The sequence below is a fragment of the Chryseobacterium shigense genome, assembly GCF_014207845.1.
GTDB classification, from domain to species: Bacteria; Bacteroidota; Bacteroidia; order Flavobacteriales; family Weeksellaceae; genus Chryseobacterium; species Chryseobacterium shigense_A.
The window spans coordinates 173,014-230,684 of the sequence record NZ_JACHLC010000002.1; the positions used below are offsets into that span (position 1 = coordinate 173,014).

The 57,671-nt window shown below is 38.0% G+C and carries 48 protein-coding genes and 1 tRNA gene (1 of these 49 running past the window's edge); 19 read left to right on the forward strand and 30 right to left on the reverse strand.

All coding sequences use genetic code 11. The features are described 5' to 3' along the window. The 5 genes from HNP36_RS10635 to prfA form a co-directional block, all read right to left on the reverse strand. Positions 1-2,549, reverse strand: partial view of a reprolysin-like metallopeptidase gene (locus HNP36_RS10635; protein WP_184162833.1) — the 5' portion only. It extends 409 nt beyond the left edge of the window; only the first 2,549 of its 2,958 coding nucleotides appear in the window; it begins with the start codon at positions 2,547-2,549; its stop codon lies off the left edge, out of view. Between the two features lie 214 nt (positions 2,550-2,763). After that, the gene (locus tag HNP36_RS10640; RefSeq protein WP_184162836.1) at positions 2,764-5,766 is read right to left on the reverse strand and encodes a reprolysin-like metallopeptidase; all 3,003 of its coding nucleotides are present in this window, start codon (positions 5,764-5,766) and stop codon (positions 2,764-2,766) included. Positions 5,767-6,110: 344 nt separating this feature from the next. Next, complete coding sequence (locus tag HNP36_RS10645; RefSeq protein WP_228456342.1) at positions 6,111-8,147, reverse strand: prolyl oligopeptidase family serine peptidase; 2,037 nt, start codon at positions 8,145-8,147, stop codon at positions 6,111-6,113. Between the two features lie 164 nt (positions 8,148-8,311). Next, positions 8,312-8,986: a hypothetical protein gene (locus HNP36_RS10650; protein WP_184162842.1), complete on the reverse strand. Its 675-nt coding sequence runs from the start codon at positions 8,984-8,986 to the stop codon at positions 8,312-8,314. 92 nt (positions 8,987-9,078) lie between these two features. Then, positions 9,079-10,164: a peptide chain release factor 1 gene (prfA, locus tag HNP36_RS10655; RefSeq protein ID WP_184162845.1), complete on the reverse strand. Its 1,086-nt coding sequence runs from the start codon at positions 10,162-10,164 to the stop codon at positions 9,079-9,081. 445 nt (positions 10,165-10,609) lie between these two features. On the opposite strand from prfA, the gene HNP36_RS10660 reads away from it, so the two are divergent. The 6 genes from HNP36_RS10660 to HNP36_RS10685 all read left to right on the forward strand — a co-directional run bounded on the left by HNP36_RS10660 (position 10,610) and on the right by HNP36_RS10685 (position 15,237). Beyond that, complete coding sequence (locus HNP36_RS10660; protein WP_184162848.1) at positions 10,610-11,359, forward strand: hypothetical protein; 750 nt, start codon at positions 10,610-10,612, stop codon at positions 11,357-11,359. Positions 11,360-11,371: 12 nt separating this feature from the next. Next, on the forward strand, positions 11,372-12,151 hold the full coding sequence (locus HNP36_RS10665) for a hypothetical protein (protein ID WP_184162851.1): 780 nt from the start codon (positions 11,372-11,374) through the stop codon (positions 12,149-12,151). Between the two features lie 112 nt (positions 12,152-12,263). Next, positions 12,264-12,974, forward strand: coding sequence for a hypothetical protein (locus HNP36_RS10670; RefSeq protein ID WP_184162854.1), 711 nt, complete (start codon positions 12,264-12,266; stop codon positions 12,972-12,974). Positions 12,975-13,000: 26 nt separating this feature from the next. Further along, positions 13,001-13,180 carry a hypothetical protein gene (locus HNP36_RS10675; protein WP_184162857.1) on the forward strand — a complete coding sequence of 60 codons (180 nt, stop codon included), beginning with the start codon at positions 13,001-13,003 and terminating at the stop codon, positions 13,178-13,180. 72 nt (positions 13,181-13,252) lie between these two features. Continuing rightward, on the forward strand, positions 13,253-14,065 hold the full coding sequence (locus HNP36_RS10680; protein WP_184162860.1) for a hypothetical protein: 813 nt from the start codon (positions 13,253-13,255) through the stop codon (positions 14,063-14,065). Between the two features lie 2 nt (positions 14,066-14,067). Continuing rightward, the gene (locus tag HNP36_RS10685; RefSeq protein WP_184162863.1) at positions 14,068-15,237 is read left to right on the forward strand and encodes a hypothetical protein; all 1,170 of its coding nucleotides are present in this window, start codon (positions 14,068-14,070) and stop codon (positions 15,235-15,237) included. Between the two features lie 36 nt (positions 15,238-15,273). Here the strand turns inward: HNP36_RS10685 and HNP36_RS10690 are convergent, their stop codons facing one another. After that, positions 15,274-18,108, reverse strand: coding sequence for an alpha-amylase family glycosyl hydrolase (locus HNP36_RS10690; RefSeq protein WP_184162866.1), 2,835 nt, complete (start codon positions 18,106-18,108; stop codon positions 15,274-15,276). Positions 18,109-18,327: 219 nt separating this feature from the next. Next, the gene (locus tag HNP36_RS10695; protein ID WP_184162869.1) at positions 18,328-20,406 is read right to left on the reverse strand and encodes a T9SS type A sorting domain-containing protein; all 2,079 of its coding nucleotides are present in this window, start codon (positions 20,404-20,406) and stop codon (positions 18,328-18,330) included. Between the two features lie 150 nt (positions 20,407-20,556). On the opposite strand from HNP36_RS10695, the gene HNP36_RS10700 reads away from it, so the two are divergent. After that, positions 20,557-21,426, forward strand: coding sequence for a helix-turn-helix domain-containing protein (locus HNP36_RS10700; RefSeq protein ID WP_184162872.1), 870 nt, complete (start codon positions 20,557-20,559; stop codon positions 21,424-21,426). Between the two features lie 98 nt (positions 21,427-21,524). Here the strand turns inward: HNP36_RS10700 and HNP36_RS10705 are convergent, their stop codons facing one another. Further along, positions 21,525-21,809, reverse strand: coding sequence for a hypothetical protein (locus HNP36_RS10705; protein WP_184162875.1), 285 nt, complete (start codon positions 21,807-21,809; stop codon positions 21,525-21,527). 93 nt (positions 21,810-21,902) lie between these two features. After that, entirely contained in the window at positions 21,903-23,510 is a 1,608-nt protein-coding gene (locus HNP36_RS10710; protein ID WP_184162878.1) for a fumarate hydratase, read from the reverse strand. Positions 23,511-23,647: 137 nt separating this feature from the next. Here HNP36_RS10710 and fumC point away from each other — a divergent pair, with 137 nt between their 5' ends. Continuing rightward, complete coding sequence (fumC, locus tag HNP36_RS10715; protein ID WP_184162882.1) at positions 23,648-25,042, forward strand: class II fumarate hydratase; 1,395 nt, start codon at positions 23,648-23,650, stop codon at positions 25,040-25,042. 87 nt (positions 25,043-25,129) lie between these two features. Here the strand turns inward: fumC and HNP36_RS10720 are convergent, their stop codons facing one another. The 5 genes from HNP36_RS10720 to HNP36_RS10740 form a co-directional block, all read right to left on the reverse strand. Then, positions 25,130-26,065, reverse strand: coding sequence for a Dyp-type peroxidase (locus HNP36_RS10720; RefSeq protein WP_184162885.1), 936 nt, complete (start codon positions 26,063-26,065; stop codon positions 25,130-25,132). A gap of 16 nt (positions 26,066-26,081) precedes the next feature. Beyond that, entirely contained in the window at positions 26,082-26,801 is a 720-nt protein-coding gene (locus tag HNP36_RS10725) for an ABC transporter ATP-binding protein (protein WP_184162888.1), read from the reverse strand. Positions 26,802-26,804: 3 nt separating this feature from the next. Next, complete coding sequence (locus tag HNP36_RS10730) at positions 26,805-28,271, reverse strand: DUF5687 family protein (protein ID WP_184162891.1); 1,467 nt, start codon at positions 28,269-28,271, stop codon at positions 26,805-26,807. Between the two features lie 49 nt (positions 28,272-28,320). Next, positions 28,321-29,970, reverse strand: coding sequence for a DNA repair protein RecN (locus tag HNP36_RS10735; RefSeq protein WP_184162894.1), 1,650 nt, complete (start codon positions 29,968-29,970; stop codon positions 28,321-28,323). Positions 29,971-30,048: 78 nt separating this feature from the next. Then, positions 30,049-30,951 carry a DUF4835 family protein gene (locus HNP36_RS10740; protein ID WP_184162897.1) on the reverse strand — a complete coding sequence of 301 codons (903 nt, stop codon included), beginning with the start codon at positions 30,949-30,951 and terminating at the stop codon, positions 30,049-30,051. Between the two features lie 179 nt (positions 30,952-31,130). Between HNP36_RS10740 and HNP36_RS10745 the strand changes: the two genes are divergently transcribed. Then, a complete protein-coding gene (locus HNP36_RS10745; RefSeq protein WP_228456344.1) occupies positions 31,131-32,576 on the forward strand; it encodes a serine hydrolase in 1,446 nt (481 codons plus the stop codon). An 81-nt stretch (positions 32,577-32,657) separates the two neighbouring features. Here HNP36_RS10745 and coaBC read toward each other — a convergent pair whose 3' ends face one another. The 4 genes from coaBC to HNP36_RS10765 form a co-directional block, all read right to left on the reverse strand. Further along, positions 32,658-33,863 carry a bifunctional phosphopantothenoylcysteine decarboxylase/phosphopantothenate--cysteine ligase CoaBC gene (gene coaBC / locus HNP36_RS10750; RefSeq protein WP_184162903.1) on the reverse strand — a complete coding sequence of 402 codons (1,206 nt, stop codon included), beginning with the start codon at positions 33,861-33,863 and terminating at the stop codon, positions 32,658-32,660. 121 nt (positions 33,864-33,984) lie between these two features. Beyond that, a complete protein-coding gene (locus HNP36_RS10755) occupies positions 33,985-34,308 on the reverse strand; it encodes a DNA-directed RNA polymerase subunit omega (protein WP_048505372.1) in 324 nt (107 codons plus the stop codon). 40 nt (positions 34,309-34,348) lie between these two features. After that, entirely contained in the window at positions 34,349-35,344 is a 996-nt protein-coding gene (locus HNP36_RS10760; protein ID WP_184162906.1) for an outer membrane protein assembly factor BamD, read from the reverse strand. Positions 35,345-35,447: 103 nt separating this feature from the next. Continuing rightward, a complete protein-coding gene (locus HNP36_RS10765; RefSeq protein WP_184162909.1) occupies positions 35,448-36,077 on the reverse strand; it encodes a TetR/AcrR family transcriptional regulator in 630 nt (209 codons plus the stop codon). Positions 36,078-36,175: 98 nt separating this feature from the next. On the opposite strand from HNP36_RS10765, the gene HNP36_RS10770 reads away from it, so the two are divergent. The 4 genes from HNP36_RS10770 to HNP36_RS10785 all read left to right on the forward strand — a co-directional run bounded on the left by HNP36_RS10770 (position 36,176) and on the right by HNP36_RS10785 (position 38,751). Continuing rightward, the gene (locus HNP36_RS10770) at positions 36,176-36,802 is read left to right on the forward strand and encodes a TatD family hydrolase (RefSeq protein ID WP_184162912.1); all 627 of its coding nucleotides are present in this window, start codon (positions 36,176-36,178) and stop codon (positions 36,800-36,802) included. Beyond that, on the forward strand, positions 36,795-37,520 hold the full coding sequence (locus HNP36_RS10775) for a ThiF family adenylyltransferase (RefSeq protein WP_184162915.1): 726 nt from the start codon (positions 36,795-36,797) through the stop codon (positions 37,518-37,520). The genes HNP36_RS10770 and HNP36_RS10775 overlap by 8 nt, the downstream gene beginning before the upstream one ends. Further along, the gene (rnpA, locus tag HNP36_RS10780; RefSeq protein ID WP_184162918.1) at positions 37,520-37,894 is read left to right on the forward strand and encodes a ribonuclease P protein component; all 375 of its coding nucleotides are present in this window, start codon (positions 37,520-37,522) and stop codon (positions 37,892-37,894) included. Before HNP36_RS10775 ends, rnpA begins: the two co-directional genes overlap by 1 nt. Positions 37,895-38,142: 248 nt before the next feature. Next, entirely contained in the window at positions 38,143-38,751 is a 609-nt protein-coding gene (locus HNP36_RS10785; protein ID WP_184162921.1) for a DUF4126 domain-containing protein, read from the forward strand. A 90-nt stretch (positions 38,752-38,841) separates the two neighbouring features. Here HNP36_RS10785 and HNP36_RS10790 read toward each other — a convergent pair whose 3' ends face one another. From HNP36_RS10790 to HNP36_RS10840, 11 genes are all read right to left on the reverse strand, one after another. Then, entirely contained in the window at positions 38,842-40,893 is a 2,052-nt protein-coding gene (locus tag HNP36_RS10790) for a hypothetical protein (RefSeq protein WP_184162924.1), read from the reverse strand. 1 nt (position 40,894) lies between these two features. Then, complete coding sequence (gene lptE / locus HNP36_RS10795) at positions 40,895-41,416, reverse strand: LPS assembly lipoprotein LptE (protein WP_184162926.1); 522 nt, start codon at positions 41,414-41,416, stop codon at positions 40,895-40,897. Positions 41,417-41,455: 39 nt separating this feature from the next. Beyond that, a complete protein-coding gene (locus HNP36_RS10800; protein ID WP_184162929.1) occupies positions 41,456-42,742 on the reverse strand; it encodes a sigma-54 interaction domain-containing protein in 1,287 nt (428 codons plus the stop codon). Between the two features lie 30 nt (positions 42,743-42,772). Continuing rightward, positions 42,773-43,570: a tetratricopeptide repeat protein gene (locus HNP36_RS10805; RefSeq protein ID WP_184162932.1), complete on the reverse strand. Its 798-nt coding sequence runs from the start codon at positions 43,568-43,570 to the stop codon at positions 42,773-42,775. Further along, on the reverse strand, positions 43,542-43,985 hold the full coding sequence (locus tag HNP36_RS10810) for a hypothetical protein (RefSeq protein ID WP_184162935.1): 444 nt from the start codon (positions 43,983-43,985) through the stop codon (positions 43,542-43,544). The genes HNP36_RS10805 and HNP36_RS10810 overlap by 29 nt, the downstream gene beginning before the upstream one ends. 79 nt (positions 43,986-44,064) lie before the next feature. Next, on the reverse strand, positions 44,065-45,501 hold the full coding sequence (miaB, locus tag HNP36_RS10815) for a tRNA (N6-isopentenyl adenosine(37)-C2)-methylthiotransferase MiaB (protein WP_184165169.1): 1,437 nt from the start codon (positions 45,499-45,501) through the stop codon (positions 44,065-44,067). Positions 45,502-45,660: 159 nt separating this feature from the next. Further along, positions 45,661-46,425: a hypothetical protein gene (locus HNP36_RS10820; protein ID WP_184162938.1), complete on the reverse strand. Its 765-nt coding sequence runs from the start codon at positions 46,423-46,425 to the stop codon at positions 45,661-45,663. Between the two features lie 147 nt (positions 46,426-46,572). Then, on the reverse strand, positions 46,573-47,070 hold the full coding sequence (locus HNP36_RS10825; RefSeq protein WP_228456346.1) for an energy transducer TonB: 498 nt from the start codon (positions 47,068-47,070) through the stop codon (positions 46,573-46,575). A gap of 240 nt (positions 47,071-47,310) precedes the next feature. Beyond that, entirely contained in the window at positions 47,311-48,510 is a 1,200-nt protein-coding gene (gene lysA / locus HNP36_RS10830; protein WP_184162941.1) for a diaminopimelate decarboxylase, read from the reverse strand. Positions 48,511-48,770: 260 nt separating this feature from the next. Continuing rightward, positions 48,771-49,994 (reverse strand): PolC-type DNA polymerase III, encoded by a 1,224-nt coding sequence (locus HNP36_RS10835; RefSeq protein ID WP_184162944.1) that lies wholly within the window; start codon positions 49,992-49,994, stop codon positions 48,771-48,773. 494 nt (positions 49,995-50,488) lie between these two features. Continuing rightward, positions 50,489-52,015 carry a helicase HerA-like domain-containing protein gene (locus HNP36_RS10840; protein ID WP_184162947.1) on the reverse strand — a complete coding sequence of 509 codons (1,527 nt, stop codon included), beginning with the start codon at positions 52,013-52,015 and terminating at the stop codon, positions 50,489-50,491. A 377-nt stretch (positions 52,016-52,392) separates the two neighbouring features. Here HNP36_RS10840 and HNP36_RS10845 point away from each other — a divergent pair, with 377 nt between their 5' ends. The 3 genes from HNP36_RS10845 to HNP36_RS10855 are packed head-to-tail and all read left to right on the forward strand — an operon-like array spanning position 52,393 to position 54,540. Next, complete coding sequence (locus HNP36_RS10845) at positions 52,393-53,802, forward strand: MBL fold metallo-hydrolase (RefSeq protein WP_184162952.1); 1,410 nt, start codon at positions 52,393-52,395, stop codon at positions 53,800-53,802. After that, positions 53,803-54,180 (forward strand): rhodanese-like domain-containing protein, encoded by a 378-nt coding sequence (locus HNP36_RS10850; RefSeq protein WP_184162955.1) that lies wholly within the window; start codon positions 53,803-53,805, stop codon positions 54,178-54,180. A 60-nt stretch (positions 54,181-54,240) separates the two neighbouring features. Then, on the forward strand, positions 54,241-54,540 hold the full coding sequence (locus tag HNP36_RS10855; protein ID WP_184162958.1) for a thioredoxin family protein: 300 nt from the start codon (positions 54,241-54,243) through the stop codon (positions 54,538-54,540). Positions 54,541-54,609: 69 nt separating this feature from the next. Here HNP36_RS10855 and HNP36_RS10860 read toward each other — a convergent pair whose 3' ends face one another. Then, on the reverse strand, positions 54,610-55,362 hold the full coding sequence (locus tag HNP36_RS10860; RefSeq protein WP_184162960.1) for a nitrilase-related carbon-nitrogen hydrolase: 753 nt from the start codon (positions 55,360-55,362) through the stop codon (positions 54,610-54,612). Positions 55,363-55,466: 104 nt separating this feature from the next. Between HNP36_RS10860 and HNP36_RS10865 the strand changes: the two genes are divergently transcribed. The 3 genes from HNP36_RS10865 (at position 55,467) to HNP36_RS10875 (ending at position 57,650) form a co-directional block, all read left to right on the forward strand. Next, positions 55,467-55,907, forward strand: coding sequence for a DUF6646 family protein (locus HNP36_RS10865; protein ID WP_184162963.1), 441 nt, complete (start codon positions 55,467-55,469; stop codon positions 55,905-55,907). Between the two features lie 104 nt (positions 55,908-56,011). After that, entirely contained in the window at positions 56,012-57,493 is a 1,482-nt protein-coding gene (gene rseP, locus HNP36_RS10870) for an RIP metalloprotease RseP (RefSeq protein WP_184162966.1), read from the forward strand. An 80-nt stretch (positions 57,494-57,573) separates the two neighbouring features. Then, positions 57,574-57,650: transfer RNA gene (locus HNP36_RS10875), tRNA-Asn, on the forward strand. Positions 57,651-57,671 lie beyond the last annotated feature (21 nt).

Consider the following 57,671-nt stretch of genomic DNA (forward strand, 5'->3'; position numbering starts at 1 on the left):
GTTTCGGTTCTTGTTCCGGCTACTGAATTGGAGGTCATTACTTTTTCAGAGGCTTCAAAAACGCCGTTTCTATTGTAATCGATCCAGGCATTTACAGTAAACGCATACTGAGCATAGCTGGAAGAACTTCCTGCCAGTACGGAAATTGTATACTGAGATCCTTTTGTAAGATTTACAACCTGTGCTGAATTTTCACTTACATCTTTGTAAGATCTGAAAGTTCCGTCTGTATAGTTAACATTGGAAAGCTGAATACGTGCAATGGTTCCGAGCTGGTTAATTCCCGTAGTCAATAAACAGTAATCTATTCCTGTTTTTAACCCTTTTGTCTTGAAAGCATAATTTGTTGAGAAAGCTCCCGGCACACTGTTTACTACAGCTGCTACCTGTACTTCAAAGTTCGTTTCATCTTCTAAACCTGTAAGAACTACAGAGTTTACCGTACTTGTTGTATTGGACCAGTTTGTAGTTCCTGTTTTTCTGTAATTTACAGAATATGTAGCTGCTCCCGGTACGCTGTTCCACGATACTCTTGCTGTTGTTTTGAAGATTTCGCTATCGATTGCGGAAACTCCTGTCGGTGCAGCTGAAGTTGACGTTGGCGCTGCCCCTACGGTTACTGCCGGAGATACAGCATAGAATACATTACCCAGTGCTGATATTCTTAATTTAACAGCTCCTGTTAAACTTGCAGGCATCTGACCAGTGTAAGTTCCACTGTTTGGTACCGAAGCGGCTAAGTCTGTCCAAGTTATTCCGTTATCAGCAGTATAATCTATTTTTACATTAGCTACGTTATAAGGCGCGGCTGTTGTGTTGGCTACATCCCACTGAATGGTGTTTGATGCATTGTTATATAAAACTGAAGCGGCTGTAAGGCCATTAAATTTAAATGGTCCGTCATTTCCTACCGTTACTGTAGTTTCCAGAGAAGAAACCATTGGTCTTACTGGGTTTGCATCTCTTAAGGTTACAGCATACTTTAAAGTTCTGGGAATGTAGCTTACTGTTTCCCAATTTGTTTTATCGGTAAGCTTCCCGTCCATTACTGCAGCAAAGCTTGGAAAATATCTTCTTCCACCTACTGTTCCGAAATATGATCTCGCTATGCTTCCTTCTGTATTATATCCCCAACCGCTGTCTCCTGAAATAGTATTGTTAGCTCCAACGCTGTCATACTGTTCCCATGTATAGGTAAATGGGTCTCCCTGTGCATCTGTTGCAGATGCGTCCAGATAATATGCTGTTCCTTTCGGAATATTTACTGCTGTAAGAGGAGAAATCGCGGGTGCTGTATTGGTGGTAATGTCTGTGGATGTTCCGCATACTGTTTTACCATCCAGACTGGTTAATATCTGATTGATTGAGGAATAATGGAAGTAAGCATCAGAGTTCATCTGTACGTTATCTCCTGTAATTCCTGCATATGCCATAATGGTAGTTCCACCTCCCGGTTCAATATTTACTCCTGAATTTTCAGATGAATGGGAGAATGTATGGTTTCCGCCAAGCTGGTGTCCCATTTCGTGGGCTACATAATCAATATCAAACAGATCACCTACAGGGTTTGTATTCTGGGTAAATGCAGATCCTTTTGCCAGGTTGGTAGAACTGGTAGGGTCTTTACATGTAGATCCGATAGAACCGGCATTACCGTTTCCTCCTGCCGCATTAAATACGTGCCCCATATCGTAATTGGCATTACCAACCACGGAGGTCAGGGTCTGCTGCAGATTAAGATTCAGGTTTGTTGTATAAGGATCTGATGTAGGATCTGTGTATATGATTGCCGGAATATCCTGAATAATTGTTTTAATCCCGAATTCCTTTTCAAATACCCCGTTTACACGGGTCATGGTAGCGTTCATCTGAATTACCGTATTGGTGATTCCTCCTGAAGGATCGAATTTTTTGGTATATTCTCCCGTAGTGGAAAGAGCCAACCTGTAAGTTCTGTACTTGGTAATAGATGGTCTGTTAGTGATCCCTACGTTTGAAAGGTTATTTCTACCATGAAGCTCCAGAGATTTGATGTCTTTGGTGTTTTTTTCTTCTGTGGTACATTCAAATCCGTTATCGCTTGCTGTTCTTTTGGTTTTATAGAAAACTCCATAAGTCTGCTTATCTGTAGTGATAGGCTCTATAAACTGAAATACTCCGTTTTTGATAATCATAGACTGTATTTCAGTAGGTGCAGTACTGAATCTTACATATTTGGAAGGGTCATCAACCCCCACACCTACATATGATCCTAACTGGTATCTGTCTGCCATTGATTTTTCAACAACAGGATCACTGTATACTGCAAATTTCTCAATTTTCCCTTCTGCTGTAGGAAGAGAAACAATTACAGGTTTTGCATCTTTACCTGTTTCCACAGCATCTTTTAGAATGTTTCTAAGTGATGCCAGATCTACTCTGTAAGAGTATCGAACTTCAACTTCTTTTCTGATCTGAGAAGTTTTCTGGGATGCAGGCTCCCACCTCTGTGCATTAACTGAAGCCAGACCGGCAGCCAGAGCACAAACTAGTAAAATTTTCTTTTTCATAATTTACACTGATTCCATAAAAATATTAAGCATATCTACAAAAATAAAAATTTAAACCTAAATATTATCATTAAAAAAGTTTATTTTATAATAAAACATCAAAATTAACATATCCCCGCTATCAATTTTTGGGCATTATCTTTAAATCCTGGAAAAAGACAACAAAAAAGACCGGGCAGTCTACCCGGTCTTAATTATTATATGTACTGTCTACTTATTTTTTGATAAGTTTATGATTGTATGTGTTTTTATCATCTTTAATTGTGATAATATACATTCCTTTGGCTAAACTTTCCACGTTAATGATCTGACCATTAAGATCACCTCCCTGAACCAGTCTTCCGTCTGCACTATAGATTTTGTAGTCTGCTTTTCCTTTAAGGTTTCTAACGCCTACAAAAGTATCAGCAGGATTCGGATAGATTTCAACTTCAGATTTAACATCTTTAGTTTCGTCTACTGCAAGTGCAGATCCGAAAATTCTTACTGAGAAATCCATTACACTTCCTGCCCCGCTTGGTAAATTACCCGCAGCATTTCCACAAGCATTGTTTAATGCAGCAGAATAGTTAGATGCAACTCTCATTCCTACGACTCTGTTTCCAACGGCAGCAGTAGCAGGAACAGTGAAGTTACCTGTAGTATTTCCTACACCATTTGCAGCCGGAGATATACCAGCACTTGTATATACTTTTTCACTTGTTTCATACACCCCGTTTCTGTTGTAATCGATCCACACGTTATAGGTCATAGGAACGGATTGATTGTAAAGACCGAAAATAGTTATCGGATAAGAGTTTCCTCTGATAAGGTTGATTATTTTTGCAGGATCTTCACTTAAATCTTTATATGATCTAACGGTAGCATCAATATGGTTAACGTTGGAAAGCTGTACCCTTGCCACGTTACCTACGGAATTATATCCTGTATTCAGGATACAGTAATTTACTCCTGTTGCCAATGGTTTTGTTTTGAAAACATAGGTTGAGGATAAAGCTCCAGGCACACTGTTTACTACAGCCGCCACCTGTACTTCATAACCCCTTTCGTCTTCAAGACCGCTTATTAATAATGAGTTGGTAGTACTCGTTGCGTTAGTCCACGCTGAAGTACCTGTCAATCTGTAATTTACGGAATAAGAAGCAGCTCCCGGCACGCTATTCCAAGATATGATTGCTGAGTTCTTAAGAACATCTGCTGCGGTAGTAGACACTCCAGTAGGTGCTGCGGTAGTGGAAGTAGGTGCTGTTCCGATAGTCAGGGCAGGAGATACTGCATAGAATATATTGTTTATAGCAGATACTCTTAATTTTACAGTCCCTGTTAAGCTTGACGGCATTTGGGCTGTATAAGTTCCACTGTTTGGTGTAGAAGCTACCAAAGTAGTCCAGGTTGTACCATTGTCAGCTGTATAGTCTATTTTTACATTGGCTACATTATAAGGAGCGGCAGTTGTATTAGCCACAGCCCACTTAATCGTATTTGATGCATTGTTATACAAAGTTGTGGCAGCCGTAAGACCATTGAACTTAAATGGTCCGTCATTTCCTACCGTTACTGTAGTTTCTAAAGATGAAAGCATTGGTCTCTGTGCATTTTCATCTCTTACAGTTACGGCATAGTGAAGTACTCTTGGGATATAAGAAACTGATTCCCATGTTGCTTTATTGGTTAATTTCCCATCCATTACCAAAGGTAAGCTTGGGAAATATCTTCTTCCGCTTGCTGTTCCGAAGAAAGATCTTGCTACAGATCCCTGAGGGTTATATCCCCAGCCACTGTCGCCGGAAATAGTAGCATCCTCGTCTACACTGTCATACTGCTCCCATGTATATTTAACAGGATCTGTATCTGTTGCTGTAGCATCTAAATAATATGCTGTTCCTTTAGGAATGCTGTATGCCGTAAGCGGAGAAATAACAGGTGCTGTGTTTGTTGTAATATTCTGAGAAACACCACAGTCTGGCAAAGAATCAAGGTTGTCAAGAATCTGCCCGACAGAAGCATAATGGAAATATGCATCTGAACTCATCTGAACGTTATCATAAGTAATCCCTGCATATCCCATAATGGTAGTACCTCCTCCAGGTTCCACGTTTACTCCGGAACCTTCCGTTTTATTTGAGAATGTATGGTTTCCTCCTAACTGATGCCCCAATTCGTGAGCTACATAATCGATATCAAATGAATCTCCTGAAGGAACTCCATTGGCAGGAGAGGTAAATCCTGAACCTTTGTAAGCTACCGGTGAACCCTGATCCAATGTCATATCATCACTACAGATACATCCGATACACCCGGCGTTACCACCTCCTCCATCAGCACCAAAGAGGTGACCAATATCGAAATTAACCTCCCCAACGTTATTATGAAGTACATTCATCAGCTCTCCATTCCATGCTCCGTCATCCACACCTACATCTGAATCTGAATAAGGATCGGTAGCAGCATTAGTATAAATAACATTCTGATAATCCTGAACAAGAAGTTTAATACCAAAGTCTTTTTCGAATACTCCGTTTACTCTGGTCATGGTATTGTTGATCTGTACAATAGCGCCCGGCACACCTCCAAAATAGGTAGTATATTCACCTGTAGTAGACATTACCAGCCTGTAAGTTCTATACCTTGTACTTGCGGGTCTGTTTGTAATTCCTACATTAGAAAGCTTTTTTTTTCCGTTCTCTCTTAGGATCTGAATGTCTTTAATGTTTTTTTCATTCGTTCCACATTCGAATCCCTGCTCGCTGTTTGTTCTTTTTGTTTTATAAAATACTCCGTAAGTCTGCTTATCTGTAGTAATCGGCTCAATGAACTGGAATACTCCGTCTTTGATGATCATAGACTGCATTTCTGTAGGAGATGTACTGAATCTTACATATTTGGAAGGATCATCAACCCCTACACCTACGTATGATCCTAACTGGTATCTGTCTGCCATAGACTTTTCCATCACCGGATTACTGTATACTGCAAACTTTTCAATTTTTCCTTCTACTGTAGGAAGAGAAACAATAACAGGTTTCGCGTCTTTACCTGTCTCTACGGCATCTTTTAGAATGTTTCTAAGTGATGCCAGATCTACTCTGTAAGAGTATTTAACATCAACTTCTTTTCTGATCTGGGATGTTTTCTGCGATGCAGCTTCCCATCTCTGAGCATTAAAACCGGCAACACCAGCTGCTAATGCACAAACGAGTAAAATTCTTTTTTTCATAATAATCTATAAGAATAGAATTAATAAATTTTAAATATCCATAGCAAAAATAGCAATTTAACGCATAACACCATTAAAAAAAATAAGCTATTTAAATAAAACAAGCCATTTCTATTATTTATTGCCATTAATAAGCAATTTATTTATTTCAATATCATATAAAAAAAATAATATAATATTCACACGTTTATTCACCATTTGATGCAGCTAATCTTTTTGGTTTCAGTTCTGCTTTTTTTCAGTTCTTGAGAATATCAACAGGCAAAAAATAAGATCAGAAAGTAAACATATATAACAGTTTCGGCCGCCCTGCGGGCGGCCGAAACTGTTATATTCAGACTCTACTATTTAGATATTCCCATTTCATATAAAGCGAAGGAAATAAGGTCTGCATTTTCACTGATTACCTGTTCAGTTGACCTTCCGGCTCCGTGGCCTGCATTTTTCTCAATTCTCAATAAAACCGGGTTTTTACAGCTTTGCTTTTCCTGAAGTTCTGCACCGAACTTAAAAGAATGTGCAGGGACCACCCTGTCATCATGATCACTTGTAATAATCATTGTGGAGGGGTAACATGTTCCTTTTTTCACATTATGTACGGGGGAGTAAGATTTAAGATATTCGAACATTTCTTTATTGTCTTCTGCTGTTCCGTAATCATACGACCAACCTGCACCTGCTGTAAATTTATTATATCTCAGCATATCCAGAACTCCTACACCAGGGAAGGCTACCTTTGCAAGATCAGGACGCATAGTCATGGTTGCACCTACAAGCAATCCGCCATTCGATCTTCCAGATAATGCCATATATTCTTTTGAAGTATAGCCTTTGCTCTGCAGATATTCTCCTGCAGCAATAAAGTCTTCGAAAACGTTTTTCTTTTGCATTTTTGTTCCTGCATCGTGCCATTTTTTACCATATTCACCACCGCCGCGGATATTTGGCACTGCATAAATTCCTCCGTTTTCCATCCAAATTGCATTAACTACGGAGAATGAAGGCTGAAGACTGATGTTGAACCCACCATAAGAATACAGGATTGTGGGGTTTTTGCCATCCAGTTTTGTTCCTTTTTTATAATTAATCATCATTGGAACCTTTGTACCATCTTTTGAGGTGTAAAATACCTGTTCAGAAATATAATCGTCCGGATTAAATTTCACTTTCGGCTTCTGATAAACTTCCGATTTTCCTGAATCTGCATTGAATTTATAAGTGGTCCCCGGTGTAATATAGTTGCTGAAAGAGTAATAAAGCTCTTTTTCTTCTTCTTTACCTCCAAAACCGCCTACATTCCCTTTTCCCGGAAGGGCAATTTCCCGGATAAGTTTTCCTGTTTTATCAAACTGCTTTACCTTGTCGATGGCATCAACCATGTAGGTTGCAAAGAAATATCCGCCTCCGGTAGATATTCCCAGAACATTTTCTGTCTGCGGGATCACATCTTTCCAGGTTTCCGGTGAAGGATTGGCAATGCTGGTTTTTACAAGACGCATGTTAGGAGCATCTTTATCGGTAAAGATAAAAAGATCATCACCGTGAGTATCTACAATACTAACATTGATATCAAATCCTTTATTAATTTGTACAAAATCACCTCCTTTTTTCAAATCTTTAATGTACAATTCATTTCCATTGGTTGCATTGGCAGCAGAAATGATCAGATATCTCTGGTCTTCCGAAACCCCTGCTCCAAGATATCTTCTGGGTGTTTTATCACCTCCGAAAATCAATTTATCTTCAGACTGTTTTGTTCCTAATTTATGGAAATATACTTTATGCTTATCGGTCATTCCGGAAAGTACGGTTCCTTCTTTCGGTTTATCATAGCTGGAATAGTAGAAGCCTTCATCACCCTGCCACGAAATTCCGCTGAATTTTACGTCCAGAAGTGTTTCGTCAAGCTGTTTTTTGGTAACGGCATCGATAATGATGATTTTATTCCAGTCACTTCCGCCTTCAGAAATTGAGTATGCCGCAAGGTTTCCTTTTTTGTTGAACGACAGATTGGAAAGTGACGTTGTTCCTTTTTCTGAAAATTTATTCGGATCTAAAAATATTTCCGTTGCCTTGGTCTTATTGTTTGTTCTGTATAAAATAGACTGCGCCTGAAGACCATCATTTTTATAATAGTAAGTATAGTCTCCTTCTTTGAATGGCGCTGAGATTTTCTCGTAATTCCATATTTCTGTAAGCTGATCTTTAATTTTATTTCTGAATGGAATTTTTGAAAGATAATTCTGGCTGTAGGCTACCTCATCATCTACCCATTTCTTTGTGGCATCAGAATCGTTTTCAAGGTCTCTGAATGGGTCTGCAACGGCATTACCGAAATAAGTGTCCGTCTGACTTCCTTTTACTGCTTTAGGATAATTCATTTTTTGAGAATAAAAAGTTGCTGAAAACAAAACTCCAGCGGTTAATAAGATAGGCTTAAAATTCATAATCAAGGGTTTTATCAAAAATACATAAAGTATGTGAAATAAAAAAAGTCCTGAAACCAGAGCTTTCTCTTAAAGAGTATTATATTTTAAAGGGATACTTATTTAGTTCCGAAACTTTCAAAATAAAAATCTGTTAATCCTGAAACAATTTCATCGGGGCTTCCATTCCAATAGTATATTTTTCCGCCTTCACTAAGCTGATATAAACTGAATTTCTGCTCTGTTGATACTATTTTATCTGCATTTTTAAAATCCTGTACACTTTGAAAAAGATATTTCTTAAGGTCTTCAGGCTTAACCGTTTTAACATCTCCCGATGGAATATCGGCAAATTTTGCAGGCACCCTGAAGCTTACGGAATAAGTAACCTCAGCAATTTTTTGGTCTTCCACATATTCATTCCGGATAATTTTTACATCTTTAACAGAAAGTTTTCCGTTTTTAAAATTCTCTATCATAGCTGTAAAGTATGCTTCAGCTTCTTTTCTGCAGGCATCTGCTGTAGCCTGGGAAAAAACAGATAAAAAGTTATCCGTACTTTCTTTCATCATATCCTGAGCAACTGTTTTAAAATCTACCTGGTAAGCATTTTCTCCTTCTACGGTAGGTTTTAAATAATCATTAAGCCTGGAAAGCGCAGCATCGTCATTTTTAACAAAGGTTCCGAAGTACATTTCAAAAACTTCTGATGGTTTCTTCACTTCTGTCTGGGCAAAAAGATTTTGACTCAGTATGGACAGCATCAGAAATATAATGATTTTAAAATTTTTCATATTCAGTTTGTTTCTTAATTCGGTTCAAATTCAATAAGCTCAAAGCCAAAAAAAGCTCTTGAGATTCAAGAGCTTAATTTATAATTTATTTCTTAATAATTTTCTTCTTCTCCCTTCATCTTTTCTGCATTTTCCGCCATGATAACTGCGTCTATCATTTCAGAAATATCCCCATTCATATAGGCATCCAGATTATACATGGATTTATTAATTCTATGGTCTGTTACCCTTCCCTGAGGATAGTTGTAAGTTTTGATCTTGGCGGAACGGTCTCCTGTGGAAACCATTGTTTTTCTCTGAGCAGCAATATCTCCCTGAACTTCCTGAAGTTTAATATCATATAATTTTGCACGAAGCATTTCCATAGCCAGCTCACGGTTAGCCAGCTGAGAACGTGCCTGCTGACATACTACCACCAAACCTGAAGGCTTGTGAGTAAGCTGCACTTTGGTTTCTACCTTGTTAACGTTCTGTCCCCCGGCACCTCCTGAACGGGATGTCTGCATCTCGATATCTGCAGGATTAATCTCCACATCCACTTCTTCAGCTTCCGGAAGTACTGCAATAGTAATGGCAGAGGTATGAACCCTTCCCTGAGATTCTGTTTCAGGAACACGCTGTACACGGTGAACTCCGGATTCAAATTTCATAATCCCGTATACACCTTCACCTTCCACCTTCATGATGAGTTCTTTATAGCCTTTTGCAGCTTCATTGGAATCTGTTACCTCATGTCTCCAGCCTTTTGTTTTGAAGTACATGGTATACATTCTGTAGATGTCTTCTACAAAAATAGCCGCTTCATCGCCTCCTGTTCCTGCACGTAATTCTACAATGATATTTTTGTCGTCCGCAGGATCTTTAGGAATCAGCAGAACTTTTAATTCTTCTTCCAAATCCGGAATTTTAGCCTGGGCTTCCAGCTTTTCTTCTTTGGCCAGATCCACCAGATCCCTGTCCGAACCGTCTGCAATAATTTCATCAGATTCTTCGATGGTATCCAAAGCACCTTTGTACAGATCGTAAACTCTTACAATCTTTCCCAAATCACTGTATTCTTTATTTAAAGAAGAATATTTTTTTTGATCTGAAATAACGTCAGGCTGTATAATAAGATCAGCAACCTCATTATATCTTTGTTTTATAGCTTCCAGTTTTGGAATTAAACTCTTAGACATAGCAAAAATTTAGTTTGCAAAGATACGGATTGATTTACAGATGTGCTAATTTCAGAGAAAAGACTTCATATAAACACCTTCTTTGAAGTGGAGATGAATAATTTTCACCAGGCATATTTTAATATGCACCAAATACAATTATGAATTTTCTTTCTATTTTTATTGATTTACTATAATCGTCATAATAATATAGCCATATTACCGCAACTAAAATTTCAATCTCAATTTATAATTGAGCATCATTCAAAATAAAAACAAAATATAAAATTTAAATTTTTTTTAATAAATAGTTAAAATAAATTAATAAAAATTAGTTAAAATAATTAAAAATACATTTTTTCGTGCTTTTTTTTGAAAAATTAGCAATTTTAAAAAAATAATTTTTATACATTTGCAATGTTTCAACTTCCTGAAGTTAAAGCGAACACAAAAAACACACAAACAAATGACGAGTAAAAAATTATTCATGGCCATAACGGCTATGCTTTTCAGTACGCATTATTTCGCACAGATAGGAATAAACACCTCCTCCCCTAAACAGGCTTTGCAGATATCCGGATCCGGGACAGGTATACTACAGCCTGTGATACGAATTGAAGGATTAAACAGTACAAATAATCCCGCACATGAAAACTCATCTTCTGTAAAAAGAGTATATGCGGATTCAAACGGAACCCTGGTCATTGCCAATAACAGTCAGACTAATCTAGCCTATAAAATCACTTTACCGGATACTGTAATTTCCGGAGGTACCGACCGTGCTGTAGCAAGCCAGACATTTACGTTGGAATATCCGTCAATTGTACATGTAGAAGCAAAAGTGGGAATGACTGCATCAGATGAGCTTTCAAGACTCACGACTACAGGGCAGACCTTAAGAAACGGACAGGCAAGATTATTCGGGACTTACTACAAGTTCACGTCTGCTCCTTCAGGTGTTCTTACCAACACTGCATTCGGGCAGGTAATAATCCCCTTTAATACAACTGATGACGGTGAATCTCAGGCGGCAGGTATCTTTTATCTTGAACCTAGAAAAGATATGTATCTCCCTAAAGGCACCTATACGCTAGCTTTATATGGTTACTCTCAATCCAGCATTCTGGATTTCGAAGTCAACAAACCAGACAGCGTTAATAATCTCTCCCAGCCTTCACAGCAAATGATCATCAGTATTACCCCTACAAGCTATTAGAAAAACCAAACTATGAAAAATATAATTATTTTGAGCTGCTTTATTTTGAGCACCACTCATGTTATAGCCCAGATAGGAATATCAACCCAGCTTCCACAAAAAGCACTGCATATTTCAGGAACTGTTTCTACCAAGCCTGTTTCCGGGACTTCAGTGAATATTGTAAGCCCAACGGTAAGGATAAACGGACTGAATAATACAAATCAATCGAAGACGGAACATCTTCACTCTGTTTCTGTAACGGATAACGGAGATCTTGTGTTATCTCAAACTATCACACCGATAGTAATGATTGATCCCATCAATACGTCAAACATTGAAAAAGACTACATTCCTTCTGCTGGTGTTATCAATCAAACAGCAGCAACCACAACTACAAATGCTGTTATCCGTTCCTTTGATTTCACTTTAACATCACCAAGTATTGTTAAGTTTAACACCTCTACGAGCTTTAAATTTGGAAAAGCATCTGACGGAACTCCTATTACAGATGGCTCCAACAGAACATGGGGAACAAAATTCAGTTTTTCAAAAGTGCCTTCAGGAAGTCCTATTTCTTTAAATACCTATTTTGGAGAATCTGTCAAATCCTATAATAATGTTGTAAACAGTACCGAAGTAACTAACGGAATACTTTATACTATATCCGATGATACTTTATATCTCATTCCAGGAGATTACACTTTAGCCGTTACGCTTTCCGCAGCAACCAATTCTGCCCAAACTCCATTAAGAATAACTTATGGAGGAGGATCTGATACAATAAGTATTATAGCATATCCTGCACAGTAATTCAATTTATAATTTAATTATTTCAACCGTGAAAAACAATCTTAAAATAATATCTGCCGGCGTTTTATTAACCATAAGCCAACATATTTTTGCCCAGCAAAATGTCGGGATTATGATAACCCAGCCTCAGGAAAAACTTCATGTGGGAGGAACTTCCAGCATCATCGATGACAATATTGGAAGTACGGGCACAGCTTTAATTTCTCCTACCGTAAGAATAGACGGACTTAATATAACGAATAATGCCAGTGCTTTTACCGGAGCTGATACTACGGTTCCTCTTTATGTAGACAGCAATGGAGATACTTCCGTGAAAAAAGGCCTGGAAACATTTGGAACATATACACTTCCCGGAGCTGATGCCATTGCAGCCAATGCCACATTAAATGTTGCCGGTAACGGAACATATGCTTCAACCCCAAATTTGCTTTCTACATCTTTTACCCTTAAGCAAAGATCAGTAGTTTACATTTCCTCTAATCTTTCTGCGAATGTACAAAATTCATCAGGAGGAACATTATCAGACGGAAAGGCAAGAATAATTGCAGCTGCTCTTGCTTTTACGAGTGCACCTGCATCAAGCGGAATTGACACCAGTGCCAGCTATGTGGTTGATGAGTTTGTTTTTTCCAACAGATCTTCAAACTCAGTAAACAGTTCTTTCAAATTAAACCCAAGCTGTGAGCTGGTACTTCCTGCCGGAACTTATACCATCGCTTTATCAGGAAGAGGTGCGGCATCCGGATATGCATCTGATGCTTTCCGTATCGTTTTCGGAAGCGGATCAGGAGACAAGCTTAATGTATTGGCAAGACCTTTATAATTTTTTTAACCCTATAAATTTTTATTATGAACAATTTAAATGAAAAATTAGCAAAATTTTCAATCGAAAAACTTGAAGAGCGTAAAGAATTTACATTCTACTGCAATCCAGCTCCGTGTGAGCCAAAACCATGTAATCCAAAACCAACATGTGGCGGAACAACTCCAACTGATCCAGGAACAACTAACCCGGGAACATTCAGATAATTGGTTTTGACTTTAAGTTAATTACAAAGTACCTGATTACAGTCAGGTACTTTTGAATTTAAATAAACAGCTATGGCAGATACGCAACCTCAGCTATATTTCTTTAGAAATCAAGCTTATTTTTTAAAGGAAAATTTCATTATTAATGATGAAGAGCTTCTTCAAAAGTTTACCACTTCAATAGAGCATCTTTGTTATTTTACTCTTGAAATGGATAAAATTATAGACGGAGATTATAAAGTTAACAGCATTGAGGTTAAGAATTATGACTTTTATTCAGCTGTAAAAAGCCATCAGGAATCGGTAAGAATCATGACGGAAATTTTCCCAAAAGATCATGGATTCTGGGATCATCTTGATGAAAATAATCTTCAATATTACACTACTCTTTCGAGAGAAAAGCATAATACCCTTATTAAACCGATTCTTACCCTGAAAGAATTTGAGGAATATGCCGTTGCAAAACACGCTCTTGCTTTCATTCCCATTATTGGTCTGAATTATATTTTTTCGTCACGAGGTAACACTGAGAAACTGAAGGAAGTTTACACTTTTATTTTCAAAGGAATACAAATGAATGATGATATAGAAGATTTATCTGCAGATATTCAAAACGACCAATGGACTTATGTGAGGTCACGTGTAGAAGAGTTTATAAAAGAAAACAATCTTGATAACGAATCCGGTCTCGACAAATTTGAAGAAAGGGTATTTTATGTTTCAGGAATTGCCGAAGAGCTTATAGCCTACAGCAAAGAACAGTTTATCAATGCAAGAAATATAGCCTTAGAAAATGATTATAAGGAGATCGTGCGATGGCTTGATGAAACTATTTCTGACCTTAGTAACAATGAAGAGCTTGTTTCAGATCTTGTAAATAATTAATTATGTCTTTGATCCGAACAGATTATTTTTTATCGCCATATCAAACCGGGAAATGGGTGCTGGAAGTTTCCGGGACACATTTTATCATCAATGATGATACAAAAAAATTAATCGACATTCTTTCTACATCACAAAATTATAAAGAAGCTGCCACACACTTTAATTCTGATTTTGAAAGCAATGACTTCAGCGAAATAGAGTTCGCGGGTTTTACCGAAAAAGTTTTCGAAGAAATTCCTATTTTCAATCATTCTGTTACGGAAACAAAAGAGCCGAAAAGCTTTATTAAATTTCAAAAGGAACTCCTAAAACCTTCTGTTGCCGGAAAAACAGCTTCATTTATCACTTTCCTGTTCAATAAAAAACTGTTCTGGATTACCTTTTCACTGCTTGTTGTACTGCAGGTTATCATAATGATAAACACCCCATTATCATCTTTTACAAACATTTCACCTGTCTGGGTTGTTGTGATCTATACCTCAACCATGTTCCTACATGAGCTGGGCCATATTGCCGCCTGCAGGAAGTTTACCGGAAAGAACGGGGAAATAGGCTTCGGGATTTATTTTATATTTCCGGTTTTATATTCAAATATTTCCTCTGTATGGCATGCCGATAAGCAAGAAAGAGTGATTACCAATCTGGCAGGAATTTATATGCAGCTATTATGTATGCTGATTTTATACGGTATTTATTTACTCACCCATGATGCATCTTCGCTTTATCTGGCCTATTTTATTGCCTGCTATTGCCTTTTACAGGTTTTTCCTTTCATAAGATCTGATGGGTATTGGTTGCTATCCGATCTTACTTCTACGTCCAATCTTCTTCAAAAGTCCGAATCCGAGGTTAAACGTTTTATTACAAAACCCTTTAGCTGGCTAAAAGAAAAGAGGGAGAAAAAAGGGTTTCTTTTGGGCTATGGCTTTTTCAATTATGCCATTCTGATCTACTTCATTACTACCCAACTTATTTTTAACTGGGAAAAAATTTTATATTTTCCTGTGTATATCATAAACACTATTAAGCAGATTTTTACCTTCCAGTTTGATAAAATAACTTTTGATAGCGGATTGATTACTGTTATTATATTCTATATTCTTGTGTTTAATTATGCAAACAACTTTATAAAAAACATTTCTGCATCACCGGATAAAAAAAGAGGCCACTAAAAGCAGCCTCTGTTACTATTTAAATTCAAATTCAATTTATTTGATAATCATTTTCTGAATTGCCATTCCGTTTTCAGCTTTAAGGTGAACCAGATAGGTTCCAGCCGGGTAATTCGCCTTCAGTTCATAGGTTCCGTTCTCTGCATTTAGTTTAAACGAATCCATTTTTTTACCGCTCATATCAAAAATAAAGATCTCTCCGTTTTTAGCTTTGCTATAAACCAATTTTGCCAGACCGTTCTTCACAGGGTTATCTGCAATCTGAAGTGACAGTTTATTAGCCGCATTCACATCCATTGTAGATAATGCTCCGGCATAGTTTCCGAAAATTCTGAATTCTCCCGGCTGTAAAGTAATAGGAGCCGTTGTAGAAGCAATATTCGAAACAGAGTTATCCATCAGATTCTGCCATTGGCCTGTATAAGGGAAGTAAGGAACCACATTCTGGGATGAAGTAGTATAGTTAGCCAGAACCACTACGTTTTTCACTCCTGCTACTGAATTATCATATACATAAATTCTTGTGATTAACCCATCAGGATCATTGGTCAGATTATTAGATTCGATTGAATAGGTCTTCGATTTGAAAACCGGATAAGTATTTCTGATATTGATGATTTTAGCCCAGGTATCATATACTGATTTTCTGTTTGCATTCGTATCATATCCTAGTGTAAAAGCAATAGGTTTTTCATCCGTTCTGCATCCGCTGTTTATGGAACCGTCTGCACATCTGTTGATACTGAATTCATAACCCAATTCACCAAACTGCCAGATCATTTTCGGGCCGGGAATTGTGAAAAATGTCGCTCCGAAAGTTTTCATTCTTTCAAGTGCCGTATTAAGGTTAGTTACATTGTACCCTCCGTTAACCGCTCCGTAAGCAAGGTTTTTAAACATTAATCTTTCTTCATCATGGCTTTCTCCGTAACCTACAGCAGACATATTTGTGAAGCCGTGAAGACTGTGATTCATCCTGTCGTAGTCACTGTTTTCTTTATAACCCATTGTATTCTGGTTGTAAGGATCGGTTTGCTTATTCCAAAGCATTACTCCTTTTCCTTCAGCAATTCTGTAGTTGGCCCATTGCTGTTCTTCTGCGTCTGTCCCCAGGTGTTCGAAGATCATATAAGAATTCGGATCAATTGCCCACTGCTTATCGGCATAGTTTTTCATAATATCCACTCTGTCCTGCTGGTAAGCATTGGTACAGGTTTCATCATTTTCAGAGCAGCTTTGTGTAAATCCTTTGGTAAGGTCCCAACGGAATCCGTCAATATGATATTCAGTAAGCCACTGCTGAAGACTTCTTTCAACGTAATACTGAGTTGAAGGACTTGTATGGTTGAAATCATTAAATACATTATAGGAATGCTTCGGAACCTGGTTAAAATAAGGGTTATTGGCTGCGATATCACCATAACCGTCTCCATCCGGGTCAATATTCCAAAGTCTTGCCAATGGTGAACGGCCTGTTGCATGGTTAAATGCAATGTCCAGAATAACCGCTATTCCATTCTGATGGCACAGATCAACAAATTCTTTGAATTTTTCAGGAGTTCCATATGCTTTATCCAAGGCATAGTGGAAAGAAGTATTGTAGCCCCAGGAAAGGTTTCCTTCAAACTCCATAATAGGAAGGAGCTCAATAGCATTAATATTTAAATTCTTTAAGTATGGTATCTTATTGATTAATGACTGCCAGTTTTTTTCCTGTGTAAAATCTCTCAGAAGTAATTCATACACCATCAGGTTTTCCTTAGCAGGTCTTTGGAAATTGGTTACCTGCCAGTTATAAGGAGTTTGTCCTGTTTTGAACGTAGATACCTCAAAGTTCTGCCCAGCCGGGAATGCCGGTAAATTCGGGTAAGTAGCAGCTGAGATCCACTGGTCATCATAAGAAGACAGGATTTGTGGTGAGAACGGATCAGCCACAATTTTCATATCATTTGTTCTGTACTGGAAAGTATACAGCTGCTGTGGAGTAAGTCCCGTTAGCTCAATCCAGTAAAGATCAGGGTTTGTTGTATCCCTTTTCATTAAATACGTGTCGTTCACGGTCCAGTTATTAAAACTTCCGATAACGTGCACGAAGTTTTTATATGGAGCATACAGGGCAAGTCCTACTTTCGTCTGATCTGTAGGGCTGTAATTAATTCCCTGTCTGATCCATCCTGGAATTGCTTCAGAAACTACATTTCTGGGAACCTGCAGCATGAAAGTGGCATTCTTGGTATTTGAATTGGTGTCTGTTGCAATCAGTTCCATGTTCGCATCCTGAGTCACCGTATAACTGTAATTGTAAGATTGTGAAGGTGTAGAAGTAGAATTTACAACTGCTCCGTTTGCCTTTAACTGAAATGTTGCTGCGACATTGGTTGTTGCAGTTATATTAATTGAGTTTCCTGCCGGAACTGTCGTTAAGCTATTGGCTGCCGGATTGGTCAGGCTTAAATTTAAAATTCCAACATTCACAAAGGTATCCGGAGTTTGGTGAGATCCGGTTTTATCTTTTAATAAAAATCCAAATCTTCCGATTCCTGTTCTTCCATAAAAAGTAGTTGGAGTAAAGGTCATGGAATAAGTATCGGTTCCTGAATTATAAGTAAGTTTATTCAGTTCATTGGAATTATTCCAGCTCCCGTTTGTAGGGCAATCCTGGCTGTTCTGGTAATTGGTATCCAGAGACCACGACCAGATATAAACGGCATTATTCGAAACGCCCCACGCTGTTTCATCAATCTGATCTCCCGGAACTGTTAAAGTAACAGTATTTGTTTCATTGAACGGATTGGGAGTAACTGTATAGTTAATCTGTCCAAAAACAAAAGCTGTAATAAACAGGTAAATAAGGGAATAAAATTTTCTCATTTTATTATTTTTTTATCGAATATAGGATTTATTTTTCTTTAAGCCGTTCATTTTTTTATTGAAAAGATGCCACAAAAAAAGACCCGTGGAAAAAAATCACGAGTCTTTGTAATAAAACCAATTGTAATGAACTATGTTTTAAAATAAATCAATCTGTGTATTTCATAACAAAAGGCTTTCCTGAAAAAGCCTTTGTCAATCAATCAAACGTATCAGGACCTAATTTTTAATAATTTTCTTAGAAAAGCTCTGTCCGTTCTTTAATTTTAATTCTACAATATAAATTCCATTCGGAAGACCGTTCAAATTGATTTGGTTGTTGTTGAACTGCACGTTATTAAGTCTTTGTCCAACCATATTGATAATATTCACGCTTTCAATCAGTGAATCTGCTTTGATGTTAAGAATACCATTGGTAGGATTAGGATATATCCCTGCTGTTTCAGTATTTTTAATGATATCTGATGTTCCCAGTGCGGAAGCCGTTTTAATACATCTCACTGCAGATCCCTGCCCTCTCATAGCTCCGGATGAAGGATTGGCAATGGTAGAACCTATATACAGATACTTCCCTCCTGAGTTTGATGTATCCGAGCTCCAGAAATATCCTCTCTGCCCTGTAAAAGTAAGAGCTCCGGATGAAGAACTTCTGTAACCGGATGCCGGAAGTTTCAGGCGGCTGTTGTAAGCTGTTCCCGGATTGTCCATATTTTCTGCGTTAACAATATCCGTCCATTCAGCCTGGGACGGCATTTTCCAGCCTGATCCTACGGCACGGCACGGATCTGCTCCGGCAGTACCGGAAACATTGGCAGGATTTGAAGCCGTCCATTTATCGGTAGCCGCAAATGTTCCCCACCATGAAGGAGATCCGATGATAAAGGCATTAAGACCGTTTAATCCGTCCGGTGAATTAGGTGATGTTGGAGCAGCCGTAGCTGAATTTCTAAGCTGATGCCCGTCATCCCATCTTCCCCATTGGAAAAGGTCTCCGTATGATGCCTCATCCCCCATTGCAGAAGCAACCTGAGAACTTCCGAGATTTTGCTGAAGCCATATTTTTCCGTCACCTCCTCTTACAGTTGCATAAGTAACCTGCTGTCCGCGGTAAGTAAAGGTAACACAGCCTGTATCTCCCGGATTACTTCCCGGATCTGTATTGGTACAACCCGGCGGAACTCCGTCCAAAGAAATCCTTTTCACTTTGGTAAGACCCTCTGAATAAGCCAGTACCAGATAATTATTTACCCTGTCTATAGCCAGGTCATTGTATCTTGCTTCTCCGGCAGAAATAAAATCTCCACCAAGATTTACCCAATTCTGTACGGCTGCATCAAATTTATAAACTGTATTTCTCAACAGATTATCATTTTCAAAGCGGCTGGCAACAACATAAGGCTGTCCCGAAGAAGTAACCGCTATAGCCACATGCTGTACCTTGCCATTTGAAAAGTTGGCTTCACCAAGCTGTACCCACGCATTTCCTTCAAACTTTTTCACATTTAATTTTTGGCCGTTGTCTGAACTGGAAACATAAGCTACATAAAGATTGTTATTCCCGTCTATAGCAATATCTGATGTGTACTGTTCCGAAGAGGAAGCAGCATCAACAATACTTCCTCCAACCAAATCCCATGTATCTGTAGCCGAAGCAGAGGTACTGTTCTGATACACCCTTACTCCCGCAGATACATTACAGGTATATACTTTCTGATCAGATCCTATAACCATTTCTGCAAACGAGGCTCCGTTGGAAAATCCTGTATTTCCTACCTGTTCCCACGCTCCGTTCACATAACGCTGCACTGTTCCTGAATTTTGCCCTCCAAATGTAAACAGCACATTGGATGGAGATACGGCTGAGGCATGATAATTAGCTGCTGATGCTGTAACATTGGGAAGCGATGACCATGAAGTCCCGTTAAACTGCTGTACCGCAATTCCTGACCCGGGATAACCAATCTGGTTGGTGTAAAAAATATTTCCGGCAGCATCAACTGATAATGAATTAAAGGTTGCTGTTCCTTCTGTAATTCCTGCATTTCCTCCGACATAAGACCATGAAGTTCCGTTAAATTTCTGCACAGAGCCTTTGGCAACGGAAGTATCGTAATAGGAAAGGTAATAATTTCCGGTTTGATCTACTACCAGATTATTATAACTGCTTCCTGATGCTGAAACTCCTGTTACACCTCCTACATCCTCCCATTGCTGGGCATATAGATAACTTCCTGCAATGATTAGCACAGTCAGACCTGCTCTTATTTTACGTATTGCAAAATGTAAATTTTGAAACATATTAAATATTATTTTTAATTATTCTAAATTTAATTTAATTTTGCGCAAAATTACCTTACATTCTTAACGCCGAGTTATCATTACCAAACTTTCTGTTATCCTGTGTAAAGGTTTTATTTCAAATTGTACCATCCTGTAAAACGATTTCATATGAAGAATCTATCCAAGAACGGATTACTGTTCAGCTCCGAAAACATCAAGATTGTGATGCAGGAAGATCAACAGCCTGAAAAATTTTCAAGGTTGCATATGATTGAAAGTAAGGCCAGTTTCAGCCTCCTTTTTCTGCTGAGTCCCAATATCCGGCTGGAAGCTAATGACTGTGATACAAAATTCCTGTTCAGAAAAAACCAGTATATTCTTCACTATTCTTCCCGGGAAAGCACAACGGAACTCTGGACAGAAAACCAGGAAACAATAAAATATTTCCAGATACAGATTAATTACCAATATATCTTTAATCTGATTGACCCGGAATCCAGTAAGGAAAATGCTGAAATTCTTGAAAACATGATCAGGAACAATTATATTTTCCTGCATAAAAGAACACCTCCGTATATGACTGTGGAAATGCATATGATTGTAAAAGAGTTAATCGGCTATTCAAAAAAAGGGATGATGCAGAGATTGTTTGTTGAAGCCAAAATCATTAAGCTTCTCATCCTTATTTTTGAGCAGTTCAATGAAAAAAATAAAATGGAGGAGGAACCGGGAGTTTCTTTTGCCGTTAAAAAGTTCATTGATGAAAACTACCATAAAAATATCAGAGCAGAAGATATCGGAAAATTAACAGGTATCAGCCAGAATAAGATCAGAAAAGAATTTAAGGCTCAATATAGTATGACTGTGACAGATTATATTTCGGAATTGAGAATGCTTAAGGCAAAGAAAATGATTATTGATAAGGATATTATGATCAAAGAAATTGCTATAGAATGCGGCTATGAATATGTGCAGAATTTCACCCGCGCATTCAAGAAGAAATTTGGAGTTTCCCCTGAGAAACTGAGAAACGGATAAAAATAAAAAAACCGCCTAAAAAATTAAGCGGTTTATATATGTTGTTTTGCTTTGATATTACTTTTTCAGAATTCATGTGAAAAAGCAATGACAATCAATTAATGATGATGTCCGTGATCGTGGATGAAAGGTCCGTTCCCTTTAGGATTACTGAAGATTACTTCTACACCTTCCTGCTCATTAAGCTCTTTTCTTCTGATATCTTCAGGATCGAAAGGCTTTACTTTTCCAAAATATTCTTTCAGGCCTTCAGTTAACCACATTGGGATTACCAAACCGAAGAACATGAAGATACACCAGAACCCAACCAGGAACATAGTAATAAAGAATATGGTCCAAAGGAACTGGTAGAACGGCCAAAATGCTGATAAAATCGTTATCATTCTCTTAAAGATTTTAGGCAAAAATAGGACTTTTTTGTGGTGTATACAAAAGATACAAGCCCTATTTTATAATTTATTTTGATTTTAAACTAATTAATGAGCAAGATCAGCAAAGAAATCGTTGCCTTTATCGTCGGTAATAATAAACGCAGGGAAATCTTTTACCTCGATTTTTCTTACTGCTTCCATTCCTAATTCCGGGAAATCCACAACGTCTACGGAAACGATATTGTCTTTGGCAAGAATAGCAGCCGGTCCTCCGATAGATCCAAGATAAAAGCCTCCGTATTTACCGCACGCATTGGTTACGTCCTTACTTCTGTTTCCTTTGGCAAGCATGATCATACTTCCCCCGTGGCTCTGGAATTCATCCACATACACATCCATTCTTCCGGCAGTTGTCGGTCCGAAACTTCCCGAGGCCATTCCTTCCGGAGTTTTCGCTGGTCCTGCATAATAGATAGGATGATTTTTGAAATATTCAGGCATTGGTTTTCCACTGTCGATGATCTCTTTGATCTTTGCATGGGCAATATCTCTGGCAACAATCAAGGTTCCGTTTAATTTCAACCTTGTTTTGATAGGATATTTTGATAGTTCTGCCAAAATTTCGGGCATCGGCTTATTCAGATCAATTGCAACAGCTTCTTCGAGATGCGGAGGTGTATCCGGTAAAAATCTTTTTGGATCCTGTTCAAGCTGCTCAAGGAAAATCCCCTCTTTGGTAATCTTTCCTTTGATATTCCTGTCTGCAGAGCATGAAACTCCCATTCCAACCGGGCAGGAAGCAGCGTGACGCGGAAGTCTGATTACTCTTACGTCATGGGTAAGGTATTTTCCTCCGAACTGTGCCCCGATTGCACTTTCCTGGCAGATTTTCTGAACTTTGGCTTCCCATTCAAGGTCTCTGAAGGCCTGTCCTGCCTCACTTCCTTCTGTCGGAAGATGGTCATAATATTTTGCTGATGCTTTTTTCACGGCAGCAAGATTCGCTTCAGCAGAAGTTCCCCCGATTACAAGTGCAAGGTGATATGGCGGGCATGCAGCCGTTCCAAGATCGGATATTCTTTCTTTAACGAATTCTTCAAGAGACTTTTCATTTAATAATGATTTGGTCTTCTGATATAAGAATGTTTTGTTAGCGGAACCTCCTCCTTTCGTTAAAAATAAAAATTCATAATAATCTCCTTTTTTGGCATAGATATCAATCTGTGCCGGAAGGTTTGATCCTGAATTTTTTTCATCAAACATGGTTAAAGGCACTACCTGGGAATATCTGAGGTTTCTTTTCTGATAGGTATTGTAAATCCCTTTGCTCAGATACTCGCCGTCATCAACTCCGGTATAAACATTTTCCCCTTTTTTTCCCATAACAATAGCCGTTCCTGTATCCTGACATGAAGGAAGAGCTCCTTCAACAGCAACCGCGGCATTCTGTAACAGGTTATAAGCCACGAATCTGTCATTATCAGTAGCTTCCGGATCATCGATGATTCTTCTGAGACTTTCAAGGTGTGAAGAACGGAGCATGAAAGAAACATCAGCCATAGCTTCTTCAGCAAGAAGTTCAAGCCCTTTCGGATCAACCGTTAAAATTTCCCTGTCTCCTAACATTTCAACCTTTACATAATCTGATGTAAGCTTTTTATACACCGTATCATCTTTCTGGATCGGATACGGATCCTGATATCTAAAATCCATTCTACTTTTTCTTTAATGCAAAAATACGTCATCCTTAAAAAACATGAGTAAAATCAGTCACCCGCATTGATATTTATAATGATTATAAATTGCGGGTTTCTTCGTTTATGATTAACTTTATAAAAATTTCAATCACAATGAATTACAGAATCGAAAAGGATACTATGGGAGATGTTCAGGTGCCCGCAGACAAGTTTTGGGGAGCACAGACTGAACGTTCAAGAAATAATTTTAAGATCGGACCGGAAGGTTCTATGCCGCATGAGATCATTGAAGCTTTTGCTTATTTAAAGAAAGCTGCAGCCTATACCAATACTGATCTTGGAGTTCTTTCGGCAGAAAAAAGAGATATGATTGGTAAAGTGTGTGATGAGATTCTTAACGGAAAGCTAAATGATCAGTTTCCATTAGTGATCTGGCAGACCGGTTCGGGAACCCAGTCGAATATGAATGTTAATGAAGTAATCTCAAACAGGGCACACGTTAATAACGGCGGAACTTTAGGTGACCAATCTGAAATTCATCCGAATGATGATGTGAATAAATCCCAGTCTTCCAATGATACTTATCCCACAGCGATGCATATTGCCGCTTATAAAAAGGTGGTTGAAGTAACAATTCCGGCCGTTGAAAAACTAAAGAATACGCTTGCTGAAAAAGCAGAAGCTTTCAAAGATATCGTAAAAATAGGGAGAACCCACCTTATGGACGCCACTCCACTTACATTGGGACAGGAGTTTTCAGGATATAAAGCCCAGCTTGAATTCGGGTTGAGAGCTTTAAAAAATACATTACCTCATCTTTCTGAACTTGCCTTAGGCGGAACTGCTGTAGGTACAGGTCTTAATACCCCGAACGGTTATGATGTGAAGGTTGCAGAATACATTGCCAAATTTACCCATCATCCATTTATCACGGCTGAGAATAAGTTTGAAGCTTTAGCCGCTCACGATGCGATTGTAGAGTCTCATGGAGCTTTAAAACAATTGGCTGTATCTTTATTTAAGATTGCCCAGGATATCAGGTTACTGGCTTCAGGACCGCGTTCAGGAATTGGTGAAATTCACATTCCGGAAAACGAGCCGGGGTCCTCAATTATGCCGGGAAAGGTAAATCCTACACAAAATGAGGCAATGACTATGGTTTGCGCCCAGGTTCTCGGAAATGATACTACGATTTCTTTTGCAGGAACACAGGGAAATTATGAGCTGAATGTTTTCAAGCCTGTGATGGCTTACAATTTCCTTCAATCTGCCCAGTTGATTGCGGATGCATGTATTTCCTTCAATGATCATTGTGCTGAAGGTATTGAACCTAACCACGAGAGAATTAAAGAGCTTGTAGACAAATCATTAATGCTTGTTACGGCCCTAAATACCCATATCGGCTATGAAAATGCTGCAAAAATTGCAAAAACAGCCCACAAGAACGGAACTACCTTAAAAGAAGAGGCTGTTAACCTGGGACTTTTAACTGCCGAACAGTTTGATGAATGGGTGAAGCCTGAAGATATGGTAGGAAGCCTGAAATAAATTGCTGGAATTACAGACTAAATAGCAGAAAAGCCTCAGAAATTCTGAGGCTTTTATTTTTGGTAATACTTGTCCGGCATTTTTTAACTATCCGGAAAATTCATCCAGCATATTCTTGGTAGGAACAAAGAAAAGTGTTCCGGTAACTGCTGTACTGAAATCTAAAATCCTGTCGTAATTTCCGGGCGGATCACCGATAAACATATTTGTCAGCATTTTCTTCGTTGTGGTGAATGTATTTGAATAAGCAATGAAATAAGTCCCGAATTCATTGGAAGACGGGCTTCCGAAAGGCATATTATCTCTGACAATTTTAAGTTCTTCCCCATTTTCATCTTCAATATTGGCTAAGGCGATATGGGAGTTGGAAGGCTTGACATCATCAGACATTTCAATATCATTTTCTTTTGATCTTCCTATCACTTTTTCCTGTTCTTCTGTGGAAAGCCCTTTCCAGGCATTCATATTGTGAAGGTATTTCTGGACAAATAAATAGCTTCCGCCTTTATAATGAGAATCTTCATCCCCTATTTTTGCAAAATAATCACGATTCTCCCCGTGCGGGTTTTCTGTTCCATCCACAAAACCGAGAATAGAACGTGCATCCCAATATTTAAATCCATGAATTTCAAGAATACTTTCAGCAACTGGGGTCAGAAGCTTTGAAATCTCGATGGCCATATCGAAAATAAGACTCTTGTTATCTGCTCTCAAATGGAAATGAAGATCTCCCGGTGTGGAGACGACGGTATGCTTTATTCCTTTAATTTCCTCAAAATTAGTCAGTTCTTTAGGCAAAGGCGTTGGAAGGTCCAGTTTTTTCCAGGCTTCAAAACCGATTCCCATGACACAGCTTGCCCGGCTGTCCGGAAACCTGTTGAAGACCGAATTATTAAGGTTGAGAACCAAAGCACAAAGCTGTTGAAAAATACTTTTCAGCTGGGGACTTTCATTAAGCTTCCATACCATAAAAATGGTATTGGTGTTAGGATAGTCTGTAACGTTTTGTGATTCTATGCTCATTACTTTTTGATCTGAATTAAACCATTGGAGAAGAAGAAACCTGATCTGCAAAGTACTGTTCAAGATCCCGTAATGTCTCCGGATTGGTCTGGATATCTTTTACAAGCTGCCCTTTGTTAACCACAACTATTCTGTTGCATACTTCCGTAGTATGGGAAAGATCGTGGCTTGAAATCAGGAAAGTAACCCCGTCCTGCTTTGAAAGTTCTTTGATCAGGTTTTTAAGCTTGATCTGGGTAGAAGGATCCAGATTGGCAAAAGGTTCATCAAGGATAATGATATCCGGATTTCCGATAACTGCACCTACAATTCCAACTTTTTTCTGGTTTCCTTTTGACAGGTCACGGACATACTTTCCCGAATTAAGGATCTCGCCATTAAAAAAATCATGGAAAGGCTTTAAAAATTCATCTATGGAAGCTTTATTCTGGCCTCTCAGTTCCCCGATGAAATAGAAATATTCTTCAGGGGTAAGATAACCGATCAGGAAAGTATCATCCACGAAAGCTGACACTTTATTTTTCCAGGCTTCTGATTCATTCACTTTGATATCTTCGATGCTTACAAAACCTGTTGTAGGCTGGATCAGGTCAAGCATAAGACTGAAAAGCGTTGTTTTTCCCGCACCATTATTTCCTACAAGGCCAAATGTTTCCCCGTTTGGAATTTCAAGATGCTCAATATTAAGAACTGTAGCAGTTCCGTATGTTTTGGATAAGTTATTGATAGTAATCATAGGTTAACCTTTGTTTTTAAATGCGTCCAGCGTACTGTACTTTTCTCTTTTATATTGTTTGACGATGATATTGAATATTTTTTCCCTGAACAGGAACCCTGCAAGTCCTAAAACTGCAATACTTACAACTCCGGCCGTAATTCCAAAGAAGTATTTCGTAAGGGCAAAAACACCCATCGGAAGTAACATTTTCGGAATCAGAAGAAGCATGGATTTAAGATTAAAACTGTTTTTCTGTCCTATTCTTTTTTCTTTTGAATTCAGATCAATCTGGTTTTTGTTAAATGCTCCCGACCAAAGTGTAAGTTGTGAGTTCACCCCGATATTATATAATCCCGCTGCAAAAAACGTTATATAAACTTCCCAGCCGAAATAAGCGTAAAATAGTGCTATAATAATTGAAGCCGCCGTCACGATATTAATCAGCCACCATTTTGCTTTGAGATATTCTTTGTAAGGTACATTCAGTGTCATCATCAGGGGGTAATAGGAACTGTCGAAAGCAGGAACCCTCTGCCCGAAAAGAAACTGGAAACCTCCTGTTACAAAGAGTCCCATAAACATCATCATCGCAGGTCTTTTATATGTTGTAGAGGTATACATCAGCAATCCATAGAAAAGAAATAAGAAACTTCCGATCAGGATTCCTTTTGCTACTTTATTGCGCCTCAGCATTTTAATATCATTATTGATAAATGTTCCTATTACTCCGTATTTATTCAGGAAAGCAATATTTTCTGTTTTTCCGAACTGTTTTTTAGCTTCCAATCCCTGATCGAGGTAAAATTCCTTACGTACATGCTTGAAACAGATTATCCAAAGCACAGAAAACAGGATAACCGGAACTGCAATGAAGTAAGGACTGTGATAAAACCCGTCTATAAATTGCTCTGAGTAAGACAGTACCGGTACAATATTATAATACCCAAGCCCGGCAACCGCAGCCAATATACAACCTATGACAATAACAATAGTTTCTTTGTCATTAAACAGGATATTGATAAAATTATTAAGATAAAACAGCAGAGAAATTCCTATAAACCAGGCAAGAATACCTATAACGCTGTACCCGTTGAATAATGCAATGACTGAAAATGTAATAAAGAACAGCGAATTCAGCCAGCTTAATGCGGAAAGAAAGGTTTTCACCAGCATATAATTCACCAGTGTATTCTTCGGAATATTCTGAGTAAGAAACGGTTTGATATTCTGGGTGGGCATTTCCTGCCAGATGTATTTCAGGATAAGATCTGCCGCCCAGACGATAACCAGGAATTTTGAAACTACTTTCACAGGATCCTGATGCATCTCGTCGCGTACATAGAAGAACGCGGCAAAAGCACCTCCTGCCAAACATGCCATAAAATAGAGGATTGCTATAAAACGAAGGATCTTCATGGCAAGATTCACGCCTAAAGAAGTGCCTCTGAAAAAGCTTTTGAATTCAAGCTTCAGGAACTTTAGAAACATATTTTAGTTTTTATATTAGTAAATATAATGTAAAATATGTTACAGTTTTTTAGCCTATTAATTCTTTCGCCTGTGCCAGTGCTGCTTCGGTGATTTTACTTCCTGAGAGAAGCTGGGCAATTTCATTCAGTTTTTCTTCGGTATTCAGAGGAATAATGGTAGACTGCGTTTTCCCGGAAATATCGCGTTTTACAACTTTGTAATTATCATTTCCTTTCGCGGCAACCTGTGCCAGGTGGGAAATAACAATAAGCTGCATATCCGTAGCCATTTCTCTCATCAGGTTTCCGATCTCTTCTGCTACTTTTCCTGAAACTCCGGTATCAATCTCATCCAGAATAAGGGTTGGAAGCTCATCACTTTCGGCAATGATCTTTTTCACGGCAAGCATTACCCTGGATCTTTCACCACCGGAAATAGCTGTCTGGATAGGCTTTAAAGGGAAACCGGAATTGGCCTGGAAAAGCAGCTGGATATTTTCTTTCCCGAATGCGTTAAACTCCTGTGTATCCTGAAGTTCAATATCCACTCTGGCTTTTTCGAGGCCGAGCTTTTTAAGAAGTCCTTCCGCTTTTTTTACAAAGAGAGGAACTGATTTCTTCCTGTTCTTGGAAAGTTTTTCCGCAAGAGACTGAAGTATTTTTTCTTTTTTAGAGATAGTATCCTGAATTTCTGCAATATGATCTTCAAGTTCAGAGGCTCCTTTCTGCTCTCCTGCAAGCTGGTCTCTGAGCTCTTTCAGTTCATTGATGTCCGAAACGTTATGCTTCAGAAACAGGGAATTGATTTTATTATTAAGATCAACAAGAATGGCAAGGCTTGCGGGGTTGATCTCTATTTTCCCGGCTTCGTTTTCAAGCTCGGAAATAATGTCTTTTATTTCTACAAAAGAGGTTTCCAGCCTTTCATCAAGTTCGGAAAAGCTGTTTGAAACTTCTGATATTTTTGACAGTTTATTTTTAGCTTCATTAAAAAAGGACAGAATCCCAACTTCTTCCTGGTGGAATCTTGAAAGGATCTGCACAAGATTTTCGGAGATCATTTCTGCATTTTCCTGAATGGAAAGCTGGTTCTGCAGATCTTCATAATCTACATCATCCAGTTTCAGCTCTTCCAGTTCGTTCAGCAGAAATTCTTTGTAATCGCTTTCTTTTCTGTTTTCGGAAAGTTGGGTCTGAAGTTTTTTTAGCTGTATTTTTAAGCTCTGGAAATCTGAAAATTCATTCTGATAGTCTTCTATTGCTTTTTTATTTTCGGAAAGTCCGTCAATAATTTTAAACTGGTATTCCGGTGTAAAGAGATTGGACGTTTCAAACTGGGAATGGATATCAATCAGCTGTGAAGACAGCTCTTTAAGAACATCAAGCGTTACAGGTACATCGTTAATAAAAGCCCTGGATTTTCCTGAAGGAAGTATTTCTCGTCTGATGATAGTCTGGTGTTCATAATCCAGATCATTTTCAATGAAGAATTTCTTGAACTGGTTATTCAAAGCAAACTCGGTTTCCACAATGCTTTTTTCTTCTGCACTGGAAATAGATTTTACATCTGCCCTTTCACCCAAGATCAGCCTCAAAGCACCTAAAATAATAGATTTCCCTGCTCCTGTTTCTCCGGTGATCACCTGCAAACCGTTATGTAATGATACTTCCAGGGTATCAATCAGGGCAAAATTTTTAATATAAATTCTCGAAAGCATGGATAATGGCTGATTACTTTAAGTAATGCAAATATAGAATATAGAATTAAGTATTCAATAACTTAAAGTGAAGGATCTTTATTTCCATTTACTCCATTTGCTCTCAGAATTTTTCGGAGAAAGAGTCATCATCAGCTGTTTAAGGTCGTTCATAACAATACCTCCGTTGTTCCCGGAATTGAAAACATTGAAGATTTCGTCACTTTTATTATCCAGAAACAGATTGAAATAATAAGATTGCTGGAATGAGTTTTCATATCTTTTTAACTGCAATAAAGCATCAAAAATTACTTTTTTTGCGGCAGTCTGATCCTGATTGAATAAATTATCCAGTCCCGCTCTGTGATAGGTATACATTGTGGAACGCAACTGGCTCCAGTTCGGGTTGATGATCTCATTGATCAGTATGGTACGGCTTCGGGGCTCATTAATGACATTCCAGCCTTCATAGTTTCTGTTCTGGGAGTTTTGTGCAATCTGCTGGGCTTTTGCAAACCACTGTGTTCCGCCCATAGACTGGAAGCTGTCTGCATCATACCCCAGAATAACGTACACATAAAAGCTTATCACATCAATCAGGTTCTTCCCTGAGAACTGTCTTTCATTGAAAACGAGATTCTCGTTCTCTATATATTCAAAGGCAAATCTCTGATCCTGAAGGTTAATCAGCGGAGATTCGTAACTGGTATTGTACACCGGACGTACAGCCTGTATTACAATGCTTCCTTTGAATCTGTTTCCGTCTCTTTCAGAAATAACGACTGCAAAATTACATTTGACCTTCTCAAAATTCTGAAGTTTTTTCCCTGTCCAGCTGGTATTATTGATAAAGTCCCTGAGACTCTTTTCCAGCGCTTTATAGGCCTGCTGGTTACTTCCCCCCAACTGCTGGGAGTTGATCTGCACGGTAGCAAGCAGTTCCTGGGAAAAACTCAGGTTGTATATAAAAAGCAGCAAGAATAGGCTTATGATTTTTTTCATTATCTAATTAAAAATTGAGAACGGAAATTTATTAAAATTATTCTTAGTACCCTAAAAATATCCGGTATTAATCTAAAGGACTTTTAAATTTATTTTTATCACAATTTTATGAAAAATTGCAAACCAAGTGTAACAATATCAAACTGAAGTATGTCTAATCCTTTAAATACAACTAAAAAATGAAGCCATATTTTCTATTCATCATATTTACTGCCTTTTCATTTTTAGGATATGGCCAAAAATCAAAACAAATAAATTCAATTGATAATTATATTCAAAATGTTATCAAAATGAACGAAATTCCTGGTTTAGCTTTAGGAATAGTAAAAAACAATCAGATAATATTTGAAAAATATTACGGTGTTGAGGATTTGGACAGCCCTAAAAAGGTTGATAAAAATTCAATGTTCAGGATTTATTCCACCACCAAACTGATTTCCAATGTTGCCGTTTTTCAACTTATTGAAAATGGGAAAATATCTTTGGAGGACAGCATCTCAATGTATTTGGAAAATTTGCCAACAGAGTGGCAAAATGTCAAGATAAAAAACCTTTTATCCCATTCTTCAGGAATCCCCGATTTCATTCAATATAATGACATCTCAACTCTTGGAAGTAACCAGAAAATCATTGACCGTTTGGCAAAAGAAAAAATGGAATTTGAAACGGGTAATGAATACCGCTATAATCAAACAAACTATTGGCTATTGGCAATGATTGTCGAAAAGATCACCCAACAATCTTTTGAAGATTTTATTTTGAAAAATCAATTTTCAGATGCTCAGAACCAGGCAATTCTTTCTTCAAATTCTCTGGAAAAAATTCCTAATCGTGTTCAGAAATATAACCGTTATGATGATGCCACAAAAAAATACACAAGAGATTTGACGGATGAAGGCAAAAGATCGGTTGCAGCCAATGGATTGGCTATAACCTTGCCTGCTTTTTTGAAATGGAGTATTCATTTCAGCAAAAATGATTTTCTGAAATCTGAAACAAAAAGAATGATGTGGAAACCATTTGAGTATAAAAACAGGACTGATTTTTTCGGATATGGCTGGGAAATTTCAAGGGTGAATAATATATATTCTTATGGGTTTTCAGGCGGAAATGTAAGTGCTTTTAAAATATTTCCTGATAATGACTTAACCATTATTATCATGTATAATGGTAATAAATCGTTTCCTGTACAATATCAGGCAATCAATCACATTGCCGGGTTAATTGATCCTAAACTGCGGGACCCTTACCTGTTTACCGAAGAAGCAATCACCTCCGGAAACCTGATTCACTCCAACGCAAAAAAAGAAACGTATGGATATAGAATTGAAAATGGTACAATTATTTTTTCCTATCAATTACCTGGTTCTTTAAAAACCAGTGAGATTAACAGTTTTTCGGTTGCGGGCTCATTCAATAACTGGAATCCGGAAAACCAGTCCTATCAAATGGCTGCGAAAAAAGGAAATACTTTTGAACTGGCATTGCCTGAATCACAATTCGAAAAAGGGAAAACATACTTATTTAAATTTGTGATGAACAAAACAGGCTGGCTTCCAACACCCAATAATGTTATTAATACGGACGGGACACCTGATAATAATCTTACATTAAGAATAGACTAAACTCTGCAAGATATTGCCAAAAGTGCGACTGATAGCTAAGACTGAATTTCAGCACTACAATCCCGCCTTTGGCAATACTAATTATTTTAAAAGTTGAGCTTCAACAAAATCCAGGATGTCTGCAGCTACTTCATCTTTAGATTTGAGGTCAAATTCTTTTTTTTCTGTTTTGGTAAATATCCTGATTTTATTGGTATCATTTTTAAAGCCCGCCCCTTCGTCACGGAGGGAATTCAGAACGATCATATCCAGGTTTTTCTTTTCCAGCTTTCCTTTGGCATTTTCTTCTTCATTCTGGGTTTCCAGTGCAAAACCTACGAGAAACTGATGGGTTTTCTTTTCGCCCATTGTTTTAAGAATATCGGGATTTTTAACCAGTTCAATCGTTAAACTATCATCATTCTTTTTAATTTTCTCCTTTGCGACTTCTTTAGGAGCATAGTCTGCCACGGCAGCACTGGCAATACCGATATCCACGCGGTCATAAAATTCAAAAACTTTATTCAGCATCTCTTTGGCGGAGGTTACTTTATGAAGCTGGATATTTCTATCATCTGTTTGCTGCGAGCTTGGCCCGGAGATCAGGATAACTTTCGCTCCTCTTTTTGAGGCTTCTTCTGCCAGGGAAAAGCCCATTTTACCGGAAGAATGGTTTCCTATAAATCTTACAGGATCAATAGCTTCATAAGTAGGACCAGCGGTTATCAGAACCGTTTTTCCTTCAAGGCTTCTGATCTGATTTTTAGACGTAAAGAAGTTTTCAACGGTTTTGAAAATCGTCTCCGGTTCTGCCATTCTTCCCTGTCCGATCAGTCCACTGGCCAGCTCTCCGGTTTCAGCGGGAATAATGATGTGTCCGTAGTCTTCTGCCAAATCAATATTCTGCCTGGTGGAAGGATGGGCATACATATCAAGGTCCATTGCCGGAGCAATAAATACAGGACATTTCGCAGACATATAAGTGGCAATCACCAGATTATCACACATTCCGTGAGTCATCTTGGCTAATGTATTGGCTGTACATGGGGCTATAATCATTACATCTGCCCACAAAGCCATTTCCACGTGGCTGTTCCATGTTCCGTTATCGCCATAAAAATCTGAATATACAGGTTTTTTAGAAAGGGTTGAAAGGCTTAATCTGGTTACAAACTGCTCTGCATCAGGGGTCATAATTACCTGAATTTCGGCTCCTTTCTTTACAAAATCCCGGATCAGGAAATGAATTTTATAGGCTGCAATTCCTCCAGAAACAGCGATAAGTATCTTTTTACCGGAAACACTCATTTAGTTTTAATTTTTGAAGTACTAAATTACTTATTTTTTCGCACAAAGACAGGTATAAACAGACAAAGGTCATAAAAGAACCGAATTCCCTTATGACCTTCATATATAAAAACACAAATGCTTATTTTCTGTCTTCTGTCTTTCTGAAATAGATATCTTCATTCAGCCATTCTTCGATAGCAATGGAAGTAGGCTTAGGAAGTTTTTCGTAATGCTTGGAGATTTCAATCTGCTCTCTGTTTTCGAAAACTTCTTCCAATGTAGAATTGTGCACAGCAAATTCGTCTAATTTATTGTGAAGCTCCGTACGGATCTCCGCATTAACCTGCTCTGCTCTCTTTCCCATGATAACAATAGCTTCATAGATTGAACCTACTTTATCTTCAATCTTGTCTTTATCGTAAGTAATAGTATTTACTTCTGCTTTTGTATCTTTTACACTCATTTTGAGAAAATTATTTTATTTAAGATGGCAAATTTACGAATTATCTTTGAATTTTGAAAGTGGCTGCCGGCGGAGGGGTCTGAAGCGCTGCACTATCCCTCTGGATCTGCATTGCTTTCTTTTCATTACTGATCTGATCCTTGATCTGCTGGTCAGCTTTATTCTTTTCAGCTAATTTATCAGCTTCTTTTTTCTGTCTTGCCGTTAATGCTGTAATTCTTGCTTCTGTCTGCTTTTTAACGACTGCAAAGTTTTCTTTTTCTTTTGTCAGCTTCGCTTTAAGATCGGTTGCAGTTTTAGAATATTCTGTATTTGGAAGTTCTCTTTCTACAAGCTTTGTATAGGCAAGAGCGCTTTCTATACGTTCATCTTTAAGATCATATACAGATTTCAAAGCCAGCTCATAACGGGATTTCATGATAAAATCATAGATCTTCGGACGAAGTTTCGTACTTGGAAAGTCTTCCAGTACGTTTTCAAAAGCCACATTAGCTGCTTTGTACTCACCCATTTTGAAATACTGTCTGGCATTTTCGTATGCCTTGAATTCTAATTTATAAGACAGTTCATCAATTAGCTGACTGATATTTTTAGATCTTTCAGAGTTCGGATAATTGGTCAGGAAATCCTGAAGTTCATTAATCGCCGTTTCTGTGGTAGACTGGTCCAGGTTGTAATCCATAGAACCTTCATAGTAGCATAATGCAGACATATAGGCTGCTTCTTCTGCTCTCGGGTCTTTAGGGAAGTTTACCGCAAAGTTTTTAAACTGATGCCCTGCCAGTTTATAGCTTTTGTCATAATAATTCGCATAAGCCGTATTGAAACCTACATTAGGGAAATCATCTGTTCCGGCTACAAGGTTAGTAAGCCTGTCATATAAAGCCAATGCGTTCTTCCACTTCTTTTTGGCAAAGTTTTCGTTAGCTGCCTTTAAGATAAAATTCTTGTCCGCACTCTTCATTGCTTTCTCCTGCTGGCTTACGCATGAGGAAACAACCGCTACTGCAAAAAGACCTAAAATATATTTTTTCATATAAAAAATTCAACAGTTTTCGGATTATATGGCCGATTTACTAATTTGCAAAAATATAACTTTTTTGTCAATAGATTTTTTTTTATGAATATTTAACGTAAAATTAGTCTGCAGCGTATCCCAAAATCGCAAAAACGCTCACCAAAAGATTCATTCTTACTTTTTTCTCGGCTTCTTTGGTATATGCTTCCTCATTTTTGCTGGGCACATACAGCTCATAGAAATTTTTATTCCTGATAACGAATAATGTGGAACCGAGAATCATGGTAAGGATGTCTTCGGGTTTGGGGGTAAAGGTAAATATTCCGGAGGCGACTCCTTTTTTAATTACATCATCCAGCTTCTTCACAAACAGCTGATAGAAGTCCAGAAGCTCATCTTTCAAGTTTTCCGTATGCCTCAGCTCCTGCGTTACGAATCCGTGGAAATAATTGTATTTGAATAACTGAGAGACAATGTATTTTATAATTTCCCTAAGCTGCATTTCCGGCTTACCATCCTTAATAGTATCTGCAAATTCGGAAAAGTTTTCTCTTGTTTTCAGTACGCGGTACTGATATAGATACGACATCATTTTTTCCTTGGAACCGAAATAATAGGAAATCATCGCTACATTAATGTTTGCCTTGGAGCAGATATCTCTTACTGAGGTACCTTCGTACCCTTTTTTGGCAATAAGCTCCTCAGCAATATCCAAAATATGGATCTGTTTTTCTGTAAATTTTTTTCTCATGAAGTGTACTTTGAGTAAAGTTAAGAAATTTTTAACACAATTATAAACGTTCGTTTAATAAATTTCAATTAATTTTCTGGATAATTGTATTTTTGTGAATGGATTTTTTTGATTTTCACCATCATAAGAAGAATAGCCTGTACGGGATCTATAATGTAGATTTTGGTGCCGTTCCGCCGGACTCCCTGTATTCTATAGGCATACATCCTAAAGATATTGTTATAGGTTCTGTAGACGAGCAATTCAATTGGCTGGAATCCAATATTACAGAAAACTGCCTGGCTATCGGTGAATGCGGCCTGGATTCCATGGTTCCAATATCTCAGAATATCCAGGAGCAGGTTTTCCTGAGACAAATCCTAGTTTCAAATGAGGTGAAAAAACCTATGATTATCCACTGTGTAAGAAAATTTTATGAAGTGATTTCTTTTAAAAAGAAAGCGGAACAGGCGGTTATCATTCATGGTTTTAATAAAAAGCAGCGCATTGCGGAAGACCTGCAGAAAAATAATTTTTATTTGAGTTTTGGAAAAGCTGTTTTGTATCATCTATCTTTGCAGGATATTGTAAGGAACACACCTTTAGACAGAATGTTTTTAGAAACTGACAATGAGAACTTTAACATTGAAGAATTATATTCAAAAGTTTCCGAGTTAAAGGGGATTTCTTCAGAAAAACTGAACGAACAGATTTTAGAAAATTTAGACACTATAAAGAATGGATAAGTATTGGCTGGAGAGAACGGAACTCCTGATCAAAGAAGAAGGACTGGAAAAGCTTAACAAGGCAAAGGTATTGGTAATAGGCTTAGGAGGTGTAGGCTCTTTTGCTGCAGAATTTTTAGCCAGAGCAGGTGTAGGAAATATGACGATTATAGATGGAGACACAGTGGACATCACCAATATCAACAGGCAGCTTCCTGCACTGCATTCCACGGTAGGAAAACACAAAGTGGAAGTGGTTGCTGAAAGGCTTATTGACATTAATCCTGAACTTAATCTCACCAAAATCAATGAATTCCTGAATCCGGAAAGAATGGACGAAGTTCTTGATTCCGATAAATTTGATTATATCCTGGACTGTATCGACAGCGTAACTCCAAAATTGTGTCTAATTAAAGCCGCCAAAAGAAGAAAAATAAAACTGGTAAGCTCTATGGGGGCCGGCGGAAAAACCGATCCCAGCAAAGTGATGGTAAGGGATATCAGCAAAACCCAGAACTGTTTTCTTGCCAGACAGATCAGAAAAAGACTTAAAAAGGAAAAGATCAATAAAGGTTTCAGATGTGTATTCTCTAATGAACTTCAGCAGGAGGAAAGCCTGAAAATGACGGACGGAGCAAATTATAAAAGGTCTTTCTACGGTACTATCAGCTATATTCCTGCAATCTTCGGATTGTATGCAGCTGCTGAAGTGATTAATTATTTAGTGAAAAAAGATTAATGCAGAATTTCAAATACTCCAGGGAAGAAAAACTCAAAAAAAATACTGAGATTGCTTTACTTTTTGAGAAAGGTAAATGGAGAACCTGCGGAAACCTGAGAATCATTATCCTGAAAGACAAACCTAATTTAACTGTAGAAACACATAAGTTTGGAGTTTCTGTTTCTAAGCGATATTTTAAAAAAGCAGTACACAGAAACCGCCTGAAAAGACTTTTAAGGGAGTGTTTCCGTCTGAATAAGGATCTGTTTAAAGAAGCTTTTGGGGGAAAAACACTGGCCATGCTGTTTTGGGTTTCTCCTGAAATGCCTGCTAAGTTCCAGGACGTGGAAGAGCAGTTTATTAAACTCTGCCAGATGCAGAAAAGACCTTAATAATGTAACAGTATAAAAGTGTGGTAATGTACCAATGAAATTATCTTATTAAACTAATTGCCAGGTTCTTTTGTCCACAGATCACACAGATTTGCACAGATGATTGGTGATATCCCCCCCTATTGAACACTTAATTTATTTTCCATATCCCGAAAGTTTTTGTTATAAAATCTATGAGCATTTAATTTTTTGCAAAATCTTGCATAGTTTTTGTAATTTTAGAGGAAACAATAAATCTGAAAATTAAAATGTTAGATCATGTTCCCTATTTTTCTTACATCATCAGTGCCTTTATTGGCATAGGACTGGCTGCAGCCACGGGCTTCAGGGTTTTTCTGCCGATGTTTGCGGTAAGCCTTGCCTCTTATTTTCACTGGATCCCGATGAATGAGCATTTTGAATGGCTTTCCGGTCTTCCGGCACTCATTACCACCGGGATTGCCACTATCGCTGAAATTTTAGCATATTATATTCCTTTTGTAGATCATCTGCTGGATACTATTTCTGTACCATTGGCTACAGTGGCGGGTTCTGTCCTGTTTGCCAGTCAGTTTGCCGATCTCGGAACATTTCCGCAATGGGGTCTTGCTCTAATTGCGGGAGGAGGTACAGCAGCTACCATCAGTTCCGGTTTTGCGGGAATCCGGGCAGCTTCTACTGCAACTACAGGAGGACTGGGAAATTCTGTAGTAGGAACCACTGAAACTGCCGGAGCAGGCGTTATGTCTATATTGGCAATGGCTGCACCCGTTATTGCGGCTGTTTTTGCAATCATTCTGATTATTCTTGTCATTATCTTTGGACGGAAAGCATGGCGGAAACTGCGTGGCAGGAAAAATGCTACTGATAATACATAAAAATAAAGGCTGAACATATTTATGATCAGCCTTTTTATATTGAATTTGTTTAAATTTTTATTTTTAAACAGATTTATCTTTCTAATTTACTTAGCTTTTACTTCTGAAGTCTTTTATTTCCTGGATTTTAGACTGGAAATATTCTTTTTTCTCAGGAGTTTTATTAATCAGGATCTCAAATGCCCTGATGGCTTTTGTATAAAGCTTCTGCTCGAAATAAAGATTGGCGAGTGTTTCCGTCATTAAATGGGAAATATCGTCATTCTTTTCTTTCACCACGTAAGTACTTTCTTCTTTTAACTGGCTGATCCTCGGATTGTTTTCAATAAAGGCTTCAATTACCTTTTCCTGAACAGGTTTTTTCTCTTTTTCAACGGTTTCTTCTGCAGATCTGTCGATTTTAAGCCAGCTTTGCCATGTATTGATAAATCCGGGAACATTACTGTCAATTACCGGTTTATTTTCTTCAGTCTTCATTTCCTGAGCAGGTTCTTCTCTCACTACATTTTCTACTGACAGGCTCGAAATATCTGTCCCAAAGAAAGAGACATTCATAACCGGAACTTCTTCTTTTGGTATTTTAGTTTCAGTTGCTTCTTCTGAATTTTCAACTTCTTTATCTTTTTCATCTGCAATTTCAGGTATATCTGCTTCAACAGCCGGGAGATTTTCTTCTGAAACTGTTTCAGAATTTTCGTGGAGTTCTTCAGCCGCCGGTGTAATTATTTCACTTTTTCTGTCTTCTGAAGGTGGTATTTCTGCCTTAGGTGCAGGTATTGTATTTCCATTAGTAATCATGGAATCCGGCAGGCTGGGATCCAGACTCATAGGTTTCCATGCGGAAGTTTCCTGTACAACCGTTTCCTGCTCCTGGTGGCCTTCCTGAACCTCAACAACAGGTTCTTCGTTCTGTACCGCTTGTTCTATGGTTTGCTCCTTTTCAGGGGCTTGTTCTTCTGCTTTTGGCTCTTCTTTTTCGGTGGACCAGAAATGGAAGCTTTGTGTTTCAGCGAAACTTATTTCATGATCAGCGGTTTCCGGCTCTTCGGTTTCAACTTTTGGAGCTGGGTGTGCCTCTTTCATTTTTTTCTCCACTTCTTCAATCAGGCGCCTCATTTCTTCTTCATGCTTATTAACATTCGGCCTGGAAATTTCCGGAGCTGCAGCTGTATCATCACTGTTTCCCTGGATCTTAACTTCGGGCAGGAACTCATCCATTCCATGGAAGCTGATTTCAGCATCCGGTTCATCCGCATCTTCATTTTCATTAATAATTTCTTCAGTTGTCTCTATTTCGACAGCTGGTATTTTCTCTTCTGAACCTGCTTCAAAATCTATCTGAGGTTCTTCAATAATTTCTTTTTCTCCTGTATTTTCAGCCTCTCCTGTTTCCGGATCTAAAGTTTCTACTTCATGAAAACTTACTTCATTTTCGGCATTGATTTCCAGCTCTTCCGCAGGATTTTCTATTGCATTCTCTTCAATAATCAATTTTGGAGCGAATTCTGCCCCGGCTTCTGATTCTTCCTTCTGTTCTTCTTTTTCAGCTTCTGCTTCCTGTATGATTTCTTTATCCTGATTGTCTGTAACAGGTTCCGTTTTGTGGGTTACTATTACACCGGATTCCAGGGTAGATTCAAGGTCAATTACTTCGGAATTGGTTTCATCAAGGAAGTTTTCTTCTCCTTCAAAAAGAATCCTGTTTCTTTCACCATTGATATAAATATGCTTGATCTCCTGGGCAGGCTTTATCATACATGCCGCTTCTTCGTATCTGTCTTCTTTTTTATCTGCAGGTGATTCTTCCCTTTTTATTGGGAAAGTCTGGTTTTTATAGGAATATGCAGCTGGTTTTTCAAGTGGCTTTGAAGGTTCCTTATTTTCTGCCACCTCCGGTTTTGGCTCCCGCTGGATTTTACCGTTAATCAGCTGATAAAGAAGTTTTTTATCCGTGGTATAAGCCGCAGTTGTAGAAAGCTCTTTCTGATAGTTTTCTTTATCATAAAGGTGTACTCCAAACAAGTGAAGTGCCCTGATATTCTGAACATAGGGAAAAGCATTAATTTCTTCTTTCAAAAGACCAAGGTCTTCCGATTGTATATTTTTAGGGCTCTTTAATAATTCTAAAACTCTGGGATTCATCTTACCAATTGGCTACAATATCGTTAAATATCTTATTAATAATTCTGTCTGTCACAAGTTTTACCTGGGACGTTTCTATCTGACTCTGACTCAGGTCACTATTGTAAACTACTTCATCCGTATAAGTTCTGTCGAAGCTGGAATCCGGATGTATTTTGTTTTCGTAATGTACTTTCACACTGATCGTCAGTTTGCTCTGTGCCTGCTGTACTACACCTCCCGAAGGGTTTGTTGTTGTATTGGAGCTTATTGTAGTAGGTGAAAAGTTATAATCGGAGATTTCACCTTCTATCAGAATATCAGGGTTTGATTTTGTTCCTTTTAATGTAGTTCTCTGCAAAAACCTGTTTTGGATATCTGTAGAAAACTGTTGGGAAAGGGTGGGATTCACCAGCGCTGCATTATTCGGAAATTCATTGATCTGCACGGTTTTTTCATCCGTCAATGATGATCCGGTAAAAGAGTAACACTGCTGAAACAGCGAAAGAATTACAAACCCAAATATTATTTTTAATTTACTCATACCATTTATTATTTACAGGCCACATATTTCATCCCCGTTTTAATCTTCTAAATTATATTGTTTTATTTTCCTGTATAAAGTTCTCTGGGAAATACCCAGTTCATCTGCCGCCCTGTTCCTGCGTCCTTTATGTTTCTCTAATGCTTTGATTATCAAATCTTTTTCATTATTCTGAAGCGATAAAGATTCAGGTCTGTTTTCTTCAATTTCTATGTCTTCAATATCTTCATAGCTGTCATCAGCATTTGAAATAATGGTAGGCGCAGACTGTACCACCGGCGATTTGTCCTCAAAATAAAGCAATGAGTTCTGAGCAACGGGCTGAGCCTGTTCCGCGGAGTAGATTCTGTTGATCAGATTTTTTTCCTGATTGCTCAGATCGGCTGTACCTCTGTTTTTAATCAGTTCTGAAGTTAAAGATTTTAAATCATTGATATCGCTTCTCATATCGAAGAGAATCTTATACATAATTTCTCTTTCGTTTCCGAAATCATTCTGCTTTTGGGCGTTCTGATTATTCACCACCATCGGAAGGTGGGTTTCCATAGGAATGTATTCCGCAAGCTTTTCAACTGTTACCTGTCTGTTTCTTTCAACAACAGTCATCTGTTCAACCAGGTTTCTCAGCTGGCGTACGTTTCCCGGGAAAGTATAGTTTTCAATATAATGAACGGCACTTGGTTCCAGTTCCAGCTCCGGCATTCTGTACTTTTCTGCAAAATCTATAGAGAATTTCCTGAACAGCAAATGGATATCTCCTTTTCTTTCTCTTAAAGGCGGCATATCGATCTGTACGGTATTCAGACGGTAATATAAATCCTCACGGAATCTTCCGTCGTGAATGGCTTTCATCATATTCACATTGGTAGCTGCCACAATTCTCACATTGGTTTTCTGAACCTGTGAAGATCCTACTTTCATGAATTCACCGCTTTCCAGTACTCTCAAAAGACGTACCTGGGTTTGCAGGGGAAGCTCTCCTACCTCATCAAGAAAGATTGTTCCGCCATCTGCTACTTCAAAATATCCTTTTCTGGTGGCTGTAGCTCCGGTAAACGCTCCTTTTTCGTGTCCAAACAGCTCTGAATCAATGGTTCCTTCCGGAATCGCCCCACAATTGACCACAATATAGGGCTGATGTTTTCTTTTTGATTCTGAATGGATGATTTTCGGGATAAATTCTTTTCCAACCCCACTTTCCCCGATGACGAGAACGGAAATGTCGGTAGGAGCCACCTGGATTGCCTTTTCTAAAGCGCGGTTGAGTGCCGGAAAGTTCCCGATAATTCCAAAGCGGTTTTTTATGTTTTGTAAGTCGTTGCTCATAAGTAAATTTTTGATTATTGATTTAATAATCTACAGTTCCTCGATCTGTTTCCTGTAGATTTTGTTGAAGTGATGGGTGTAGACATCTTTCATGGTCTTTCCTTCATCATACGTTTTCAATGCTAACGTTTTTAAATCCAAATAATCTTTGTTTCTGATTTTAGAAACTTTACTTTTAAAATATATATTCTCGGCAAAGTTGTATTCTTTGCTCTGCTTTTCAAAATTTTCTAAGGCTTTTTCATATCTGCCCAGCTCAAAATAGGTTACTCCCAGCTGGTAGTGGTCGTACATTCCTTTAAAATATCCTTTGGAGGCCAGAAGATTTTCAATAATCCCGGCAGCTTTTTCTTTCTGCCCTAAAGCGCTGTAAGACATGGCTCTCACCACATCCAGATGATAATCTCCGTTTAAGGACCTTCCGAGATCTTCAGGATAGTATTTTTTTAATTCTTCCAAATCCTGAACGGCACCATTATAATCTCTCAGGAACTGGAATTTGCACCATCCTCTGTAGCCTAAATGCATTTTAGGATTTAATGCTACGGCTTTATCTATAAGTATTTTCCAGGTTACGAAGTCTCCGTTTTTAAGATATGGAACGGCTTTTTCCATATAGGAGTTGGAGAAATCGGGGCAGAGATCAATAGATTTGTCAAAAGCTTCCTGGGATTCCCGGCTGCCCTGCCTGTCTGAAGCCCAGTTGTATAACTCACAAGCTTTATTGCAGTTCTCCCCCTCTACTGCATTACAGTTAACCTGCGCAATAGTATTGGTGTAAACGATAAGCAATAAAAAGCTAAGGTAATACCTCTGAAACTTTTCCATTTTCAATTTTATAGGTTAAATACTGATAATAGCCTGCTTTAAAACCTTTTATCTCTTTGGGAATCCAGCCGTCCAGCGATTTTGTAAATCTCAGCAGCTTTTCTCCCAGTTCTTTATCCGGAGCTGTTTCTTTCAGATCTGCATTCATCTGCTGAACTCTGAACAGTCCTGTTTTTCCTTCACAATTTACTAAAAATCTTACGGTAATATACCCGTTCATTTTACTTTCGGAGGATATTTTTTCTTTCTGCAGTTTTTCAATGATGGCTAATTTCTCGCCTTTATAGTCAAACTCCTTTGTTCCGTAATAATACTGAATGCTAATCAGTTTTTCAGGTGTACATTTTTTAAAGGCAGGGTCGTCCAGTTTTTCATCAAATTCAATATCTCCTACCGTTACGGGATATTTACTCATGCTTTTCTCTGTCTGACAGGATATCAGTGTAAAAGAAAATAATGCAAGAAAATAAACCGCTTTTATCAAGACTTTAAAATTATTCAGCGGTTCTCCCTAAAAGTGTGCCCTGGGTGTTATCATAGACAAAAACGTCCACAATGTCACCAATTTTCTGTCCTTCAAGCATATCGAAAACGCAAACTGCATTCTGGGAATTTCTTCCTTTCCACTGGTTTTTGTTCTTTTTCGAGATTCCTTCAATAAGAATCTGGTGCATTCTTCCTACGTAAGACTGCATTCTTTTTCTGGACAGCTCTCCCTGAAGCGCAATTACCTCAGCCAGACGTCTTTGCTTCACATCGGCAGGGATATTGTCATCCATTTTTTTGTGGGCCGGTGTTCCGGGTCTTTCTGAATAGGCAAACATATAGCCGTAATCATATTCCACTTCTTTCATCAGGCTCAGTGTATCCTGGTGATCTTCTTCTGTTTCATTACAGAAACCGATGATCATGTCCTGTGAGAAAGCAATATCAGGAACAATTTCTTTTGCTTTTTTAATTAAATCCAGATATTCTTCGCGGGTATGCTGTCTGTTCATCGCCAGAAGCATGTTGTTGCTGCCACTTTGTACAGGAAGGTGAACGTATTTACAGATATTGTCATGCTTCGCAATCATTCTGAATACATCAAGGCTCATATCCTGAGGGTTTGAGGTAGAGAATCTGATTCTCATTTCAGGAACGGCTTTAGCTACCAGATCAAGCAGTTGTGTAAAATTAACTGCCGTTGCTTTCTGCATTTCAGAGGCTTTGGCAAAGTCTTTTTTAGGACCTCCTCCATACCATAAGTAAGAGTCTACATTCTGTCCTAAAAGGGTTATTTCTTTATATCCGTTATTTAAAAGGTCTTTACATTCTTCAATGATAGAGTGCGGATCGCGGCTTCTTTCTCTTCCTCTGGTAAAGGGAACTACGCAGAAGGTACACATATTATCGCAGCCCCTGGTAATGGTTACATAAGCTGTCACCCCGTTTCCGCCTAAACGTACAGGATTGATATCTGCATAGGTTTCTTCTTTTGAAAGGATTACGTTGATGGCATCTCTTCCGTCTTCAGTTTCTTTAAGTAGGTTGGGAAGGTCTCTGTAGGCATCAGGACCTACTACAAGATCAACAAGCTGCTCTTCTTCTAAGAATTTGGTTTTCAATCTTTCTGCCATACATCCCAAAACGCCAACAGTCATGCTCGGCTTTCCTTTTTTCAGGTTTTTGAACTGGGAAAGGCGCATTCTTACGGTTTGCTCTGCTTTTTCACGGATGGAACATGTATTTAAAAGAATAAGGTCTGCTTCTTCTACTTTCAGGGTGGTATTGTATCCCTGTTCATTAAGAATAGATGCAACAATCTCGGAATCAGAAAAGTTCATCTGACAGCCATAGCTTTCCAAAAAGAGTTTTTTAGAATTCTCCGGTCTTTCAGCAATAGCAAAAGCTTCTCCCTGTTTTGTTTCGTCTATATATTTTTCCTGCACAATAATCGTTTTAAAGTTCAATGTTCAGCATTTAAATTTCAAGACTCCACAATGAATTTTAAATCCTAAACAGATTAGTCTGCAAAGATACAAAATATTGTGACAGAATGTCAGGAGATTATTTTGGAGGATAGAAAGTCATTGGAGGTCTGAAAAAGTCTATCGAAAATGCCTGATCTGAGAATTATTTCTTTCTATTTCTAACTGTACATCAAAATTTTGAGATATCAGTTGCTTTATATAAACTTTTCGTGGCATTCCATTAAAGGTTCCCGGTTCCCATTTTCCTTTCAGTCGCGAAAAACGATCAATCATTCGTTTCCTCTCAGTGTCTGAATAATCACCTTCTATTTCAAAATCCTGCATTACTCCCTCTTCATTAACCACAAAAGTAAGATATGTCCGACGGTCTTCGTTCCTCTTTATAAAATCTTGCATAATTTTCTCAACATCTTCTGCAAAATCACTTAACCCTCTTTTATAATAAGGATCTATAATTTTATTATCCTTTGGGTCCTCTTTAGAATAATAAAGGATAAAGGGCTGTATAGAAACCTTCGCAATAGCCCCTATAAACTTTCCATTTTCCTTTGCAGGAAGCCATTTTTTCAAATATGGTATTACTTGGCGGCTAAAATCGTAAGCACATTTATTTTTATTGATATTGACTGTGTCAAAATCTTTTATATAATTAATTGATGAATCTGCATAGACCAGAATATTTACGGTATAATTTTCTTCTGTATTTGCACACGGAAGAAGTCCTTCTTTCTTAACTATTGCAACCATCTCTTTTACTAATGCCTTTCTTCCGCCGACATAGAAGTCCTGCCCAACAGGATAACTATCTAAAACATCAATCTGTGCATATAATTGAAAAGGAATAGTGAGAATAAATACAAAAAATATTCTAATTATGGTCATATATTGGTACTGAAACTGATTTTAACAATTACTTTAGGGTTAATAGATGTAGCCCATTTTACGACTTCTGCGGTTATTGTATTCTGAGAGAAATCTTTAATTCAAATGAACAGTAAAGTTAATAATAATGGGATTTTTATTTTTTGTTTACAGATCTGTTGCGATTGAAGAAAAGTTCATTTTAAGCTTGATCTGTGAAGTAACAGGTTTTCCATCGCATGAAGCCGGAATCCAGTTCTTTTTAATACGTCTTACCACATATTTCATATCATCAAAGAAATAAGTACTGTTGGCGACTTTCGGTGTTCCTTCGATATTGGTTACTTTCCCTGTCTGATCAACAGTAAGTGTGAATGTAAAATCCCCGTTCAGCACATAGAAATCTGAGTTCAGATAATCGTACATGAATTTTTGCAGCGTTTCTTTATAAGTTGCCACGCCTCCTTCAAATGCTGCCGGCCTGAAATCTGTACAGTTTTTAACAGCTACCTGCAAAAGGGGCTCCCTGATATCTATCTTTAAAAGATTTTTATTGGTTTCCGTAATCTGATTGTCATCTCTATCTTCAACATCCTGCTGCGCAAATGTAAAATTTGCCACAAGAAGTGCTATAAATAATGTAAAAGCTTTCATAGAACTATTCATGAGTTATTTAAATGCTTAACAAAGTTAGGTATTTTAATGTTTTATTAAAAAGAAAAACTTCAGTCTTTATGTGAAGCTTTTCATCAATTCTGAAATTAATCTGATCCTTTTTATGCTATAATTGCCTGGAAAATCATTGCAAGAGTACTTTTACATGTTCATCCTTTAAAATATTCCCTGTATTTCACCAATAAAAAACTCCACAGTAATCTGCGGAGCCTGTATGCTATATACTTTCTTTTAAATGACTTCTATCTGGTTTCTGAGAAGATCTTCAAATTCATCTCTTTTACGGATCAGGTGCGCTTTTCCGTCTAAGAATAAGACTTCTGCAGGTTTTAATCTTGAGTTGAAGTTTGAACTCATTTCGAAACCATAAGCTCCTGCATTATGAAAGGCAAGGATATCTCCTTCTCTTACTTCATTCAGCTTTCTGTCCCAGGCGAATGTATCTGTTTCACAAATGTTTCCTACTACGGTGTAGATTCTTTCTGCTCCTTTTGGATTGGATAAGTTCTCGATCATATGATAAGAATCGTAGAACATAGGACGGATCAAATGATTGAATCCTGAATTTACACCTACAAAAACCGTAGCGGTTGTCTGCTTGATTACATTAGCTTTAACCAATAAATATCCGCTTTTCCCAACCAGGAATTTTCCCGGCTCAAACCATAATTCGAATTTTTTCCCTGTAGATTTTGAGAACTCAGAAATTACTTTTTCCACTTTTTTACCTAATGTCTTTACATCCGTCTCTTCTTCACTGTCCTGATACGGAATTTTGAAGCCACTTCCCATATCCAGGTATTTCAGGTTCGGGAAATGCTCGGAAAGATCCAGCATTATTTCTAAAGCCTGCAGAAATACATCCGGATCTTTGATTTCGCTTCCTGTATGCATGTGAAGTCCTTCCACATTCAGGTTTGTACTCTTCATCACTCTTTCGATGTGGCGAACCTGGTGAATTGAGATCCCAAACTTGCTGTCGATATGTCCCGTTGAAATTTTATAGTTTCCGCCTGCAAAAATATGCGGATTGATTCTTACAAGAATTGGATATGAATTCCCGTATTTATTCCCGAATTGTTCAAGAATAGAAATGTTATCAATGTTAATATGAACTCCAAAAGTCATTGCTTCCTCTATTTCAGCCAAGTCAACACAATTTGGGGTAAACAGTATTTTTTCTTTCGGAAATCCTGCCTTTAATCCAAGTTTAACCTCATTAATAGATACACAATCCAAAGAAGCACCCAGATTCCTGACATACTTAAGGATATTGATGTTTGTCAACGCCTTCGCTGCATAGAAAAACTTTGTGTGTTTTAAAAAAGAAGATGTAAGTTTCTCGTATTGACCTTTAATAGATTCAGCATCATAAACATACACCGGTGTGCCAAACTCATTGGCAATCTTTAATAATTCTTTTGAATTCATAATTTCATTTTAACATAAAAAAAGGCAGATTCTTATAAAAAGAGCCTGCCACATTAATTATTTTTATGCAAGACAACTCTTTTAAATATTCCAAACCTTAGAGAACTTTACAGCTCCCTTTTTTCCGGTTTTAATTTGTTTAAAATTTTGCATTGCTTCTATTTATTTTTTGCAAAAATACTATTTATTTTTTATTTCAGGAAAACTGATTTTAAAAGCACTTTCTTCCTGATAAAACTTAATAAGACATAAATCCTCTATCATTTTGGCAGTGGCAATGTCTCAAAATCACCACGAAGAAGGGCGAGCTGGAGATCATTATGCAAATCTGCAGAAGACAAAGGAAGATCAATTTTCAGCTTGGCCAGCTTACTTAAGGTCTGGATCTGTGTAAACAGTTCATAAAAACCATATGAAACTACTTTTCCGTTTTCAATGATCAGGAACAGCTTTTCACCCAGTTTTCTTCCCTGTCCGAGCCAAAGTTCATTTCTTTTTCTGAAATCTATTTTTTTAAGGAAAATACTGACATCTTTAAATTCTTCCTGCGCGCTTATAAACTGAACTGCTTTTGTACCCTGGGTAAATGATCTGAATTTCAGGAGCGGTTTTTCGGTTTTATTCAGCTTATTCTTTTCGACAATGTATTTATTATTTCTGAAGTAAAGCCCGAACGGAAAAGCTTCTCTTTTTTTGATATTTTTGGAATTGAGGATCAGTTTTGCAATAATATCTGTTCCTGTGAGCTCATAATTGATCTGTTCAACATCTTTCTGGATCTGTTCCCACTTTTTGGACTTGGAATTGAAGACCTTTTTCGAGAACTTATTGATATCCTGAACGTAATCTGATAATATAATTTTCCCTTCTTCATTCTGGAAATACACAAACCCTCTTTCATTGGGAAGATCCTGCGTAAGAACTTTGATCTTATTGATATAGGTTTTTGCATTGGTTTCATCATGCTGCTTTTGGATGATCTCATTTTCAGTATCTTTTGAAATGAGAAGTTTGAACAGTTCCAATGTTGCTCTTGCATCGCCTTCAGCCCTGTGATGGTTTGTCAACGGAATTCCAAGCGATTTCACGAGTTTGCCCAATGAGTAGCTTACCTCATCCGGAATCATCTTTTTAGCTAAAGGAATGGTATCCAGAGTGTTGATCTGAAAGTCATACCCCAGTCTTTTGAAGGACTGGCGCAGCATTCTGTAATCAAAATCAATATTATGACCTACCAAGGTGGTATTCCGGGTAATTTCAATGACTCTTTTTGCTATTTCATGGAATTTCGGAGCAGTTTTCACCATTTTAGGGGTGATGCTTGTCAGTTTCTGTACAAAGGGAGTGATATCACTTTCCGGATTGACAAGGGATATGAACTGGTCAGTAATTTTCTGACCATCGTATCTGTAGATGGCTATATCTATAATGCATTCATTCCTGTAACCTGCACCATTACTTTCTATATCAATTATGGAGTACAATTTCTTTAATTAAAATCAAATTATAAAATCAGGGTATAAATTAATGGAATATTTTCATCCCATCCCAATTTTTCCCATTAATATTAGTTTTCTTACTGATATTCAATAATAAAAATATTTCAAAACTGGAAAATGCTATGTAAACAATCTTAAACAATAATTTTGTTTTCAAACTGTTACACAGCATTCCCCATTATTTGGAAATCAGAGACGGTAGCTCAAAAAGCTTACCATTCTGAAAGTACTAATATATAAATTTATTATGATTATTTCAATCTTTTGATTTTGGTGGTATAAGTTATACATTTCCGGCGCCTTTGGAGTTGTTCAATCTACCGGAAATCAGTTTACTATATCCAGAAATCAAAGTTTGTAAGAAATCTGCCTATGCAACATGAGCATAATAGACAATTGCACTCTCGCGTGCGTTTTTGTTTTAGAAGTAATTTTATACAAAAAAAGGGAAATTTAACTTCCCCTTTTTTATCTGTTCTTTATCTCCTTCTTCCGCCCAAACCGAACATTCCCAGAATGGCTTTTGCTCCTTCCCGCATCAAAGTGCTGGTAAAAGTTCTTCCTGCTTTACTCTGTAACACCTGTTCAAACATTCCCGGCTCTTCTTTCACCGGTTTTGTTTTCTGTGTTGGAACCGGATTCTGTGCTGCCTGCTCCATTCTGTTGGTCAGTATTTCATATGCGGATTCCTTATCAACCGGCTGTTCATATTTTGCGACTAAAGAGGAATTTCCTGTTAATTCCGAAATTTCAGCATCGTTCAGAACATCCATTCTCGATTCCGGAGAAATCAGGTAGGTATGAACAAGCGGTGTAGGAATTCCTTTTTCATCCAAAGCAGTTACAAAAGCTTCTCCAATACCCAGGTTCTGAATAAGGTTTGAGGCATCATAAAATTCTGTTATAGGATAATTTTCAACAGCTTTGCTGATCTCTTTTTTGTCTTTTGCGGTAAATCCTCTTAAAGCGTGCTGTATTTTCAGACCAAGCTGTGACAGTACATTTTCAGGAACATCACCGGGAATCTGTGTAATAAAATAGATCCCGACTCCTTTGGAACGGATCAGTTTTACCATGGTTTCTATCTGTGAAAGCAGGGCTTTTGAAGATTCATCGAATATCAGGTGAGCTTCATCTATGAAAAGAACCAGCTTAGGTTTCCCGCTGTCTCCTTCTTCAGGAAAGGTCATATAAATTTCGGCAAAAAGCGAAAGCATAAACGTGGAGAACAACTGTGGCTTGTTCTGGATTTCTGCTACTCTTAAAATATTCACCACTCCTTTTCCGTCTCTTGTTTCAAGAAGATCATGAACATCAAAGCTCAGTTCGCCAAAGAAATCTGATGCTCCCTGTTGTTCCAGTGCAACAATAGATCTCAGGATCGCTCCCAGAGAGGCCGGAGCAATAGATCCGTAGTTCGCTGCCAGTTCAGCTTTTCCCTGAGCATTATCCGTAACATACTGAAGAACTTTCTTTAAATCATTAAGATCAATTAACGGAAGACCTTTATCATCACAATATTTAAAAACGATAGACATGATACTTTGCTGAGTATCATTAAGTTCAAGGATTTTACTTAATAAAACAGGCCCGAATTCTGTAACCGTAGCTCTCAATTTCACTCCCTTCCCGCCGGAAATGGTCATCAATTCTACAGGGAAAGCCTGTGGATTGTATGGAAGCTGTGTTTTGGCATATCTTTCTTCTATCACCGGATTCATTTGTCCGGCTTCTGCTATTCCGGAAAAGTCACCTTTAATATCCAGAACCAGAGAAGGTATTCCCGCATGGGAAAGCTGTTCTGCAAATACCTGAAGTGTTTTTGTTTTACCTGTTCCCGTTGCCCCGGCAATAAGGCCGTGGCGGTTGATGGTTTTCAAAGGAATCGTAACGTTGACTTCCGGCACTACTTCCCCGTCCAGCATTCCTTTTCCCAGTATAATATGTTCTCCTTTCGGAGTGTATTTTGCATTCAGTTCTTCAATAAATTGTGTTTTATCTGCCATGTGGTCTTTTTTTAACTTATAAATATAAAATTTTTTGTAAAATATCTGGTTGCTAAAGTAATAATAGAAAATAATATTCGTGGTATATCTGGTGGGAAAACTTTCCGAACCGTTACCTGCAAATTTCAAACCTTGAAATGAGAAAAGAAGAGAATGTCTGTATTATCAGCGCTACGTAATTATTTTCATTTCCTGAACATGATAAAAAACAGCCTCCGGAATCACACTTCACCACCTCACGTTTATCATTCGAAAAATAAAGGGTTTTAGAGCTAATACCCCCTGAATATTGAAAGAAACTATCGTCCGGATTTAACAATTCATTTACATTTCATCTAATACTTCGTATCTTTATCTAAAATTTAAAAAAGACCCCAATGAAAATTGAACAAATATATACGGGCTGTCTGGCTCAGGGTGCCTATTATATTGTATCAGAAAATGAAGCAGTCATTATTGATCCGTTGAGAGAAGTAAAACCTTATCTGGATCGCCTTGAAAAAGACAATGTTACCCTAAAATATATTTTTGAAACTCATTTCCATGCCGATTTTGTTTCGGGACACCTGGACCTAAGCAAAAAAACCGGAGCTCCTATTGTTTACGGACCTACAGCCCAACCTGCTTTTGAAGCTATTATTGCTGAAGACAACCAGATCTTTGAGATTGGAAAAATAAAAATAAAGACGTTACACACTCCGGGGCATACGATGGAAAGTACAACTTATCTTTTAATTGACGAAAATGGTACGGAAACGGCTATTTTTACCGGAGATACCTTGTTTTTAGGAGATGTGGGAAGACCTGATCTTGCACAAAAAGCCACCAATCTTACCCAGGAAGATCTTGCAGGAATTCTGTACGACAGTCTTCAGAACAAGATTATGCCATTGGATGACAGCATCACTGTTTATCCGGCACATGGTGCGGGTTCAGCGTGTGGAAAAAATATGCAGAAAGAAACGGTAGATATTTTAGGTAATCAGAAGAAAACCAATTACGCGCTTAATCAGCCGGACAGGGAGTCTTTCATCAGAGAAGTTCTTGACGGTCTTACCGCTCCTCCGAAATATTTCGGGATGAATGTAGCAATGAACAAAGGAGGATATGAAAGCCTGGATGCAGTAATGAATAAAGGCCTGAATCCGGTTAACACAGAAGATTTCGAAGCTTTCGCAGAAGAGACAGGAGCTTTAATTCTTGATACGAGAAGCCCTGCGGAATTCCATAAAGGGTTTATTCCGAACTCTATCAACATCGGTCTTAAAGGAGATTTTGCTCCGTGGGTAGGAAATATGATTGTAGATGTAAAACACCCTATTCTTCTTGTAAGTGATGAAGGTACCGAAGAAGAAGTTATTACAAGATTAAGCAGGGTAGGTTTTGATAATGTTCTGGGATACCTGGACGGCAGCTTCAATGCCTGGAAAAATGCAGGGAAAGAAACGGATGAGATCAAAAGGATTTCTCCTGCTGAATTTGCAGAACAGTTTACAGAGAATTCTACAGTAGTTGATGTGAGAAAATTAAGTGAATATTCTGCGGAACATGTTGATAATGCATTCAATAAGCCTCTTGATACAATCAGCGACTGGGTAAAAAATATTGATGATTCTGAACACTTCTTCCTTCATTGTGCGGGAGGATACAGAAGCATGATTGCAGCAAGCGTTCTTAACTCGCACGGAATCAGAAATTTTACCGAAATAGAAGGCGGTTTCAACGGAATCAAAAAGACGGAAAAATTCCCTACAACAGACTTTGTGTGCCAGTCAAAAACCTTGTAGATGATAAAAGGAAAAATTTTCGGATATTTTTTCGTTATAACTTTAGTGTTAACATCCTGTAAAACAGCAAGTATAAATCCAGTTTCCAAGACAGACATCAGGGAAATAATCAACAGTTCGGAGGTTATATTGGTTGATGTAAGGATTCCCGAACAATATGAAGCCGGAACCGCAAAAGGAGCTATCAATATTCCACTGGCGGAGATACAAAGCAATCTTGATTCTTTAAAGGGGAAAAAAGTAGTTGTTTTCTGCAATAAAGGAATTCAGGCTGATCAGGCTATGGAAATATTAAAGAAAAACGGTGTGGAAGCTTATGACGGAACCAGCCTGCAAAACGTGAAAGCCATCCAGAATGAAAAACCGTCCGGAAAATAAAAAGTAAAATTATATCATTATGATTGATGAATTTTAATGATTTAAACAAAAAACAAAACTATGTCACAAAAATTTCAGGAAATCATTAATTCGGAAAGACCGGTACTTATTGATTTTTTTGCCACCTGGTGCCAGCCTTGTAAAGTACAGTCGTCCGTTCTGAATACGGTAAAGGAACATGTGGGGGAAGGAGCAAGAATCATCAAAGTAGATGTAGACCAATATCCGGCCCTGGCTGCTCAATATGGTGTACGTGGAGTTCCTACCCTCGCCATCTTTAAAGACGGAGAGCTTTTATGGAAAGAAAGTGGCGTGCATGATGTGAATACGCTCACGGAACTGCTTAAACAGTATTCTTAAAAATATTTTAAGGCTGAGAGTAAGGAGAGGGGATTATTCCATTGAGCCTTAGTCTCAGCTTTTATCTATTTACAAATCAATTGTAAAGCGATCCCTGTCATTCAGGAACTGAAAATGCTGTCTGAAATCTTTCAGCTCATCCATATTAAGTTCCGCAGAAACAATATTTCCGTTCTTTTGTGAAATTTCCGTTCCATCTGCAAAGAAACAGTGAGAGCTTTCCTGATAAAAAAGGTTATTTCCATCCGTCCCAATTCTATTAAGCCCGAACACAAAAGACAGGTTTTCTATTGCTCTGGCTTTTAACAGGTGCTCCCAGGCTCCTACTCTTTTTTCCGGCCAGTTGGCAACATAAAGCACAGCATCATAATCATCATTATTCCTTGCAAAAATAGGAAAACGAAGATCGTAGCAGACTTGCAGCAAGATCCGGAATCCTTTATAATTCACAATCACTCTCTTATTTCCGGGAGTATAGACTTTATCTTCTCCTGAAAAGGAAAACAGATGTCTTTTATCATAAAAAACAGTTTCAGAATCTGGCTGTACGAAATACATCCTGTTATAAAATTTTCCATCCTGTTCTACCGGAGCACTTCCACAAATGGCGGCATTTTTTTCTTCCGATATTTTTTTCAGGAACTCCAGGGATTCTTCATTTCTGTCGGAAACCTCAGCTGCATCCATACAGAAACCTGTGGAGAACATTTCCGGGAGCAGGAAAATATCGGCCTGTTGATCTTTAAGCTGTTCCTCAATCAGTTGAAAATTCCTGTCTTTATTTTTCCAGACAATATCCAAATTAAGCCCTGCAATTCTCATAAACTTTGTTAAATAATGTCACTAAAAATACGATTTTTCAATGATTTCGGTTCTATTTTTGATGGGATTTCATCTATATTTATCATTTAATAAAAGTAAAGTTTATGAAGAAATTGTTTTTTGTGCTGATGATCGCTTTTTTCGGGACTGCAGCCCATGCACAGGCATACACAGGTAAAGGCGACCAAAAAGTTCAGGCAGGATTAAGTGCCTGGGGATATGGAACCGGAGTTACAGGAACCTATGATTACGGATTAAATAAACTTATATCCGTTGGAGCAGGTCTTAATGTTTATTTTGACAATTATAAAGATCATGATAAAGACAACCGTGTTTTCGCGTTCGGAAGACTGAACTTTCATCTTCAGGAGACACTTGATTTACCTTCAAAGTGGGATATTTATCCCGGCGTAGATGTTGGAGTGCTGGGTAAAGATTTCGGGATCGGGGCACATATTGGAGCCCGTTACTTTTTCACAGAGAAAGTGGGCGTTTTTGCAGAAGTAGGCAACAACGGCAGTATCGGTGTTTCTTTCAACCTGTAGAATTCGCAAAATATATGACAAAGCTTCTCATTTAGAGGGGCTTTTTTTATTTGGCATAGTTTTGATAATTGTTACCTTTGCAAATTAAAATCTAAAATTTATTAATGGAATTAGCAATCAAGATTTTCCAGTTCATACTAAGTATTTCTATTTTAGTGGTTCTTCATGAGCTTGGACACTTTTTACCGGCAAAATGGTTTAAGACCAGAGCTGAGAAATTCTTCCTGTTTTTCGATCCGTGGTTTTCCATCTTTTCAATGAAGAAGATCAATGGAAAATGGCAATATAAAATTCTTTCCAAAAACCTTCCGGATACGGAAACTATTGTAGTAGACGGAAAAGAAACTGAAGTTCCTATCGATACCTCAAAACTTCCGGACAATGACTGGAGAAAGCATCCCGAGCAGACCAAATACGGAATCGGATGGCTTCCTTTCGGCGGCTATGTGAAAATTGCCGGGATGATCGATGAGAGCATGGATAAGGAGCAGATGAAAAAACCTGCACAACCATGGGAATTCAGATCTAAGCCGGCATGGCAGCGACTTATTATTATGCTGGGGGGAGTTACCGTTAACTTTTTCCTTGCATGGATTATTTTCGGATGCCTTTCCTATTTTAACGGTGAAACTTCTTTTGATACCACCAAAGTGGAAACGCCGATGCATTATACCAGTACTGCAAAAGCAATGGGTTTTGAAGATGGTGATAAGATCTTAAAAGTGGATGGAAAAATTCAGAATAATCTGGACAAACTGTCTTTAGATATTTTATTAAGCGATCAGGTAACAGTTCTAAGAAAAGGGCAAGAGGTTACTTTCAACACTAATGATGACGGGAAAGCAATGGCTTTCAAAGATGAGAACCCAAGAGCGTTTCTTACACCAAGATATACACCTGTAATTGATACAATTGTAAACCCTAAAACAGCTGCAGCCGGGTTAAAAATTGGTGATCAGGTAGTATCTGTAAACGGTGAGAAGATTAATTATTATGATGAATTACAAGGCGCTGTTGTAAAAAATGCGGGCAAAACAATTAATATGGAAGTAGTAAGAGCCGGTGCACTGCAACCCTTACATCTTGAAGTTTCCAAAGAAGGAACCTTAGGAATTGCGTCTTACAAACAACTGGAAAAGTTTGCCAATACACAGCATTTCAATTTTGTAGAATCTATCGGAAGAGGGTTTACAAGAAGTATTGAAAGTTTAACGTACCAGGTTAAACAGTTTAAACTGGTATTCAATAAAAAAGTTCAGGGTTATAAGAAAGTGGGAGGTCCGCTGGCAATTATCAAGAATATGCCGGTAGAAAAGTCTAAAGACGGGGCTGTATCTGTTAACTGGAGTATGTTCTGGAGCTTTACGGCAATGTTCTCCGTTTGGCTGGCATTCCTGAACCTTATTCCTATTCCGGGGCTTGACGGCGGGCACGTTCTTTTTACTTTGTGGGAAGTGATTACAGGAAAACCTGTTCCTCAGAAAGTACTGGAAAATGCACAGACGATTGGGGTTATTTTCCTGCTAGGATTAATGTTGCTGATCTTCGGAAGTGATATTTTCAAGGCACTTACAGGCAGCTTATAATTTTTTTGAATTTTTTCTAAAAAATATTTGTAGGGTATAAATATTCGTCCTATATTTGCACCACTTAAAACAAAGGACATTCCTCCTTAGCTCAGTTGGTTAGAGCATCTGACTGTTAATCAGAGGGTCGCTGGTTCGAGCCCAGCAGGAGGAGCCAAAAGAAAAAAGTCGCCAAATT

Coding starts and splice junctions, on each gene's coding strand:
- HNP36_RS10640 (WP_184162836.1), bottom strand. CDS start 5,766: ATGAAAAAAAGAATTTTACTCGTTTGTGCATTAGCAGCTGGTGTTGCC.
- HNP36_RS10645 (WP_228456342.1), bottom strand. CDS start 8,147: ATGAATTATCCTAAAGCAGTAAAAGGAAGTCAGACGGACACTTATTTC.
- HNP36_RS10650 (WP_184162842.1), bottom strand. CDS start 8,986: ATGAAAAATTTTAAAATCATTATATTTCTGATGCTGTCCATACTGAGT.
- prfA (WP_184162845.1), bottom strand. CDS start 10,164: ATGTCTAAGAGTTTAATTCCAAAACTGGAAGCTATAAAACAAAGATAT.
- HNP36_RS10660 (WP_184162848.1), top strand. CDS start 10,610: ATGACGAGTAAAAAATTATTCATGGCCATAACGGCTATGCTTTTCAGT.
- HNP36_RS10665 (WP_184162851.1), top strand. CDS start 11,372: ATGAAAAATATAATTATTTTGAGCTGCTTTATTTTGAGCACCACTCAT.
- HNP36_RS10670 (WP_184162854.1), top strand. CDS start 12,264: ATGATAACCCAGCCTCAGGAAAAACTTCATGTGGGAGGAACTTCCAGC.
- HNP36_RS10675 (WP_184162857.1), top strand. CDS start 13,001: ATGAACAATTTAAATGAAAAATTAGCAAAATTTTCAATCGAAAAACTT.
- HNP36_RS10680 (WP_184162860.1), top strand. CDS start 13,253: ATGGCAGATACGCAACCTCAGCTATATTTCTTTAGAAATCAAGCTTAT.
- HNP36_RS10685 (WP_184162863.1), top strand. CDS start 14,068: ATGTCTTTGATCCGAACAGATTATTTTTTATCGCCATATCAAACCGGG.
- HNP36_RS10690 (WP_184162866.1), bottom strand. CDS start 18,108: ATGAGAAAATTTTATTCCCTTATTTACCTGTTTATTACAGCTTTTGTT.
- HNP36_RS10695 (WP_184162869.1), bottom strand. CDS start 20,406: ATGTTTCAAAATTTACATTTTGCAATACGTAAAATAAGAGCAGGTCTG.
- HNP36_RS10700 (WP_184162872.1), top strand. CDS start 20,557: ATGAAGAATCTATCCAAGAACGGATTACTGTTCAGCTCCGAAAACATC.
- HNP36_RS10705 (WP_184162875.1), bottom strand. CDS start 21,809: ATGATAACGATTTTATCAGCATTTTGGCCGTTCTACCAGTTCCTTTGG.
- HNP36_RS10710 (WP_184162878.1), bottom strand. CDS start 23,510: ATGGATTTTAGATATCAGGATCCGTATCCGATCCAGAAAGATGATACG.
- fumC (WP_184162882.1), top strand. CDS start 23,648: ATGAATTACAGAATCGAAAAGGATACTATGGGAGATGTTCAGGTGCCC.
- HNP36_RS10720 (WP_184162885.1), bottom strand. CDS start 26,065: ATGAGCATAGAATCACAAAACGTTACAGACTATCCTAACACCAATACC.
- HNP36_RS10725 (WP_184162888.1), bottom strand. CDS start 26,801: ATGATTACTATCAATAACTTATCCAAAACATACGGAACTGCTACAGTT.
- HNP36_RS10730 (WP_184162891.1), bottom strand. CDS start 28,271: ATGTTTCTAAAGTTCCTGAAGCTTGAATTCAAAAGCTTTTTCAGAGGC.
- HNP36_RS10735 (WP_184162894.1), bottom strand. CDS start 29,970: ATGCTTTCGAGAATTTATATTAAAAATTTTGCCCTGATTGATACCCTG.
- HNP36_RS10740 (WP_184162897.1), bottom strand. CDS start 30,951: ATGAAAAAAATCATAAGCCTATTCTTGCTGCTTTTTATATACAACCTG.
- HNP36_RS10745 (WP_228456344.1), top strand. CDS start 31,131: ATGAAGCCATATTTTCTATTCATCATATTTACTGCCTTTTCATTTTTA.
- coaBC (WP_184162903.1), bottom strand. CDS start 33,863: ATGAGTGTTTCCGGTAAAAAGATACTTATCGCTGTTTCTGGAGGAATT.
- HNP36_RS10755 (WP_048505372.1), bottom strand. CDS start 34,308: ATGAGTGTAAAAGATACAAAAGCAGAAGTAAATACTATTACTTACGAT.
- HNP36_RS10760 (WP_184162906.1), bottom strand. CDS start 35,344: ATGAAAAAATATATTTTAGGTCTTTTTGCAGTAGCGGTTGTTTCCTCA.
- HNP36_RS10765 (WP_184162909.1), bottom strand. CDS start 36,077: ATGAGAAAAAAATTTACAGAAAAACAGATCCATATTTTGGATATTGCT.
- HNP36_RS10770 (WP_184162912.1), top strand. CDS start 36,176: ATGGATTTTTTTGATTTTCACCATCATAAGAAGAATAGCCTGTACGGG.
- HNP36_RS10775 (WP_184162915.1), top strand. CDS start 36,795: ATGGATAAGTATTGGCTGGAGAGAACGGAACTCCTGATCAAAGAAGAA.
- rnpA (WP_184162918.1), top strand. CDS start 37,520: ATGCAGAATTTCAAATACTCCAGGGAAGAAAAACTCAAAAAAAATACT.
- HNP36_RS10785 (WP_184162921.1), top strand. CDS start 38,143: ATGTTAGATCATGTTCCCTATTTTTCTTACATCATCAGTGCCTTTATT.
- HNP36_RS10790 (WP_184162924.1), bottom strand. CDS start 40,893: ATGAATCCCAGAGTTTTAGAATTATTAAAGAGCCCTAAAAATATACAA.
- lptE (WP_184162926.1), bottom strand. CDS start 41,416: ATGAGTAAATTAAAAATAATATTTGGGTTTGTAATTCTTTCGCTGTTT.
- HNP36_RS10800 (WP_184162929.1), bottom strand. CDS start 42,742: ATGAGCAACGACTTACAAAACATAAAAAACCGCTTTGGAATTATCGGG.
- HNP36_RS10805 (WP_184162932.1), bottom strand. CDS start 43,570: ATGGAAAAGTTTCAGAGGTATTACCTTAGCTTTTTATTGCTTATCGTT.
- HNP36_RS10810 (WP_184162935.1), bottom strand. CDS start 43,985: ATGAGTAAATATCCCGTAACGGTAGGAGATATTGAATTTGATGAAAAA.
- HNP36_RS10820 (WP_184162938.1), bottom strand. CDS start 46,425: ATGACCATAATTAGAATATTTTTTGTATTTATTCTCACTATTCCTTTT.
- HNP36_RS10825 (WP_228456346.1), bottom strand. CDS start 47,070: ATGAATAGTTCTATGAAAGCTTTTACATTATTTATAGCACTTCTTGTG.
- lysA (WP_184162941.1), bottom strand. CDS start 48,510: ATGAATTCAAAAGAATTATTAAAGATTGCCAATGAGTTTGGCACACCG.
- HNP36_RS10840 (WP_184162947.1), bottom strand. CDS start 52,015: ATGGCAGATAAAACACAATTTATTGAAGAACTGAATGCAAAATACACT.
- HNP36_RS10845 (WP_184162952.1), top strand. CDS start 52,393: ATGAAAATTGAACAAATATATACGGGCTGTCTGGCTCAGGGTGCCTAT.
- HNP36_RS10850 (WP_184162955.1), top strand. CDS start 53,803: ATGATAAAAGGAAAAATTTTCGGATATTTTTTCGTTATAACTTTAGTG.
- HNP36_RS10855 (WP_184162958.1), top strand. CDS start 54,241: ATGTCACAAAAATTTCAGGAAATCATTAATTCGGAAAGACCGGTACTT.
- HNP36_RS10860 (WP_184162960.1), bottom strand. CDS start 55,362: ATGAGAATTGCAGGGCTTAATTTGGATATTGTCTGGAAAAATAAAGAC.
- HNP36_RS10865 (WP_184162963.1), top strand. CDS start 55,467: ATGAAGAAATTGTTTTTTGTGCTGATGATCGCTTTTTTCGGGACTGCA.
- rseP (WP_184162966.1), top strand. CDS start 56,012: ATGGAATTAGCAATCAAGATTTTCCAGTTCATACTAAGTATTTCTATT.